Source organism: Bacillus sp. MM2020_4 (assembly GCF_011250555.1).
Lineage (GTDB): Bacteria > Bacillota > Bacilli > Bacillales > Cytobacillaceae > Neobacillus.
Genome location: NZ_JAANMZ010000001.1, coordinates 288,192 through 345,862 on the forward strand (window position 1 = coordinate 288,192; position 57,671 = coordinate 345,862).

Consider the following 57,671-nt stretch of genomic DNA (forward strand, 5'->3'; position numbering starts at 1 on the left):
CAGGATCTGACCGTTTACTCGTTAAGGTTTTTGGAACGTGCCTATCCTGAGCGATTAAAGGAACGGTATAAGCTCGAAACCCTCCCAGATGATGAGAAGGTTGTCGAAATGTTTGATCACATCGGCGAACTTCGCGGGTGCCTTATGGGAGGCGGTATCGTTAACTACGATAAGGTTTCCGAATTAGTCATTAGAGAAATAAGGTCTGAAAAATTCGGACGGATTACCTTTGAACGACCAGCTGATTTTTTCATTAGATCAGAATAATGATAACCAAAAAGCTCTCCAATTGGGGAGCTTTTATCAGTTACAGGAATTCTTCGCGGGTTAATTTTCTGGGTTCTATTAAAATGTTATTTAAAAACTAGTAAATCTTTGATATTATTTTTAATAGTTGTGTTTTGTAATCGTTTTCACTCGTAGCTGAATAAGATGGTAAAGGATTAGACTTTTACCAGCATTTATTTCTGGTTACTTAGAGGCCTTTCTCGTAAAATAAAGGGAAAGATGTTTACGTGAAAATATAGCATATTAGATAAGGGGTATATCTATGAAATATCGCTCAGCATTTGATATAATCGGTCCAGTCATGATTGGGCCGTCAAGCTCACATACAGCAGGTGCAGCAAGGATTGGAAGAGTAGCCCGAACCTTGTTTGGAAAACTCCCGAAAAACGCTGTTATTTCATTGTACGGTTCATTTGCCAAAACTTATAAAGGTCATGGAACAGATTTTGCGATCGTGGCAGGTCTTTTAGATTTTGATACGTTTGATGAGCGGATGCCAAAATCGTTAGAAATAGCAAAAGAAATGGGTTTAGAAGTGGAATTTCGAACAGAAGAGGCTGTGACGGACCATCCAAATACCGTCAAAATTAACTTAGTTGATGGTGAAACCACGCTAGAAATCGTCGGGATTTCTATCGGCGGCGGAACGATTGAAATTACGGAATTAAATTCCTTCCCACTCAAGCTTTCTGGGGAGCATCCTGCGATATTGGTCGTTCACCAAGACCGATTTGGCATTATTTCCGCAGTAACAAGTATTTTATCAAAGTATCAAATAAACATAGGTCACATGGAAGTTTCGCGGTTGGACAAAGGTGAAATGGCGCTAATGGTGATTGAAGTTGACCAAAAAATCGAAGACTATATTATAGAAGAGTTACAAAATATTCCAAGTGTGTCACAGATTATTCGGATGGCTGAATAAAATAAATAAACAAACAACAGGTGGTGTGAATATGTTTCGAAATGTTGCGGAGCTTGTTCAACTTGCAGAAAGTAATCAAGTGAAAATTGCGGAGATTATGATCCGGCAGGAAATAGAAGTTTCAGGTTTAACGAGAGAAGAAATTATTACGAAAATGGATGCGAATTTAACGGTTATGGAACAAGCGGTTGAAAGAGGTCTTAACGGAGTACATTCCCATACAGGATTAACCGGCGGAGATGCTGTACTTCTTCAAAAATATATTAACAGTGGGAAGGCCCTAGGGGGTACGATTTTACTAGATGCTGTCAGTAAGGCAGTGGCAACAAATGAAGTGAATGCGGCAATGGGAGTCATTTGTGCAACACCTACCGCGGGTTCAGCGGGAGTTGTGCCAGGAACCTTATTCGCAGTAAAGGAAAAATTAAACCCAACTCGCGCTGAAATGATTGAATTTTTGTTCACGGCTGCCGCCTTTGGTTTTGTGGTGGCCAATAATGCCTCCATTTCCGGTGCTGCCGGTGGCTGCCAGGCAGAAGTGGGTTCTGCCAGCGGTATGGCTGCTGCAGCGATTGTAGAGCTTGCTGGCGGCACACCACAGCAGGCTTCAGAGGCAATGGCCATTACATTAAAGAATATGCTTGGACTGGTATGCGATCCAGTTGCAGGCTTAGTTGAAGTTCCATGTGTAAAACGAAATGCGATGGGTGCATCTAATGCCATTACGGCAGCGGATATGGCACTTGCTGGCATATCAAGTAGAATCCCTTGTGATGAGGTCATTCATGCCATGTTTTTAATCGGCCAATCGATGCCGTCATCTTTAAGAGAAACAGCTGAGGGCGGGCTTGCAGCAACGCCAACAGGAAGAAGATTGGAACAAGAAATTTTTGGCAACGGCAACACAGTTAAACTGAAAAACTTACTTATATCTTAATATATATAAGCACACGAATTCATCATGATTTTTGTGTGCTTTTTTTGTGTTGTATTATCGCTCATGACCATGTATTATTACTACGGGTGAAAAAAATGAAGGTAGAAACAATCGCTGAAATTAAAAGACAATTAGAAAATATTATGACCGAAAATGATCCATTTTTGTTACAAATCCTTCAAGATGAACGCAAAGGTGTTCAACAGTTGTTACATAAATGGCAGAAGAAAATGGCAGAAGATAGAAGATTGAAAGAAAAATTCAATGATATGAATACCTATGAACAGAAATGGCGGTCTCAAGGGTTTGAATTAATTGCAGGTGTCGATGAAGTCGGCAGGGGTCCGCTTGCAGGCCCTGTTGTAGCTGCAGCTGTCATTTTACCAAAGGATTTTTTCTTAGCCGGTCTTGATGATTCGAAAAAGATTTCAGAAAAAAAACGGCAGGAATTCGCTGCTATTATTAAAAGGGAAGCTCTGGCTTTTGGTATTGCTATGATTCAAGCGAATGAAATTGATGTGATTAATATTTATGAAGCCACTAAAAAAGCCATGAAAGCAGCAATTGCTTCCTTAAAACCAGCACCAGATTTACTACTGATAGATGCAATGAAGCTCGAAACCCCCTATCCCACAGAATCTATTATTAAGGGAGATGCCAAAAGCGTTTCGATTGCAGCGGCTTCAGTAGTTGCAAAGGTAGCAAGAGATGAATGGATGAAGGAACTAGCTGTAAGCTATCCAGCATATGGTTTTCAGCAAAATATGGGATATGGCACAATGGAACATATACAAGCAATCAAACAATTTGGGATTACACCCTATCATCGTAAAAGCTTCGCTCCAGTCAAAGATTATCTAAATCAATAAATAAAAACAGGTATTTTAGCCTGTTTTTTATTATTGTAAAAAAAAACTTTTCTTAACAAAACTCTATGAAATAAGTATTTTAGTCCTAAATTATTCTGAATTTTTTTAAGATGAATATAATTTTTATTGCTTTTTGGTGGACAAGGTTTGTGTCATTATATAAAATGAAAACGGAGTCAATTTTTTGAAGAGTTTGATAGGAGGATGGGAAATGAATATCCATGAGTATCAAGGGAAAGAGATCCTCAGAAATTACGGGGTAATGGTTCCGAACGGAAAAGTGGCATTCACTGTGGAAGAAGCAGTCGAAGCGGCGAAAGAACTAGGCACACAGGTTTGTGTTGTAAAAGCACAAATCCATGCTGGCGGACGGGGGAAAGCCGGCGGGGTAAAAGTGGCGAAAAACCTTGACGAAGTTCGTACATATGCAAGTGAGATTCTTGGAAAAACATTGGTTACACACCAAACCGGACCCGAAGGTAAAGAAGTAAAACGTTTGTTAATCGAAGAAGGCTGTGACATTAAAAAGGAATATTATGTTGGTTTAGTTTTAGACCGGGCTACTTCACGCGTTGTTCTTATGGCTTCTGAAGAAGGCGGAACGGAAATTGAGGAAGTTGCGGAAAAAACTCCTGAGAAAATTTTTAAAGAAGAAATTGATCCTGCAATTGGCTTACAACCATTCCAAGCACGCCGGATTGCATTCAATATCAACATTCCAACTGAACTTGTTAATCAAGCAGTTAAGTTTATGACAGGCTTATATAACGCCTATATCGAAAATGATTGTTCCATTGCCGAAATTAACCCGCTTGTTGTAACCGGAGACGGGAAAGTAATGGCCTTGGATGCAAAATTAAACTTTGATTCTAATGCATTATATCGTCAAAAAAATGTCTTAGCATATCGTGATCTTGAAGAAGAAGATGTAAAAGAAATTGAAGCATCTAAATATGATTTAAGCTATGTTGCGTTAGATGGAAATATTGGCTGTATGGTGAATGGAGCCGGACTTGCGATGTCAACGATGGATATCATCAAACACTATGGCGGCGACCCCGCAAACTTCCTTGATGTTGGGGGCGGTGCTACAGCTGAGAAAGTTACAGAAGCATTTAAAATTATCCTTTCTGATCCAAACGTAAAAGGTATATTTGTTAATATCTTTGGTGGAATCATGAAGTGTGATGTCATTGCTGAGGGTGTAGTAGAAGCAGCTAAACAGGTTGGGCTAAGTGTTCCGCTTGTAGTTCGTTTAGAGGGAACAAATGTTGATTTAGGTAAAAAAATCTTGGCAGAATCAAGCGTTGAGATTATTGCTGCTGAATCCATGGCTGACGGCGCACAAAAAATCGTTTCATTAGTGAAATAGGATCTTTCAAGAAAGGGGAATTATCGTGAGCGTTTTTATTAATAAAGATACAAAAGTTATTGTTCAAGGGATTACAGGCGGCACTGCCCGTTTTCATACGAAACAAATGCTTGAATATGGTACCCAAATTGTTGGTGGGACCTCTCCTGGGAAAAAAGGACAGGAAGTAGAAGGTGTTCCGGTATTTAATACTGTAAAAGAAGCTGTTGAGACTACTGGTGCAAATGCTTCAGTTATCTATGTTCCTGCACCATTTGCTGCCGATTCGATTATTGAGGCAGTAGACGCGGAATTAGATCTTGTGATTTGTATTACTGAACATATTCCAGTATTGGATATGGTTAAGGTAAAACGTTACATGGAAGGCAAAAAGACACGCCTAGTTGGTCCAAACTGCCCTGGTGTGATTACTGCTGATGAATGTAAAATTGGGATCATGCCTGGCTATATCCATACAAAAGGACATGTCGGTGTAGTTTCTCGCTCTGGGACATTAACATACGAAGCAGTACACCAGTTGACACAAGCTGGACTGGGACAAACTACTGCAGTCGGTATTGGCGGCGACCCAGTTAACGGTACAAACTTCATCGATGTCTTAAAGGCATTTAATGAAGACCCAGAAACATACGCTGTTATCATGATTGGAGAAATTGGCGGTACTGCTGAAGAAGAAGCAGCTGAATGGGTGAAAGCAAACATGACAAAACCTGTGGTTGGTTTCATCGGTGGCCGTACAGCACCTCCAGGAAAACGCATGGGCCACGCTGGTGCGATTATTTCTGGTGGAAAAGGGACAGCAGATGAAAAGATCCGTATCATGAACGAGTGCGGCATTAAAGTAGCGGACACTCCATCTGTTATGGGTGAAACATTAATTGGAGTATTAAAAGAGCAAGGCTTATACGAAAAGTGTAAAACGCATTAATTTAACACACCATGACTGTTCAAATAGTCCCTCAAATCTGAGGGACTATTTCCACATAAAAAAATATGGAGGTACGATGGAACATGGATGACTTTAAAGAAAGGCTTATACATTTACTTCACTACCCGAATATCTCATGGAATACCGTCTATCAAATGCTTAAAAAGGATCCGACACTTCAGTCACTGTATCAACTTCAAAGACCATCTCCACAGCAGATCTCGTTATTTCCACTACTAAACCACGATCACTCCTTAACCCAACCTTCTATCATTTCCCTTCAACCTGACATGATTCACGAACAAATCCGTCAATACGAAACAAATGATATTACTGTGATTACTATTATGGATAAAGAATATCCAAGGTTCTTAAAAGAAATCTACCAGCCGCCATGGGCATTATTTACTAAGGGAGATATTTCTCTCCTCGAAAAAGAACCGAAGCTTGCGGTTGTTGGGTCCCGTCAAGCATCCCCATACGGAAAAAATGCGATAAGATTAATTTTCCCTGAGTTAATAAAGAATGGGGTGCTTATTGTCAGTGGATTGGCAAAGGGAATTGATGCTTTAGCACATGAATATGCAATAAAAAATGGTGGGAATACAATTGCCGTCATTGCAGGCGGTTTCTATCATATTTACCCAAAAGAAAATATGGGACTTGCCCTGCAAATGATGAATACGCAACTTATTGTGTCAGAATATCCCCCGGATACCAAGCCGCTTAGATGGCATTTTCCCGCACGAAATCGAATCATTAGCGGTTTAGCAGCTGGAACCTTTATTATTGAAGCAAAGCGAAAAAGTGGTTCGCTCATAACGGCAAATTATGCCGTTAATGAAGGGCGGGATGTCTTTTCACTTCCTGGCAGTATATTTAATCCATTCTCTATTGGGGCAAATGATTTAATACAGCAGGGGGCAAAGCTTGTGACAAGGGCTGAGGATATTTTAGAAGAATTAAGACTAAACGTGAGATAATCTAAAAATCTAGGAATAAAATATCGTCCCTTTTGCAGGTTTTTTTCGAATATATGAAGAAATTAGCTTAAAAAGGTTGCAAAAATTTCTAATTTGTTATACATTTTCCAACAGATGTTCGAAAAAATAAATATACAATTTACCTCTTAAGGAGGATATTTGAATGGCAGCAGAATTTCTCGTAATCGTTGAATCTCCAGCGAAAGCGAAAACAATAGAACGATATTTAGGAAATAAATATAAAGTTAAAGCATCGATGGGGCATGTTCGTGATTTGCCACGCAGTCAGATGGGGGTCAATGTAGAAAATAGCTTTGAGCCCAAATATATTACCATCCGCGGAAAAGGCCCTGTTTTAAAAGAATTAAAGACTGCGGCAAAAAAAGTAAAAAAAATCTATCTCGCAGCTGACCCGGATCGTGAGGGGGAAGCTATTGCCTGGCATTTAGCACATAGTCTTGATGTTGATATTACTTCCGATTGCCGAGTTGTCTTTAATGAAATTACAAAAGATGCGATAAAGGAATCCTTCAAGCATCCTCGTCCAATTAATATGGATCTTGTTGATGCCCAGCAGGCTCGTAGGATATTAGACCGGCTTGTAGGCTATAATATCAGCCCTCTTCTTTGGAAGAAGGTTAAAAAAGGGTTAAGTGCAGGACGGGTACAATCCGTTGCAGTTCGTTTAATTATTGACCGAGAAAAAGAGATTAAAGCGTTTACACCTGAAGAATATTGGACGATTGATGGCGAATTTTTAAAAGGGAAAGACCATTTCAGTGCCAGTTATCATTCGGTAGTGGGCCATGAGAAAACCGAGCTGAAATCAGAACATGATGTCCAAGCGATTTTACAGCAATTAACTGATAATAAGTTCAAAGTAATCTCTGTGACGAAAAAAGAGCGCAGAAGAAATCCAGCACCACCATTTATCACCTCGTCCTTGCAGCAGGAAGCAGCCAGAAAGCTCAACTTTCGTGCCAGGAAAACCATGATGTTAGCCCAACAGCTCTATGAAGGAATTGAACTTGGGAAAGAAGGAACGGTTGGTCTCATCACCTATATGAGAACAGATTCAACCCGAATTTCCGAGGTAGCGCAAGGAGAAGCGGCAAGTTATATAAAAGCAGAGTATGGTGAAAACTTTTTAAAGGATGAGCAAAGGAAAGAAAAGAAGCAGACAAATGCCCAGGATGCGCATGAGGCGATTCGCCCAACGAGTACACTTAGAGATCCCGGCAGCTTAAAGGAATTTCTCTCTCGCGATCAGCTCCGGTTATATAAACTAATTTGGGAACGCTTTTTGGCAAGTCAAATGGCGCAGGCAGTCATGGATACGATGAGCGTGGATTTGCAAAATGGGAATGTTGTGTTCCGTGCTACTGGGTCCAAGATTAAATTTCCAGGGTTCATGAAGCTTTACGTGGAGGGTTCAGATGACCAAATCGATGGACCTGAGAAAATGCTCCCGGATCTTAAAGAGGGAGATGAAGTGTTTAAAAAGGATATTGAACCGAAGCAACACTTCACACAACCTCCACCCCGATACACAGAAGCAAGACTTGTCAAAACTTTAGAAGAACTCGGCATCGGCCGTCCATCTACCTATGCTCCAACCTTGGATACAGTTCAAAAGCGGGGATATGTTGCCCTTGATAATAAACGCTTTATTCCGACTGAGCTGGGTGAAATTGTTCATGAAGTAATGGTAGAATTTTTTCCTGAAATCATAAATGTGGAGTTTACTGCTAGAATGGAAAAAGGATTAGACCATATTGAAGATGGAAAAATGACGTGGATAAAACTCATTGATGCATTTTACCAAGAGTTCGAAACAAATTTAAAAATAGCTGAGCAGGAAATGGAAAAAATAGAAATTAAAGATGAGCCAGCCGGTGAGGATTGTGAAAACTGCGGAAACCCAATGGTGTTCAAAATGGGCAGATATGGTAAATTCATGGCCTGCAGTAATTTCCCGGATTGTCGGAATACAAAGCCGATAGTGAAGGAAATCGGTGTTACCTGTCCTACGTGTAAAGAAGGTCAAATTATTGAACGAAAGAGCAAGAAAAAAAGATTATTTTACGGTTGCACCCGTTATCCTGATTGTGAATTTATATCTTGGGATAAACCGTTACCGAGAGCCTGCCCGAAATGCGAGGGCTTGCTTGTAGAAAAGAAATTAAAAAAGGGTGTTCAGGTTCAATGTGTTACATGTGATTATAAGGAAGAATCGCAAAGCTAAGAGTGGGCCAATCCCGCTCTTTTTATTTTTTTTGATAGTTAAAACTTTTTTCTTTTTCATTCGTATAGTACAATGCAAGATGGACTTTAAAAGTGGGGAAGGTATTGATAGACTTTTTTCTTCCCATAATGAATATGTTAATAAATACCAGCTTCGGGAGGACGCTAACATGTCGGATGTAATAATAAATGTAATTGGTGCCGGTTTGGCAGGAAGTGAAGCGGCATGGCAGATTGCGAAACGCGGTGTAAAGGTACGGCTTTTTGAGATGCGCCCAATTAAACAAACACCCGCGCACCATACAGATAAATTTGCTGAATTAGTTTGCAGTAATTCATTACGGGCAAACACGTTAACAAATGCGGTTGGGGTACTAAAAGAGGAAATGCGAAGGCTTGATTCTGTGATTATTGCTGCGGCAGATGCATGTGCAGTGCCAGCAGGGGGGGCTTTAGCCGTAGATCGTCACGAATTTGCTGCAAAAGTGACTGAGATGGTTAAAAATCATGAAAATGTTACGGTAGTAAATGAAGAAGTAACAGCTATTCCTGAGGGACCTACAATAATTGCTACAGGCCCTCTGACCAGTCCGGATCTCTCCGCACAGCTTAAAAACTTAACTGGTGAAGACTATCTTTATTTTTATGATGCAGCCGCGCCAATTCTCGAAAAGGATAGCATCAACATGGATAAAGTTTATTTGAAGTCTCGCTATGATAAGGGGGAAGCGGCCTATTTAAACTGCCCAATGACAGAGGAAGAGTTTAATCGGTTTTATGAAGCGCTGATTTCTGCTGAGACGGTACCATTAAAGGAATTTGAAAAGGAAGTTTTTTTTGAGGGTTGTATGCCAATTGAGGTTATGGCATCAAGAGGTCAGAAAACGATGCTGTTTGGGCCGTTAAAACCAGTTGGTTTAGAAGATCCGAAAACAGGTAAGAGACCCTTTGCTGTTGTGCAGCTTCGTCAGGACGATGCCGCTGGAACACTATTTAATATTGTTGGATTTCAGACACATTTAAAATGGGGAGCGCAAAAGGAAGTTATCCAGTTAATTCCCGGCCTTGAAAATGCAGAAATCATCAGATATGGTGTCATGCACCGCAATACATTTATTAATTCGCCGAAAGTTCTTAAGTCAACATATCAATTCCGTAACCGCGAAGATTTATTCTTTGCCGGTCAGATGACAGGGGTTGAAGGCTATGTAGAATCAGCTGCAAGCGGTTTAGTTGCCGGGATCAATGCAGCGCGAATAGTGAATGGACTTGAAACGGTTGAATTTCCAGCAGTAACAGCGATTGGCAGTATGGCTCGCTACATCACAACAGCCAATTCTGATAATTTTCAGCCGATGAATGCCAATTTTGGGTTATTTCCTGAACTGCCAGTGAGAATAAAGGGTAAGCAGGAAAGAAATTTACAGCATGCTAACCGAGCACTAGAGACAATTCAGAACTTTGTGAAAGTTTTGTAAAATCCATTGCAAGCAATTTAGAAGTATGTTACGATTTAGTAGCTCTTGTCGGTAAATAGCCAGGGTAAATGTGAATGTTTTATTAAACTTATTTATCCGGTGTTTACAAATAAAACGAAATTAAGCAGAATATAGAATTGAACATTATCAACTTAATTTTAGTGATTTCGTTTATCAACAGAATCTACTTAACTTTCATACATACCATTAGTGTTTTTGAAAATAAGATTACTCCAGAAGGAGGAAGATTAATTTGAATCAATTTCACGCAACAACAATTTTTGCCGTCCATCATAACGGAGAATGCTCAATGTCCGGTGATGGCCAAGTAACATTTGGGAATGCAGTTGTGATGAAGCACACAGCAAAAAAGGTGAGAAAGATATTTAATGGTAGAGTATTGGCCGGTTTTGCCGGTTCTGTTGCCGATGCATTTACTCTTTTCGAACTGTTTGAAGGTAAACTTGAAGAGTATAATGGAAATCTCCAAAGAGCAGCTGTCGAGCTTGCTAAGGAATGGAGAAGCGATAAAATGCTTCGTAAGTTGGAAGCGATGCTCATTGTCATGGATCGTGAAAGTTTGCTGCTTGTTTCGGGAACTGGGGAAGTAATCGAGCCTGATGATGGGATTCTTGCGATTGGCTCGGGCGGGAATTACGCTTTGGCCGCCGGCCGTTCATTGAAGAAGTATTCCGGAGATCACCTATCTGCCAAAGAAATAGCGAAGGCTTCTTTAGAAATAGCTGCTGAAATATGTGTATACACTAATCACAACATTATCGTTGAAGAGCTATAACGGGAAGGAGACTGAAAATTATGGGTAAAACAACCAATTTAACCCCCCGCCAAATCGTCGAAAAACTTGATCAATATATTATCGGTCAGAAGGATGCCAAGAAAGCGGTCGCAGTTGCCTTAAGGAACCGTTACAGAAGGGGCCTATTGAATGAAAAGCTTCGGGAAGAAATTATCCCGAAAAATATATTAATGATTGGACCGACAGGTGTTGGGAAAACGGAAATTGCCAGGAGAATTGCAAAGCTTGTTGGCGCACCGTTTATAAAGGTTGAAGCAACCAAATTTACCGAAGTAGGCTATGTTGGTCGTGATGTTGAATCAATGGTACGAGATCTGGCTGAAACTTCTGTTCGATTGGTGAAAGAGGATCGGATGCAAACAGTGAAGGAACGAGCCGAGGAAAATGCAAACAGCAGACTTGTTGATTTACTAGTTCCATCCGCTAAAAAGTCGTCCAATTATAAAAACCCGCTTGAGATGTTATTTGGCGGCGGAAATTCGAATACAGAGCAAGAGACACAACAGGAAGATTACTCCGTTCATGAAAAACGTAAAATTGTCAAAGAGCAGCTTGCACTTGGTCAGTTGGAGGATGAAGTTGTTACGGTTGAAGTGGAGGAACAAGCTCCGTCCATGTTTGATATGCTCCAAGGTTCAGGTATTGAACAAATGGGGATGAATATGCAGGATGCTCTCAGCAGTTTTATGCCGAAAAAACGGAAGAAAAGAAAATTAACCGTTCGTGAAGCAAGAAATGTGTTAACAAGTGAAGAAGCAGCTAAACTCATTGACATGGATGAAGTTACATCTGAAGCCATTTATCGTGCGGAGCAAACAGGGATAATATTCATTGATGAAATCGATAAGATCGCCAGTAAGAATTCCGGAGGATCTTCTGCAGATGTTTCGAGAGAAGGCGTTCAAAGAGATATTTTGCCGGTTGTTGAAGGGTCTACAGTGGTAACGAAATATGGATCGATTAAAACTGACCATATCTTATTTATTGCTGCAGGAGCCTTCCATATGGCTAAACCATCTGATTTGATACCCGAACTTCAAGGCCGTTTCCCAATTCGGGTGGAACTAACGAAGTTGACTGTTGAAGACTTCTTCAGGATTTTAATTGAACCGGATAATGCGTTAATTAAGCAATATCAAGCATTATTGGAAACAGAAGGTATACAAATTGAATTTTCTGACGATGCTATTCGTAGAATAGCTGAAGTAGCATTCGAAGTGAATCAAAATACGGATAATATTGGTGCAAGACGACTCCATACCATATTAGAAAAGCTTTTAGAAGATCTGTCTTTTGAGGCACCCGATATTACAATGGAGAAAATCACGATTACACCAAAGTATGTTGATGATAAACTGGATGCGATCTCGAAAAATAAAGATTTATCCCAATTTATCCTTTAGGAACTTATAAAATTTAATAATGGTTGCAGTTAATTAGGAGGAAGAAACACAATGGATTTACTTACAAAAACAAGAAAAATTAATGTTTTATTGCAAAAAGCGGCAGGTAAACCTGTAAACTTTAAGGAAATGTCAGAAACGTTAAGTGAGACAATTGAAGCAAATGTTTACATTGTCAGCCGTCGTGGGAAACTTCTTGGTTTTTCAATTTATCAACAAATTGAAAACGAAAGAATGAAGAAAATGTTTGAAGACCGTCAATTCCCAGAGGAATATACAAAGGGATTATTTAATATTCAAGAAACTTCTTCAAACCTCGACATTGAAAGTCAATATACTGCTTTTCCTGTTGAAAACAATGAATTGTTTCGTGAAGGTTTGACCACGATTGTTCCAATTATCGGCGGTGGTGAGCGTCTAGGAACTTTAATCCTTGCTAGATTACAGGAAAAATTCCATGATGATGATTTGATCCTTGCAGAATATGGCGCAACGGTAGTCGGTATGGAAATTTTACGTGAAAAATCGGAAGAAATTGAAGAAGAAGCTAGAAGCAAAGCGGTTGTTCAAATGGCAATCAGTTCGTTGTCATATAGTGAGCTAGAAGCGATTGAGCATATTTTTGAAGAGTTGAATGGCCATGAAGGTTTACTCGTTGCTTCCAAAATTGCCGATCGTGTGGGTATTACTCGTTCAGTTATTGTCAATGCACTACGAAAACTTGAAAGTGCTGGCGTCATTGAATCACGTTCCCTTGGGATGAAAGGAACATATATTAAAGTTTTAAATGATAAGTTCTTAATCGAGCTTGATAAATTAAGATCTAATTAAACATATTCCCCAGTTAATCTGGGGATTTTTTTTTTTAATAAAGTAATGCTTGATTGTTATTTACACATATGCTATATTATTTCATGGTGTTAATACACACGCTTGTTGATTTAAACAGACGGTGCTGTGACAACAGTTTCTGTTTAAAAATGAAATGAGCGGAGGAAAACAAACCATTAGGAGGAAAAAAACATGTCAGTTATTTCAATGAAACAATTGCTTGAAGCTGGTGTACATTTTGGACACCAAACACGCCGTTGGAACCCTAAGATGAAGAAATATATCTTCACTGAGCGTAACGGTATCTACATTATCGACCTTCAAAAAACAGTTAAAAAGGTTGAAGAGGCTTATAACTGGGTGAAAGATCTTGCTGGTAACGGTGGAACAGTTCTTTTTGTTGGTACGAAGAAACAAGCTCAAGATTCTGTAAAAGAAGAAGCAGGCCGCTCTGGTATGTATTACGTGAACCAACGTTGGTTAGGTGGTACATTAACAAACTTTGAAACCATTCAAAAGCGTATTGGCCGCTTAAAGGATATCGAAAGAATGTCTGAAGACGGTACTTTCGAAGTACTACCTAAGAAAGAAGTAGTACAATTAAAGAAAGAACAAGAGCGTCTTGAAAAATTCCTAGGCGGAATTAAAGACATGAAAAAGCTTCCGGATGCATTATTCATCATTGACCCTCGTAAAGAGCGTATCGCAGTTGCTGAAGCAAAGAAATTAAATATTCCTATTGTAGGAATTGTTGATACAAACTGTGATCCAGATGAAATCGATGTTGTCATTCCAGCTAATGACGATGCGATTCGTGCGGTTAAACTTCTTACTGGTAAAATGGCTGATGCCATCCTTGAAGCAAAACAAGGCGAAGAAGTAGAAGTACAAGCATAATTTCATTTATTGAACACATAAAAAGGTGATAAGAGGGAGACCCTTTATCACCTTTTTTTAAAGAAAACCTACCGATTGCAGAAATTAAGAATGTTTATCTAAAGCTTAGATGGCTAAGATATGAGTATAATACATAGATTTAAAGGAGGAAGAACATTATGGCAGTTACTGCTCAAATGGTTAAAGAACTACGTGAAAAAACTGGCGCAGGGATGATGGATTGTAAAAAGGCGCTAACAGAAACAAATGGTGACATGGAAAAAGCGATTGATTTCTTACGTGAAAAAGGGATTGCAAAGGCTGCAAATAAAGCAGACCGGATTGCTGCAGAAGGTTTAACTTCTATCCTAACAGAAGGTAACGATGCTGTTATTCTTGAAGTAAATTCAGAAACAGACTTCGTTGCGAAAAACGAAGGATTCCAAACACTTGTTAAAGAACTTGCATCACACCTTATTAAAAACAAACCTGCAACTGTAGAAGAAGCTACATCACAAACAATGGAAAACGGCGCAACCGTTGCAGATCATATCAACGCTGCGATTGCGAAAATTGGGGAAAAACTTTCCCTTCGTCGTTTTGCTATTGTATCTAAAACTGATAATGATGCATTTGGCGCATATCTTCATATGGGTGGACGTATCAGCGTATTAACAGTTCTTGAAGGTACTTCTGACGCAGACGCTGCTAAAGATATTTCCATGCACATCGCTGCATTAAGACCAAAATATGTTTCACGTGATCAAGTATCACAAGAAGAGGTTGAGCGCGAGCGTCAAGTATTAACAACTCAAGCTCTAAACGAAGGAAAGCCTGAAAATATCGTTGCTAAAATGGTAGAAGGCCGTCTTGGTAAATATTTTGAAGATGTTTGTGTCCTTGACCAAACTTTCGTTAAAAACCCTGATCAAAAGGTACGTCAATTTGTTGAATCGAAGGGTGCAACATTACGTGAATTCGTACGTTATGAAGTAGGGGAAGGCATCGAAAAACGTGAAGATAACTTCGCAGAAGAAGTTATGAACCAAGTAAATAAACAATAGTCAAATATTCTCTAGCTTAAAACTGATAAGGGAATGTTACTGTAATAGATTTTTGAATAGGGGACACGGTGTGTTCCCTATTTTTCAAGAATAGAAATTCAAGAAACATCTAGCCTAAGCGCCTAAATAAGGCGCTTACGGTTAAAAAAATACATAGTGGAGGTTTATATGAGCGGTCCTAAGTATAAACGCGTGGTTTTAAAATTGAGCGGAGAAGCACTTGCTGGTGAGTCTAGCTTTGGAATTAAACCTTCTGTCATCAAATCAATTGCGATTCAAGTGAAAGAAATAGCAGAACTTGGAGTAGAGGTAGCTGTCGTTGTTGGCGGCGGCAATATTTGGCGCGGGAAAATCGGCAGTGAAATGGGTATGGACAGAGCAACGGCGGATTATATGGGTATGCTAGCAACAGTAATGAATTCGTTAGCACTTCAAGATAGTTTGGAGCACTTAGGAATTGAATCACGTGTGCAAACCTCGATCGAAATGCGTCAGGTAGCTGAACCGTATATTCGACGACGTGCTATTAGACATTTAGAGAAGCAGCGGGTCGTTATTTTTGCGGCCGGAACAGGTAATCCGTATTTCTCAACTGATACAACTGCAGCACTAAGGGCAGCAGAAATTGATGCTGAGGTTATTTTGATGGCAAAAAATAATGTCGATGGGGTATATTCTGCAGACCCTCGCATTGATGCAAATGCCACAAAATATGAAGATTTATCATTCCTAGATGTAATTAAGGAAGGATTAGCAGTCATGGACTCAACTGCATCGTCCTTATGTATGGATAATGATATTCCACTAATTGTTTTCTCAATTATGGAACAGGGAAATATTAAAAGAGCCGTTATGGGTGAAAAAATTGGAACAGTCGTTAGGGGGAAAAACTAATGCCAAATCAAATTATCTCAGCCACTAAAGATCGAATGACAAAAGCGATTCAGTCCTATGCTCGTGAGCTTGCCAGCATTCGTGCGGGCAGAGCCAGTGCCTCGCTGCTGGATCGGATTACCGTTGATTATTATGGAGCACCAACACCAGTGAATCAAATGGCAGGGATCACGACTCCTGAAGCTAGACTTCTTGTAATTCAGCCATATGACAAATCCATTCTTGGTGATATTGAAAAAGCTATCCTGAAGTCTGATCTAGGGTTAAACCCGACTAATGATGGTCAGATTATTCGGATTGCCATTCCACAGCTGACAGAGGAACGTCGGAAAGAACTTGTAAAGGTAGTCAAAAAAGAATCTGAAGAAGCGAAAGTTGCGCTCCGTAATATTCGCCGTGATAGCAATGATTCATTGAAGAAATTAGAGAAAAATGGTGATATTACAGAGGATGCCCTTCGCGGCTTTTCTGAGGATGTTCAAAAACTGACTGATGAATACATTCAAAAAATCGATCAAATCACGAAAGAAAAAGAAAAAGAAATATTAGAAGTGTAAGAATGATCAGACCCTCTCTTTAGGGGGTTTTTTTCACTATTTTTGGGTTTTATCCATTATTCTTAATTCCAAATTACCTACATAAGTTATTATTAGAGATATCTTCTAGTTTTTTTGGTATGATAAAACCAGCTAACTAGAATTACATAGCTGCACCCGCGTTACATTGGAAATGATTTATTTTCGGAGGAAATGATTAACGAACTTAAGGAGCAATGTTATGTTTAAAAAATTTATACTAGGGAAGAGGCAAACTACCACTTCCACACTCCGAGATAAAGTAGAAAAGATAAAAAAGCTGCCTGTTCCTGAGCATGTCGCTATTATTATGGATGGTAATGGACGATGGGCTAAGAAAAGGGCGTTACCGCGTATTGCCGGTCATCATGAGGGGATGAAGGTTGTTCGTAATACGACGATGCTGGCAAACGATATAGGAATAAAAGTCTTAACTTTATATGCCTTTTCAACCGAGAACTGGAAACGGCCCAAGAACGAAGTGGAATACATTATGAAACTGCCCGAAGAATTTTTAGGGACCTTTCTTCCTGAATTAATTGAGAATAATGTTCAAGTAAAAATGATGGGATATAAAGATCAGCTTCCAGTTCATACCCTAAGAGCAATTGAAAATGCAATGGAAGAAACCAAAAATAATAATGGGCTCATTCTAAATTTTGCCTTAAATTATGGAAGTAGAGCTGAGATTCTTGATGCGGTCAAGCAGGTCTTAAATGATAATAAAAATGGTATACTAAAGGAGACGGAGCTTGACGAAAAAGTCTTTTCGTCTTACCTAATGACGACAAATTACACGGATCCTGACCTTTTAATCAGAACCAGTGGTGAAATCCGTTTGAGTAACTTTATGTTATGGCAGTTAGCTTATTCAGAATTATGGTTTACTGAAGTGTTATGGCCTGATTTTAGTGAGGAACATTTACTGGAAGCCATCGAGGCATTCCAAAATCGTCAGCGGCGATTTGGAGGAATATAATAAGCAACAAAGGTGTTGAATTAGCATATGAAGCAAAGAATCATAACAGGAGTCGTCGCGGCAGCATTATTTTTGCCAATTGTTTATTATAGTGGGTTTCCACTCATATTACTAACGTATTTTTTAGCGACCGTTGGTTTGTATGAATTATTAAAAATGAAAAATCTAAATATTTTCTCTATACATGGCATCCTGTCGATTTTATTTCTATGGGTACTTATTTTTCCAGAGAAATATAGTGATTTCTTGGATACCTTTTATTATACAAAAACAGAATTGTGCATTGTGATTATTTTATTGTTATTGGCGTACACGGTAATTACCAAAAATCGTTTTACCTTTGAAGATGTCTCTTTTTCCCTTCTTTCCGCCCTTTATGTGGGAATTGGCTTTTACTTTTTCTTTGAAACAAGAGTAGATGGGGGATTAGTTTATATTTTATATTCCTTATTTATGATTTGGGCAACGGATTCAGGTGCGTATTTTATCGGAAAAGCTTTGGGAAGAAGAAAGCTCTGGCCGGAAATAAGCCCTAATAAAACGATTGAAGGATCATTAGGCGGTGTGGTTTGTGCCGTTATTGTAGCTATTCTTTTTGTATTACTCACAGATATAAAAGGGTCCATCATTGCCATCACGATTGTCCTTTCTGTTTTTGGACAAATTGGCGATCTTGTTCAATCCGCTTTCAAGCGCCATTTTAATGTGAAGGATTCTGGCAAAATATTACCTGGTCATGGTGGTATACTTGACCGCTTTGACAGCCTTATCTTTGTTTGGCCAATATTACACTTATTCCACCTCTGGAGTTAAGTGGTCTGTTTTTGATTTTATAGGAGTTGAATGGTTTGAAATTAATTAGTTTATTGGGTGCATCAGGATCTGTTGGATCACAGACGATTGATATTATACGAGAGCATCCTGCAGAATTTAAGTTAGCAACATTTTCCGTAGGGAAAAATATTGATTTTGCACGAAAATTGATTGTCGAATTTAACCCTGAGCTTGTTTCCGTACAAGATTATGGCGACTGTCAAACATTAAAAGCAGAGTTTCCAAAAACGAAGTTTACTTACGGCAACGAGGGATTAATTGAGGTAGCTGTATATGAAAAGTCGGATATCCTGGTTAATGCGGTTCTAGGAAGTGTAGGGCTCCATCCTACCTTACAAGCAATTGAATCAGGAAAAGCGATTGCTATTGCTAATAAAGAAACACTTGTTACGGCGGGCCATTTGGTTATGGACGCTGCGACAAAGTATAATGTACCACTTCTTCCAGTAGACAGTGAGCATTCAGCTATTTTCCAGGCCCTGCAAGGGGAAAGGGATAAAAATATTGAAAGATTAATCTTAACAGCATCTGGTGGAAGTTTTCGTGACAGGACCCGTGATGAATTAGAAAATGTCACAGTTCAAGATGCCTTAAACCACCCGAATTGGTCGATGGGTGCGAAAATTACCATTGATTCCGCCACGATGATGAATAAAGGTTTAGAGGTCATTGAGGCCCATTGGCTTTTTCAAATGCCGTATGAAAAAATTAATGTATTGCTCCATAAAGAAAGTATTATCCATTCAATGGTGGAATTTCAAGACTCAAGTATCATCGCCCAACTTGGAACACCGGATATGAGAGTTCCGATTCAATATGCACTCACATACCCAGATCGCTTGCCGCGACCATCCGCGAACCGGTTGGATTTAGCAAGTGTCGGGCAACTACATTTCGAGGAAATGGATGTAGACAGATTTCGTTGCCTGCAGTTTGCCATTATGGCTGGAAAAGCAGGTGGAACGATGCCGACTGTTTTGAATGCAGCTAATGAAGTTGCAGTAGCAGCGTTTTTGGAAGGTAAGGTTCGTTTCTTGCAGATTGAAGATTTAATTGAGAAGGCATTAAACACTCATCAAACCATTGAACATCCTAGTTTGATGACGATAGAAGAGGTAGATAAAGAAACGAGAAAGTATATATATTCACTTCTATAAAAAAGGGTGGTTTTATTATTGACTACAGTTATTGCCTTTATTGTGATTTTTGGCGCACTCGTTTTCTTTCATGAGTTAGGACATTTTATTTTCGCTAAAAGAGCCGGTATCCTTTGTCGCGAATTTGCAATTGGTATGGGACCTAAAGTGTTTACCCATAAAAAGGGTGAGACCACCTATACGATTCGTTTATTGCCAATTGGCGGTTTTGTCCGAATGGCCGGGGAAGATCCGGAAATGGTTGAAATCAAGCCAGGATATCGAATTGGTCTATTGATGGGCAAGGATAATTTGGTAAGTAAGATTATTTTAAACAATAAAGAAAAATATCCACAATGCCGGATTGTTGAAGTAGAGTATGCTGATATCGAAAAGGATTTAGTGGTTAAGGGATACCCGGAAGATGAGAATGAAAGTTTGCAGACTTTTACGATTCATCCGAAGGCAGTCATTGTTGAAAATGGGATTGAATCACAAATTGCTCCCATTGATCGTCAATTTGGTTCCAAGACATTATGGCAAAGGTTTTTAGCAATATTTGCTGGACCGGCAATGAACTTTGTTCTAGCTTTTGTTGTTTTTATTATCATTGCTTTATTACAAGGGGTCCCATCGAATGATCCCAAATTGGGGGTAATAACTCCTGACGGAGCTGCCAAAGCCGCAGGTCTACAGGAGGGTGATCTTGTTCAAAGCATTAATGGTTCCGAAATTTCAAGCTGGTCAGATGTCGTTGAAGTCATTCGCAATAATCCCAATAAGAAACTTGATTTCTCTGTCATTCGCGAGGGTAAAGAAACTGAGATACAGGTAACGCCACTTGAAAAGACAGTCGAAGGCAAGAAAATGGGGATTATTGGTGTCTATAGCCCTGTGGAAAAGTCACCTGTTCAAGCAGTTAAATCTGGTTTTACTGAAACCTATTTTTGGACGAAGCAAATATTTGTCATGCTTGGTAAATTAGTCACCGGTCAATTTTCAATCGATGCGCTGTCAGGGCCTGTTGGAATTTATAATTCAACTGCGGAAGTAGCGAAATCGGGTATTTATTATTTAATGAAATGGGCTGGGATTTTAAGTATTAATCTAGGGATTATGAATTTATTACCAATCCCTGCGCTTGACGGCGGCAGATTGATGTTCTTTGCGGTTGAAGCAGTTAGAGGGAAGCCAATTGACCGCCAAAAGGAAGGGATGGTTCATTTTATCGGATTTGCCCTCCTTATGCTGTTGATGCTTGTCGTTACATGGAATGATATTCAAAGGTTTTTCCTCTAAAAGAAAAGTTTTTTATTCCTAAATTGGGATCGCAGCTGCGGTCCCAATTTAATTTTTTCCAGCACACTCATTCTGTCGAATTTCGGCGAATGATTATAGAACTTGTGCTATAATTAACCGTTGATAAAGAAAAATTTATAGATTTTCAAATAGATGGGAGAGAGACTCTTGAGCGAACATGTCCTTGGCAATAAAGAGCGATTCCAACTCTTGCTCCAGCAGCTGCAAATGATTGAGGATGCTGTAGTGGTACATTTCAATAATGCGCAAATAGAAAGACTTCAAGTTGAAAAAAAGGCGAGAAAGTGGCATTTTCAGTTTTTATTTGAAAAAATCCTTCCTTTTAACGTCTATCTTAGGTTTTCAACACAACTAGAGAGAACCTTTTCAAGCATTGCCTCCATTTCCTATGATATCAATGTAATGAATCAAGCCTTTTCTCCAGAATTATTTAAGGAATATTGGAGTTATTGTATTCAGCAAATTGATGGGATTTCGCCACCACTTTTAAAACTGCTAAATGAACAAATTCCAGATGTCAATGGGAATAAGCTAACCATAAGCGTAAGAAATGATATGGAGGGTCTAGCGTTAAAACGGAAATACGGCCCAGTGCTTGGCGATATTTTCCAATCCTTTGGATTTCCGTTGCTTGCAATTGAAACAAACATAAAAAATGACGAAAAAAATGATGAATATCAGCAATTTTTACTTGCTAAACAAAAGGAAGACCAGGAACGTGGCTTATTAGCTATGGTTGAAATGCAAAAGAAAGAAGCTGAAAAGGATTACTCTGGTGGTGAAGTACAGGATGGTCCGCTCACGATTGGCTTAACGATTAAAGACGATAGCGACTTCCGTAGTTTAATTGATATTGTCGATGAAGAACGAAGAGTTGCTGTAGAAGGATATATCTTTAATGCTGAGATAAGAGAATTAAGAAGTGGCCGTTCACTGTTAACCTTTAAGATCACCGACTACACCAGTTCCATTATGGTGAAAATGTTCTCAAGAGATAAGGAGGATGCTGCCCTTTTCCAGCTTGTGAAAAAAGGAATGTGGGTTAAGGTCCGTGGGAGCATTCAAAATGATACCTTTGTTCGTGACCTTGTCATGATTGGAAACGATATTAATGAAATCAAACCAGTTGGACGCAAAGATACCGCACCAGAGGATGAAAAACGAGTTGAACTGCATCTCCACACACCAATGAGTCAAATGGATGCAGTAACTCCTGTAAGTACCTTGATTGCTCAGGCAAAAAAGTGGGGACATAAGGCTATTGCCGTGACCGATCATGCCGTAGCGCAATCCTTTCCTGAAGCATATGGGGCGGGAAAAAAGAATGATATAAAAATTCTTTATGGGGTTGAGGTCAATCTAGTCGATGATGGGGTGCCAATCGCATACAATGATGCTCATCGTTTACTTGCGGAAGACACCTTTGTTATTTTTGACGTGGAAACCACAGGACTTTCTGCCGTATATAATACGATTATCGAACTTGCTGCAGTAAAGGTGAAGGATGGGGAAATCATTGACCGCTTCGAGTCATTTGCTAATCCACATCATCGTCTCTCCGCGACAACCATCAATCTAACAGGGATAACGGATGATATGGTTCAAAATGCCCCTGAGATCGATGCAGTCATAAGAGATTTCCATGATTGGATTGGGGATGCCGTTTTGGTCGCACATAATGCATCCTTTGATATGGGTTTTCTCAATGTTGGCTATAAAAAGATCGGACTGGAGAAGGCGAAAAATCCTGTCATTGATACACTTGAACTTGGACGATTCCTTTGTCCAGAAATGAAAAACCACCGCTTAAATACACTGACGAAGAAATTTGATATTGAATTAACCCAGCATCACCGTGCCATATATGATGCAGAAGCAACAGGTTATTTACTTTTAAAAATGCTAAAAGATGCCCTTGAAAAGGGGATCGAATATCATGATGAATTTAACGATAATATGGGAAAAGGGAATGCCTATCAACGTGCACGTCCCTATCATTGCACTCTTTTAGCGCAAAACGAACATGGCTTAAAAAACCTATTTAAACTTGTTTCGATCTCACATATTGAGTATTTTTACCGAGTTCCGCGAATCCCAAGATCGGTTCTCCAAAAATATCGTGATGGCATTCTTGTAGGTTCAGCCTGTAATAAAGGTGAAGTGTTTGAAGGAATGATGCAGAAGTCACCCGAAGAGGTAGAAGCACATGCCCGCTTCTATGACTATCTTGAGGTCATGCCGAAAGAAGTCAATGCGCCTTTAATTGAAATGGAATTAGTCCGCGATGAAAAAGCGATGGAAGATATTATTAGTAAAATCGTGATACTTGGCGATAAATTAGGTCTGCCTGTCGTGGCAACAGGGAATGTCCATTATTTAAATGAAAATGATAAAATCTATCGAAAAATCTTAGTTAACTCTCAAGGCGGTGCGAACCCGCTAAACCGCCATGAACTTCCGGACGTTCATTTCCGCACTACCAATGAGATGCTCGATGCTTTTTCATTTTTGGGCGCGGAAAAGGCCAAGGAAATCGTGGTTACGAATACGAATAAAGTTGCTGACATGGTGGAGAACATTAAACCTATAAAAGACGATTTATATACACCGAAGATTGAAGGCGCAGAAGAAGAGATGCGCCAAATGAGTTATGAAATGGCCCATAAAATTTATGGTGATCCGCTTCCGGAAATTGTTGAGGCTCGTTTAGAGAAAGAACTTAAAAGTATCATTGGACATGGTTTTGCGGTTATCTATTTGATTTCGCATAAACTTGTAAAAAAATCACTGGATGATGGCTATCTGGTTGGATCACGGGGATCCGTTGGCTCCTCCCTTGTCGCAACAATGACAGAGATTACCGAGGTTAACCCGTTGCCGCCGCATTATATATGCCCTACATGTAAGCAGTCTGAGTTCTTTAATGATGGATCCGTTGGCTCTGGATTTGACTTACCTGATAAAGATTGTCCGAATTGTGGGGAAAAATACCGCAAGGATGGACACGATATTCCATTTGAAACCTTCCTCGGTTTTAAAGGAGACAAGGTACCCGATATCGATTTGAACTTTTCAGGGGAGTACCAGCCGCGTGCACATAACTATACGAAGGTTCTATTTGGTGAAGATAAGGTATTTCGGGCTGGGACAATCGGTACGGTTGCCGATAAAACAGCCTTCGGTTATGTAAAAGCCTATCAGCAGGATAATAATTTGCAAATGCGGAATGCAGAAGTAGAACGACTAGCGTCAGGGTGTACTGGCGTAAAAAGAACGACTGGTCAGCACCCCGGGGGGATCATCGTTATCCCAGATTACATGGATGTGTATGATTTTTCACCGATTCAATTTCCGGCGGATGATCGAAATTCTGAATGGAAAACAACCCATTTTGACTTCCATTCCATCCATGATAATGTTCTGAAGTTAGATATTCTGGGGCATGATGATCCGACTGTGATCCGGATGCTTCAAGATCTAAGTGGAATTGATCCCAAAACCATTCCGACGGACGATCCTGAAGTCATGAAAATATTTAGCAATACCGAATCCCTTGGAGTAACAGAACAGCAAATTATGTGTAAAACAGGTACGCTCGGTATTCCTGAGTTTGGAACAAGATTTGTTCGGCAAATGCTGGAAGATACGAAACCGACAACTTTTTCGGAACTTGTTCAGATTTCAGGTCTGTCGCATGGGACTGATGTTTGGCTCGGGAATGCCCAGGAATTAATTCATAATAGAATTTGTAATCTTAGTGAAGTGATCGGCTGTCGTGATGATATCATGGTTTACTTGATCTATCAGGGACTCGATCCATCATTTGCTTTCAAAATTATGGAATCTGTCCGTAAAGGAAAAGGCTTAAGCGAAGAAATGGAAGCAGAAATGCGCAAAAATGAAGTACCCGAATGGTATATTGACTCTTGTAAAAAGATTAAGTATATGTTCCCGAAAGCACACGCAGCAGCGTATGTACTAATGGCAGTAAGGATTGCTTATTTTAAAGTCCATCTTCCGCTTATATATTATGCGGCATACTTTACGGTCCGGGCAGAGGATTTCGATATTGAAACCATGTCAAGAGGCGGAGAGGCGATTCGCGCAAAAATAGAAGAACTTAATGCAAAAGGTCTTGAGATTTCGAATAAAGAGAAAAACTTGTTAACTGTTCTTGAATTGGCACTTGAAATGACCGAAAGAGGTTTTGTCTTCCAAAATTATGATCTATATCATTCAGATGCATCAGACTTTATTATTGACGGAAATTCCTTGATTCCTCCGTTTAATTCCATCCCAGGTTTGGGAACAAATGCAGCCTATAATATCGTCAAGGCTAGAGGCGATGGTGAATTTTTATCAAAAGAAGATTTGCAGCAGCGCGGTAAAGTATCCAAAACTATTCTAGAATATTTGGATAAACAGGGTTGTTTAGCATCTCTCCCAGAGCAAAACCAGCTTTCTTTGTTTTAGGCTGGAATCCCGATAACAAAGCGCTTTTGCATTGGTTGCATTTGCATATATATTATGGTTATGGTATAGTTTTATTGGAAATACTAAGAAATACTCTCGTGTTCAAGAGTGGGGAAACCCACTCTTTCGTCTTTGTTATAAAGGTTTTTGATGAGTAATTTGATAAAACTTTCCGTGAACTACATAGAATATGGGTGAAATAGATAGAAAAGGAGGGAAAGCATGAGCAAAGTAACGGAAGTTGTAGAAGAACTGGCGACACCACTTTTTCAAGAGCTTGGTCTGGAATTAGTTGACATTGAATATGTAAAGGAAGGAAAAAACTGGTTCCTTCGTGTATATATTGATAAAGATACAGGTGTGGATATTGAGGATTGCGGTTTAGTTAGTGAGCGGCTAAGTGAAAAACTCGATGAGATTGACCCGATTCCCCATAACTACTTTCTTGAAGTGTCATCTCCAGGTGCCGAACGTCCATTAAAAAAAGAAAAAGATTTCGAAAAGGCAATCGGCAAAAATGTCTTTATTAAAACCTATGAACCGATAAATGGAGAAAAAAGCTTCGAGGGAACCTTACTTGAATTTGATGGTCAACTTGTAAAAATTGAAATTAAGATTAAAACTCGCAAAAAAATAATTGACATTCCATTTGAAAAAGTGGCAAATGCACGACTTGCAGTTATTTTTTCGTAAGAGGAAAAAATAAAAATTGAAAAAGACTAGGGGGATACAAGGAAATGAGCAGCGAATTATTAGATGCTCTTACAATTCTGGAAAGAGAGAAAGGTATTTCCAGGGACATTTTAATTGATGCAATTGAGGCGGCATTGGTATCTGCATACCGCCGTAATTTTAATCAGGCACAAAATGTCCGCATCGACTTGAATTTACAAGCGGGCTCTATGCGTGTTTTTGCCAGAAAAGAAGTGGTTGATCAGGTATTTGACCCACGTCTTGAAATTTCTTTAGAAGATGCGGTGCGTATTAATCCGAATTATCAAGTAGAAGATGTTGTTGAAATGGAAGTAACGCCAAAAGACTTCGGACGGATTGCTGCGCAAACAGCTAAACAGGTTGTAACCCAACGTGTAAGAGAAGCGGAAAGAGGAATTATTTATTCTGAATTTATCGACCGTGAAGAAGATATCATGACAGGTATTGTCCAAAGGTTAGATTCTAAATTTATTTATGTCAGCCTTGGAAAAATAGAAGCTTTATTACCGGTTAATGAACAAATGCCTAATGAACGATATAAACCGCATGACCGTATCAAGGTATTTATAACAAAGGTTGAAAAAACAACAAAGGGTCCGCAAATATTCGTATCACGAACACATCCTGGATTATTAAAACGATTATTTGAAATCGAAGTGCCGGAAATTTATGATGGCACAGTAGAAATTAAATCAGTGGCTCGTGAAGCAGGGGACCGTTCGAAGATTTCCGTTCATTCTGATAATCAAGAGGTTGACCCGGTTGGTTCCTGTGTTGGACCAAAAGGTACTCGAGTTCAAGCAGTTGTCAATGAATTAAAGGGTGAAAAAATTGACATTGTGAAATGGTCTGACGATCCCGTTGTTTTTGTCGCAAATTCATTGAGCCCTTCTAAAGTTCTAGATGTAATGGTGAACGAGAATGATAAAGCAACAACAGTGGTTGTCCCAGATTATCAACTTTCATTGGCAATCGGAAAACGAGGACAAAATGCCCGTCTTGCTGCGAAATTAACAGGTTGGAAAATTGACATTAAATCAGAAGCGGAAGCACGTGAACTAGGGATTTATCCACGTGAAGAACCGATTAGGCTGTTTGATGATCAGGTTGACACCGATTTTGAATATGAAGATGAGATAGACGATTAGGTGAGGTGAAACGTGTGAACAGTAGAAAAAAAGTTCCAATGCGCAAATGTGTGGCAACCGGTGAAATGAAACCGAAAAAAGAACTCGTTCGCATCGTTCGCTCCAAGGAAGGCGACATATCTATCGATTTGACTGGGAAAAAGTCCGGAAGAGGCGCCTACCTTTCAAGGGACAGAGAAGCAGTTTTACTAGCCAAGAAAAAAAACACCTTGTCAAATCTTTTAGAGGTTTCGATTAATGATTCTATTTATGAAGAACTACTTGAGCTAATAGAGAAGGAGAACTGACCATCCAACATGAAACAAAATCAATGGATGTCATTACTTGGCTTGGCCAATCGAGCGCGTAAAATCATATCAGGTGAAGAGCTTGCCGTTAAAGAAATACGGAACGGAAAAGCAAAGCTCGTTTTATTAGCCGCAGATGCATCTGACAATACGACTAAAAAAATTTCAGATAAATGTAATTCCTATCAAGTTCCATTAAAAAGGGTGGAAGATCGTTATCTTCTAGGTCAAGCAATTGGCAAAGATGCCCGCGTGGTGGTAGCTGTTTTGGATGATGGATTTGCAAAAAAACTGGTAACGTTGCTCGATTAAATCTAGCGGGGGTGAAATAATAAGTGAGTAAAATCCGTGTTTATGAATACGCAAAGAAACACAATATATCTAGTAAAGAAATTATCAATAAATTAAAAGAAATGAATATAGAGGTCTCCAATCATATGGCAACAATAGAAGATGCTGATATTAAGAAACTCGATGCAGCCTATAATAAAAAAGAAACAAATCCAACACAACAAAAACCGAATAATAATGGTTCTCAGAACCGATCTAATGCACGTCCTTCTGGGCAGCAGAATCGTCCTAATCAAAGTCGGCCGGTTCAGTCATCAGGAAAAAAACCTCAAGTGCAGTCCAACACACCTAAAGCATTCGAGGAGGCTTCAGATAAAAATACTGCCCCTAGCAAGGTAAAGGTTGTTTCACCTCCAAAAAAGGTTGAGGGTAAAAAGCAAAATCAAGAAACTCAATCAAAAGAAAATAAAGTGTTTAATAACGCTGATAAAGCTAAGTCAAGACCATATAATAATTATCAAAATCGCAATAACAATAATAATAAAAAGAAAAAATCTCATACACCAGTACAACAGGCACAGCCTGTGAAGAGAAAAGAAAAAGAGCTTCCGGCTAAAATTACTTTTAGTGAATCATTAACAGTGGGAGAGTTGGCGAAGAAGATTTACCGTGAACCTTCTGAAATCATTAAAAAGCTCTTTTTACTTGGGGTAATGGCAACCATCAATCAGGTTTTAGACAAAGATGCCATTGAATTGATTGCCGGCGAGTACGGGGTAGAAGTTGAGGAAGAAATTAAGATTGATACAACGGATCTTGAGGTTTACTTTACAGAAGATTCGCCTGAATCTTTAGTTGAAAGACCTTCAGTTGTAACCATCATGGGGCACGTTGACCATGGTAAAACAACCTTGCTTGATTCGATTCGAAACACGAAGGTAACCGAGGGTGAAGCTGGAGGTATTACACAGCATATCGGTGCCTATCAAGTGATTGATAATGGAAAGAAGATCACTTTCCTCGATACACCAGGACATGCTGCTTTCACAACCATGCGTGCCCGCGGCGCGAAAATTACGGATATTACCATCCTTGTAGTTGCAGCTGATGATGGTGTTATGCCACAAACAGTCGAAGCGATTAACCATGCAAAAGCAGCTGAGGTTCCAATTATTGTTGCTGTTAATAAAATGGATAAAGAAGCTGCAAATGCTGATCGTGTTATGCAGGAATTGACAGAACACGGGTTAGTAGCGGAAGCATGGGGTGGGGATACTATATTTGTTCCACTTTCCGCAAAAACAGGCGAAGGGATTGATAACCTGCTTGAAATGATTCTTCTTGTAGGAGAAGTAGAAGAATATAAGGCAAATCCTAATCGTAAGGCTGTTGGAACTGTAATCGAAGCACAATTAGACAAGGGACGCGGTTCAGTTGCAACCTTGCTTGTGCAAAATGGTACACTTAAAATTGGTGATCCAATTGTTGTAGGGAATACACATGGTCGTGTTCGGGCAATGGTGAATGATAAAGGCCGCCGTGTAAAAGAGGCTGGACCATCCACTCCTGTTGAAATTACTGGATTAAGTGATGTTCCGCAGGCCGGAGATCGTTTTGTCGTGTTTGAGGATGAGAAAACAGCCCGCCAAGTTGGGGAAGCACGTGCAGGGCAAGCATTAGCTGCACAACGTGGTGAAAAGTCCATCGTGAGTTTAGAAAATCTATTTGAACAGTTGAAGCAAGGTGAAATGAAGGATCTGAACATCATCTTGAAGGCGGATGTTCAAGGTTCTGCCGAAGCCGTTGCTGCTTCCTTACAAAAAATAGATGTACAGGGTGTTAATATCAAAATTATTCACAGTGGTGCTGGTGCGATTAATGAATCGGATATCACTCTTGCTGCAGCATCAAATGCGATTGTGATCGGCTTCAATGTTCGTCCGGATGTAAATGCGAAGCGTGCAGCAGAAGCAGAAAAAGTGGATGTTCGTCTTCACAGAATTATTTATAAGGTAATTGAGGAAATCGAAGCAGCCATGAAAGGGATGCTAGATCCTGAGTTTGCAGAAAAAATTATTGGTCAGGCAGAAATCCGTCAAACCTTTAAGGTATCAAAGGTTGGAACGATTGCAGGTTCTTACGTAACGGACGGGAAAATAACTCGCGATAGCGGTATTCGCCTAATTCGTGACGGAGTTGTCATATTCGAAGGTCAAATTGATGCCTTAAAACGTTTCAAAGACGATGCTAAGGAAGTTGCCCAAGGCTACGAATGTGGAATTACAATTAAAAACTTTAATGATGTCAAAGAAGGAGATATCATTGAAGCTTACGTAATGGAAGAAATTGAACGGAAATGATAATCGGTTTAGCGGAATGTGAGTGTATGATTTATGATGCGCATTCTTTAAAAGAAAAACGAGCTGTTTTGCAAAGGATTCTTACACGTCTAAAACAGAAGTTTAATGTTTCTGTCGCCGAGGTGGACTATCAAGATGTATGGCAAAGAACGAAAATTGCCATTGCTGTCGTTACCTCTTCAAGGGCTTCGACTGAACATGAATTGCAAAATGCTTTAAAACTTATCGACTCATTTCCAGAAATAGAAAGAACAATCACCGAGATTGATTGGCTTTAACTTAAGAGGTGAATGTAATGAGCCACAGAGCAAATCGTGTTGGAGAACAAATGAAAAAAGAACTTAGTGACATCATCGGTCGTAAAATTAAAGATCCACGGATCGGCTTTGTGACTGTTACTGACGTTCAAGTAACAGGAGATCTACAACAAGCAAAAGTGTTTATATCTGTATTAGGTGATGACGAGCAAAAGGAGAATACCTTAAAAGGCCTGGCAAAAGCAAAAGGCTTTATTCGGACAGAAATTGGTCATCGTATTCGACTTCGAAAAACACCTGAAATTATTTTCGAATGGGATGAATCCATCAATTATGGAAATCACATCGAAACACTTCTTCACCAATTGCATACGGATGACAAACCGATGGAAAAGAACGAAGAAGAATAATATCTTGATGAAAAGTGGATAGACAAACGTCTATCCATTTTTTTCGATAATACTACAAGTTAGGAGATTTAATGTTGGAAGGAATATTACCGCTATTTAAGCCTGCTGGGTTAACCTCGCATGATTGTGTTTTTAAATTAAGAAAGATTTTGAAAACAAAAAGGATAGGACATACGGGGACACTCGATCCTGATGTGACCGGCGTTCTGCCTATTTGTGTTGGAAAGGCAACGAAGGTTGCAGAGTACATAACGGATGCCGGGAAAGCTTATGAGGGAGAAGTTACTCTTGGCTTTTCAACAACAACTGAAGACGCTTCAGGTGAGGTTGTTGAAAGGAAACCGGTAGATCGAATTATTTCTCGAGATGAAATCATGGCGTTACTGAAATTATTTACAGGTGAAATCAAACAAACTCCGCCCATGTATTCTGCCGTAAAAGTGGGTGGGGTTAGACTTTACGAATATGCAAGAAAAGGGATTGTGGTTGAACGGCCTTCTAGAATTGTAACCATCTATTCAATTGAACTGCTTGACGATAGAGAGCAGTTTCAAGGGGAGGAAATTTCCTTTCGCTTTAAAGTGAGTTGCAGTAAAGGAACGTACATTCGTACGCTGGCGGTCATGATTGGTGAACGCCTAGGTTTTCCAGCCCATATGTCTAATTTGCAAAGAGTTCAATCTGCAACCTTTTCTTTGGAGGATTGTTTAACGTTTGAAGAAATAGAACAACATATGGCAGCAGGCACGATTTCAAGTGTATTAAAACCGCTAGAAACAGCACTTTCTCATTTGCCGAAATTCAAGATTAATGATAAAGTAGCAGAGAAAGTGAAAAATGGTGCGCTATTACCTGTACCAGAAGAAGTAGAAAATATTAACGGACCCATTATCGCGGAAACGTATGAAGGTTCCGCGCTTGCCATTTATTCGAAACATCCGAGCAAGCCCGGACTTTTAAAGCCAATTAAAGTGTTAAGAAATGATCAACCATAAAAAGGGTACGGTCTAGAAAAGGTGAGTTTCAATTGGAAGTAATTAAGCTTAATTTCCCATTAAACATAAATAAAAATGAAATTCCGCCCTTAGCTATGGCTTTGGGCTATTTTGACGGTGTTCATCTTGGACATCAACAAGTTGTGCTAGAGGCAAAAAAACAAGCAGATAAAAAGGGTCTACGCAGTGCTGTGATGACCTTTGATCCACACCCATCAGTTGTGTTAGGAATGAATAAAAATCAGGTTCAATATATAACTCCATTGGAAGAAAAGACTAAAATTATTGAGTCACTCGGGATTGATTATTTATTTATCGTCCATTTCACTTCAGAATTTGCCAACCTTCTTCCACAGGAGTTTATTGATCAATATGTCATTGGTCTGAATGTCCAGCATGTAGTTGCCGGATTCGACTTTACTTATGGACGTATGGGCAAAGGGACAATGGAAACGATCCTATTCCATTCGCGGGACGAGTTTTCTTATTCGATTGTTCCCAAGTTTGTTCATGAAAGTGAAAAGGTAAGCTCGACAAGAATTCGTCATCTTATTAAGGAAGGAAACACAAGGGGACTTCCTACCCTTCTTGGCAGATCCTACACAACAACTGGCGTGGTCATTCATGGTGATAAACGAGGCAGGACAATCGGTTTTCCTACCGCGAATATCGACATAGAAGGTGAATATATTATACCGCCACTTGGGGTTTACGCAGTAAGAATGAAGGTTCGGTCCGTTTGGTATAATGGAGTTTGTAATGTTGGATTCAAACCAACATTTAATAATGAGGCACGAAAGCAGTCTGTTGAGGTTCATTTATTTGATTTTGATCAAGAAATATATGGCGATGAAGTAATGGTTGAATGGCATCATTATATCCGTAAGGAACAAAAGTTTTCCGGAATCGAACAACTGGTTGCACAAATAGAAAAAGATAAACAACAAACAATAGAATACTTTGAAAATAATCGACAATCTTTCTGACATTGTTGGTGAAAAAGATGTTTTTATTATAAGAAAGTAAGGTTTTAACTTGCTTTTTGACGGAAAAACATGTATTCTTAATTACGTATTAAAAACAACCTTTGCTTGGCAAGTCGAGTCACCGACGCTTGCTCGGTAACTGGGGATATGAAAATTAGGAGGTGAATTGGATGGCAATCACTCAAGAACGTAAAAATGAACTGATCAATGAGTATAAAACTCATGAGGGCGATACTGGATCTGCAGAAGTTCAAATCGCTGTCCTTACTGAATCAATCAACAATTTGAACGAGCACTTACGTACACACAAGAAAGATCACCACTCACGCCGTGGTCTTTTGAAAATGGTTGGTAAACGTCGTAATCTTTTAACATTCCTTCGTAATAAAGACGTACAACGTTACCGTGTGTTAATTAATAAGCTTGGTCTACGTCGTTAGATTACAGAAGCGGGATTTTTCCCGCTTTTTTGTTAGGTAAAAAAGCCAGAGTAGAATGACCATTTAAGAAATTTCTATACATATTTTTAAGTCAGGACTAATTTGTGCATACTATTATTAATTTGAATGATAACATAAGCTTTTAAGGCTTTTTTTATATGATTGAAAAATTTAGTACGATGATTGCAGTGAAATGTTTTTTCGCATCATCCTCTAAGTGATTTAGATAGAGAGGGGTAAAAATATGGAACATACGAAACATGAATATTCGATGGACTGGGCTGGGCGTAAATTATCAGTTGAAATCGGTCAATTAGCTAAACAAGCAAACGGTGCCGCCCTGGTTCGCTATGGTGATACTGCTGTATTAAGTACCGCTACAGCTTCAAAAGAACCGAAGAATTTGGACTTTTTTCCGTTAACTGTAAATTACGAAGAACGTTTGTATGCGGTTGGAAAGATCCCTGGAGGATTTATTAAACGTGAAGGTCGACCAAGCGAAAAAGCTATTTTAGCAAGCCGATTGATTGATCGTCCAATTCGCCCGCTTTTTGCTGATGGGTTTCGAAATGATGTACAAGTTATTAGTATTGTTATGAGTGTGGACCAAGATTGTTCAACAGAAATGGCTGCGATGTTTGGTTCTTCACTAGCGCTTAGTACTTCAGATATTCCATTTGAAGGTCCAATTGCCGGTGTGGTTGTCGGTCGGGTCAATAATGAATTTATCATCAACCCAACTGTTGAACAGGCTGAGAAGAGTGACATCCATTTAACTGTTGCCGGAACAAAAGATGCGATCAACATGGTTGAGGCGGGTGCACTTGAAGTGCCTGAAGAAATCATGCTTGAGGCGATAATGTTTGGACATAATGAAATCAAACGCTTAATTGAGTTTCAAGAGAAAATTGTCGCAGAAATAGGCAAGGAAAAACGAGAAATTAGCCTATATGAAATAGATAAAGAACTTGAAGTTGAAGTTAGAGATTTATGTGAAGCTGACATGCTTAAGGCAATTCAAGTGCAGGAAAAGCATGCTCGTGAGGATGCCATTAAAGAAGTCAAAAATCATGTGATTGCCAAATATACAGAACAAGAAGCAACAGACGAAGATATGAAACAAGTGAAGCAAATTTTGGACAAGATTGTCAAAGGTGAAGTTCGCCGTTTAATTACAGTGGAAAAAGTTCGTCCGGATGGGCGCAAGATTGATGAAATTCGTCCATTATCTTCACAAGTAAGTATTTTACCGCGTACACACGGTTCAGGCCTTTTTACCCGTGGACAGACACAGGCATTAAGTATTTGTACACTTGGGGCAATGGGTGATGTTCAAATTCTTGATGGTTTAGGGATTGAAGAAGAAAAAAGATTTATGCATCACTATAACTTCCCATCCTTTAGTGTGGGAGAAACGGGACCTATTCGTGGACCGGGTCGCCGCGAGATTGGGCATGGGGCCTTGGGTGAACGTGCTCTTGAACCGGTTATTCCGCCTGAGAAGGATTTTCCATATACCATCCGCCTTGTTTCTGAGGTATTGGAATCAAACGGCTCCACCTCACAAGCTAGTATTTGTGCAAGCACCTTAGCAATGATGGATGCAGGCGTTCCAATTAAAGCTCCTGTTGCTGGTATTGCAATGGGACTTGTAAAATCAGGTGAGCATTATACAGTGTTATCAGATATTCAAGGGATGGAAGATCATCTTGGAGATATGGACTTTAAAGTAGCTGGAACCGCTAAAGGGGTCACTGCACTTCAAATGGATATTAAGATTGAAGGTCTTTCCCGTGAGATTTTAGAAGAAGCCCTGCAGCAAGCAAAAGTGGGGAGAATGCACATTTTAGATTCCATGCTTGCGACTATTAATGTGCCTAGAGAAGAGCTTTCCCAGTTTGCACCGAAAATTTTAACAATGACGATTAACCCTGATAAGATTCGTGATGTTATTGGACCAAGTGGCAAGCAAATCAATAAGATTATTGAAGAAACTGGTGTTAAGATCGATATTGAGCAAGATGGTACCGTCTTTATTGCTTCAACAAATCAAGAAATGAACAATAAGGCGAAGAAAATCATCGAAGATATTGTTCGTGAAGTTCAAGTAGGTGAAATGTACCTCGGTAAGGTCAAACGGATTGAAAAATTTGGTGCCTTCGTAGAAATTTTTGCCGGTAAAGATGGCCTTGTCCATATTTCTGAACTTGCTGAAGAGCGGGTTGGAAAAGTGGAGGATGTTGTCAAGCTTGGTGACGAAATGTTAGTAAAAGTAACCGAAATTGATAAACAAGGTCGTGTCAATTTATCCCGCAAGGCTGTATTGAAAGAACAGCGGGAAAAGGAAGAGCAAAAGCAATAAACAGTACCGTAAAAATAAAATAGGTATTACAAAGGAGTCAGGGTCCAACCCTGACTTTTTCTGTAATGAATTTGAACGTTTGAATTTCACCTTTGAGAAATATCCTGCTTCAGCACTAAGGACTGCTGACCAGGGTGCGTCCGCTTTTCTATGTTCTACCTTGTCCCTTCTATACATAATCTGTAAGGAAGGGGGAAAAATAAATGAAAAAAGTCATGATTATATTTGTCATTTGCCTGGCTGCTTGGGTGGCAGTAAACAATCCTATCGTGAATAAATATGTAGCTGCTTTAAAAGTTTCAGCACTTCCAGCAGTGAAACAGTCCGATCCTCTATATCAAAGTATCTTAAAAAATGCTCCTACATATGAAATCCCTCCTTCCGATGCAAAAATTGATTCAGTCTGGAAGGCGATCCCCGGTTATAATGGTCTTAAAGTTGATGTCTCAGCATCATATAAAAATATGAAGAAAGGGCAAGTTTTTAATGAAAAGAAACTTGTTTTTGCGCAGACAAAACCAAAAGTTCATCTTAAAGACTTGCCACCTTCACCGATATATAAAGGTCATCCGGAAAAACCAATGGTTTCCTTTATTATTAACGTTGCATGGGGAAATGAATATTTATCAGAAATTCTTGCAACCTTAAAAAAACATAATGTTTCAGCGAGTTTTTTCCTTGAAGGCAATTGGGTTAAAAAAAATCCAGATCTTGCAAAAATGATTGTATCAGCAGGGCATGAGGTAGGAAATCATTCCTATAGTCATCCCGATATGAAGCAATTAACGGCAGAGAAGGCGCGGGAACAAATGATAAGGACGAACGAAATTATTGAAGCAGCAACAGGTGAAAAATGTGTTTGGTTCGCCCCGCCAAGTGGCAGCTATCGGGATGAAACCATTAAAGTTGCTGCCGACCTAAACCTGAAAACGGTTATGTGGACTGTCGATACGGTCGATTGGCGAAAACCGGCGCCGGAAGTTCTGATAAATCGGGTGATGTCTAAGATTGATAAGGGTTCAATGGTTCTTATGCACCCAACCGAATCAACCGCCAAATCGCTCAATCAGTTAATTACCTTAATTGAGCAAAAGAATTTACAAATAGGGACAGTTACTGACTTAATGAGTGAGGAACGAATTATGAAATAATTTAGGAAAAATATAACTGAAATTGGAGAAAATACTTTATAGAAAGTATAATTAATAATTGGAGTAGTAGCATCTGTTGTATAGAGACAGGAGGAAGTCAATGATTAATAAGTATACTTGCCAAAATGGAGTAAGAATTGTATTAGAGAATATCCCAACAGTACGATCTGTTGCCATCGGCGTTTGGATTGGAACAGGTTCTAGAAATGAGAACCCACAAACAAATGGGATTTCCCATTTCCTTGAACATATGTTTTTTAAAGGAACTACGACACGATCAGCCAAGGAAATTGCGGAAGCATTTGATAGCATTGGCGGTCAAGTAAACGCTTTTACCTCTAAGGAATATACATGCTATTATGCAAAAGTTCTTGATACGCATTCTAAACTTGCACTAGATGTGTTAGCTGATATGTTTTTTAATTCAACTTTTGTAGAGGAAGAACTGAATAAAGAAAGAAATGTCGTTTTAGAAGAAATAAAAATGTATGAAGATACACCTGATGACATTGTTCACGATTTATTAACAAGGGCAGTGTACGAAGACCACCCGCTTGGGTACCCCATACTTGGGACGGAAGAAACATTAAATACGTTTACAGGTGAAACACTTAGAGAGTATATTACTGAACGATATACGCCTGAAAATGTCGTTATTTCGATTGCAGGTAACGTTTCGGAAAGTTTTATTCAAGAGGTTGAACAGTATTTCGGATCCTATCAGGGCGGGTCAAAAGAAATACCCGAAAACATTCCTACCTTTCATTCCAATCGGATTTCAAGGAAAAAGGAAACAGAACAGGCCCATTTATGTATTGGATTTGAGGGGTTAAAGGTTGGGCATGAGGATATATACAGTTTAATCACCTTAAACAATATATTGGGTGGCAGCATGAGCTCAAGACTGTTTCAAGAAGTCCGCGAGCAACGCGGATTAGCTTATTCCGTATTTTCTTACCATTCGGCCTATCAGGATAGTGGGATTGTAACTGTCTACGGCGGAACAGGTGCAAAGCAGTTGGATGTTTTATTTGAAACAATCCAAGAAACACTTGAGAAATTGAAGCAAAATGGCATTACTGAAAAAGAAATAACAAATAGTAAAGAGCAGCTAAAAGGAAGTCTTATGTTAAGTTTGGAAAGTACGAATAGCCGGATGAGTCGGAATGGTAAAAATGAACTTTTATTAAAACGTCATCGTTCACTTGACGAAATTATTGAACAAATTGATGCCGTATCTAAAAAAGGCGTTGACGAAATGGCAAGAGCTGTTTTTACAGATCAATATTCCGTGACATTAATTAGCCCTGACGGCGAATTCCCTAATAAATTATTATAAATTTTAAAGAGGTATTCCATACGTGAATGCCTCTTTTCTTTAGTCTAAAATGGGACGCCCCCCTATAAACTAGTAGAAAAGGGAAACAAAGGGGGTTATATGGCTGTGAGGTTAAGTGAATTAAGTGGTAAAGAAATTGTAGATGTTAAAAAGGCAGAACGTCTTGGGGTCTTAGGTCAAACTGATTTGGAAATAAATGAGGGAACCGGACAAATACAGGCGTTACTGATTCCTTCATTAAAATGGTTTGGCTTTCGAAAACAAGGGGAGGAAATTAGGGTGCCATGGCAGCATATTAAAAAAATCGGAACGGATATGATTATCATTGATATACCAGATGAAGATTAATAGATAAGTGACAAAAGCCTAGGCAAAATAACATTTGCTTGGGCTTTTTTCATTTCACGGGCTGAAAAACTCACCGAATGAAGCAAACTTACATAAGATGTTGAAGTGATATGAAGAAAAGGAATTATTAGTGGACTTTTAAAAAAAAGAAGGTGAATGTGTTCATGCTGACAGGGATGCAGATAGCCGTGATTGGCGGGGATGCCAGACAGCTGGAAATCATCCGCAAGCTAACCGAATTGGATGCGAAATTATCGCTAATTGGTTTTGAACAACTTGATCATGCTTTTACTGGAGCGGTCAAGGAAAAGTTGGATGAAGTTGATTTTATAAATATGGATGCCCTCATTTTACCGGTGCCTGGTACGAATTTAGAAGGACAGGTAGAAACCATCTTTTCGAATGAAAAGGTTGTTTTAACAGAAGAAATGTTGAGTAAAACACCTGAACATTGTGCTATTTATTCAGGAATTAGTAATTCCTTTTTAAATGGAATAACAAAGGGTGCGAAACGAACACTCATTCAATTGTTCGAACGAGATGATGTGGCGATTTATAATTCAATTCCAACTGTCGAAGGAACCATTATGATGGCCATACAGCATACCGATTTTACAATCCACGGCTCAAATATTGCAGTACTGGGATTAGGAAGAGTTGGGATGAGTGTAGCAAGAACTTTCGCTGCACTTGGAGCCAAGGTTAAGGTTGGAGCTAGAAAAAGTGAACATTTGGCACGAATTACCGAGATGGGGTTAATTCCATTTCATTTATCTAATTTGGTCAATGAAGTGAAGGATACCGATATTTTAATCAATACAGCACCACATTTAATTGTTACCGCCATGGTGATTTCGAAATTGCCATCGCATACGCTCATTATTGATCTTGCGTCAAAGCCTGGAGGAACTGATTTTCGATATGCCGAGAAGAGAGGAATTAAAGCGTTGCTCGCACCAGGGCTACCAGGGATAGTTGCCCCTAAAACGGCTGGGCAAATACTGGCCAATGTTTTAGCTCAACTGCTTCAAGATGAGTTCAGAAAGCGAAAGGGGAAAGTGAAATGAGTTTAAATGGTAAAAGAATTGGCTTTGGTCTTACCGGCTCACATTGCACGTATGATGCAGTTTTTCCGGAAATTGAAAAATTAGTTCAGGCCGGGGCAGAAGTATTGCCAGTTGTGACTTTTACAGTAAAAAATACAGAAACGCGTTTTGGAAAAGGGGAAGATTGGATTCAAAGAATAGAAGATTTAACAGGTCATAAGGTGATTGATTCGATTGTGAAAGCAGAGCCATTAGGACCGAAAATCCCTCTTGATTGTATGGTGGTTGCTCCCTTAACAGGGGTTTCAATGAGTAAATTTGCTAATGCTATGAATGATAGCCCGGTATTGATGGCTGCTAAAGCAACATTAAGGAATTTAAAGCCTGTTGTCCTAGGGATTTCAACGAATGATGCCCTTGGCTTAAATGGTGTAAACTTAATGAGGTTAATGGCAACAAAAAATATCTATTTTATCCCTTATGGGCAAGATGACCCTGTGAAAAAACCAAATTCAATGGTTGCGAGAATGACCTTGTTATCTGAAACAGTAGAAGCAGCACTTGAAGGGAGACAGCTCCAACCTGTACTTGTAGAAAGATACAAAGATTCTGACTAATTTCCCCCTTGTACGTCAAAAAAGGTTATTTCTTTAAAAGAATATGGTAAAATAAATTAATCTTCCATCGGGAGGGGGGGAACCCCCTTCTGATAGGATATTTATCATAGAAATGACCAGTACTATATAGTGGAAAAGGGGAACTAGAAATGAATCAGCAAAATGGATATCACGTTGCTGTTGTTGGGGCAACAGGAGCAGTTGGGCAACAAATGATTCAAACACTAATGAACGAAAATTTTCCAATCAAAAAGCTTACTCTTTTATCCTCTGCAAGGTCAGCGGGTAACAAGGTTAATGTTAATGGACAGGAAATCACCATTCAAGAAGCAAAACCGGAAAGTTTTGAGGGTGTAGATATTGCTTTATTCAGCGCTGGCGGCAGTGTCTCGAAGGATTTAGGTCCTGAGGCAGTTAAACGTGGAGCTATCGTCGTGGACAACACTAGTGCGTTTAGAATGGATGCAGATACACCACTTGTTGTTCCTGAAGTGAACGAAACGGACTTGCATCAACATAACGGAATCATTGCAAATCCCAATTGTTCAACCATCCAAATGGTGGTTGCACTTGAGCCAATCCGTCAAAAATTCGGTTTAAAAAAGGTGATAGTCTCCACTTATCAAGCGGTTTCTGGAGCAGGCGCTGCTGCGGTTGAGGAATTAATGAACCAAACTAAAGCAATCATAAACGATGAAGGGTATGAACCCAAGATTTTACCTGTAAAATCTGATTCAAACCATTATCAAATTGCCTTTAATGCCATTCCGCAAATTGATAAATTCCAAGATAATGGCTATACATTTGAAGAAATGAAAATGATTAATGAAACGAAAAAAATTATGCATTTACCGGAGTTACAAGTATCTGCAACTTGCGTTCGTCTTCCTGTTGCGGTAGGTCATTCTGAATCCGTCTATTTCGAAATTGAATCTGACGAAGTTAGCGCAAATGATATTAAAGCGTTATTGAAGGATGCACCTGGTGTAGTCCTTCAAGATGACCCGGAAAATCAGGTCTATCCAATGCCGGCAAATTGTGTTGGGAAAAATGATGTCTTTGTCGGACGGATTAGAAAAGATATCGATGAAGATCGAGGCTTCCATATGTGGGTTGTTTCTGACAACCTCCTAAAAGGCGCTGCCTGGAACTCCGTTCAAATTGCTGAAAGTTTAGTAAAACTTGGATTAGTAAAATAAAAAGGCAGGTTTTGGTGACACCATGAAAATTATTGTCCAAAAATTTGGCGGAACCTCTGTCAAAGATGAGCAAAGTAGGAAACACGCTCAAGGTCATATCGAAAAGGCATTAGCTGACGGCTACAAGGTAGTTGTAGTTGTTTCAGCTATGGGGAGAAAGGGTGACCCCTATGCAACCGATACACTTTTATCGTTAATTGGGGGGATCCAGAGCAAAATCTCAAAACGGGAACATGATTTATTGTTGTCTTGCGGAGAGGTTATTTCGAGTGTGGTTTTTTCGAATATGTTATTGGAAAGTGGAATCAATGCAATTGCGTTAACCGGAGCCCAGGCAGGCTTCCGTACCAACAATGACCACACAAATGCAAAAATCAATGAAATGAAATGTGAGCGGCTCTTAAGGGAGCTTGAACATTACGATGTCGTAGTAGTTGCTGGATTTCAAGGTGCCGCGAAAAATGGCGATATTACCACTATTGGCCGCGGTGGAAGTGATACCTCTGCTGCAGCTTTAGGTGCGGCACTTAATGCCGAGTGGATTGATATCTTTACAGATGTAGAAGGAATCATGACAGCAGACCCGCGTATTGCTGAAAATGCACGGCCACTCCCAATTGTTACCTATACAGAGGTTTGTAATATGGCGTATCAGGGGGCAAAGGTTATCCATCCGAGAGCGGTGGAAATTGCCATGCAGGCAAAAGTGCCGATTCGCATTCGCTCCACATATTCAGACAATCTTGGAACATTGGTTACAACACTAAATAAAGAGCAGCGTGGAAGTGACATTAAAGAACAAACGGTCACAGGGATTGCACACGTATCAAACGTCACTCAAATAAAGGTTTTTGCTAAAAAAGATCAATACAATTTGCAGGCAGAAGTTTTTAAAGCGATGGCAAATGATAAAATTAGTGTTGATTTTATCAACATTTCGCCAAATGGGGTAGTCTATACGGTAACAGAGGAAATGGCGGATCAGGCTATAAAAGTTTTAAATGATTTGGGTCATGAGCCTGTCGTTGAGCGTCATTGTGCAAAGGTATCCGTTGTTGGAGCAGGTATTGCAGGTGTTCCGGGAGTTACCTCCAAAATCGTTACAGCCTTATCGGATCATGGAATCCGTATTTTACAATCGGCAGACAGTCATACAACGATTTGGGTTTTAGTTAAGCAGGATGACTTAGTTAAATCTGTGAATGCCTTGCATGATGCCTTTCAATTGGAAGATGAATCAATTGAATTTAATCTTGCAGACTTGTAAATAGAATTCTGTTGTATGAATTAATTTTCAAGGTGGATGGTTGCTTTGAGCGCCATATTGGTTTTGTACGGAAAGGAGTAGGAAAATGGTTCATTTCGGGCGAGTTTCCACGGCAATGGTTACCCCTTTTGATAACAAAGGACATATTGACTTTGCTAAAACCACTCAATTAGTGAATTATCTGATAGAAAATGGAACAGATTCCCTGGTGATTGCGGGAACGACAGGTGAATCACCAACCCTATCAAAAGAAGAAAAGTTGGCCTTATTTGCTCATGTTGTAAAAGCGGTTAAAAAGCGTGTTCCCGTCATTGCAGGTACTGGAAGTAATAATACTTATGCATCTATTGAATTGACTAAAAAAGCAGAGCAGCTTGGTGTAGATGCCATAATGGTTGTTGCACCATACTATAATAAACCAAATCAAGAAGGCTTATATCAGCATTTCAAAGCAGTGGCGGATGCAACAACCCTTCCGGTCATGGTGTATAACATACCCGGCAGGTCGGTTGTTAATATTCTTCCCGAGACGATTATCCGCCTGTCACATGTCCCTAACATTGTGGCTGTAAAGGAAGCGAGTGGGGATTTAAATGCCATGACACACATCATTGCTAACACTGCTGAGGATTTTGTTCTATATAGCGGGGATGATGCCTTAACAATCCCGGTTCTTGCCATTGGCGGGGCTGGTGTAGTCTCTGTTGCCTCACATGTGATTGGGAATGAAATGCAAGAAATGGTCAAAGCCTTTTTTGAGGGAGAAAATAGTAAGGCTGCCACAATCCATCAGCATTTGCTGCCGATTATGCAGGGGCTTTTCGCTGCTCCAAGTCCCGCGCCAGTTAAAACGGCATTGCAGGTAACGGGATTGGACGTCGGTTCTGTCAGATTGCCGCTAGTTGGTTTAACTGAACAAGAACGATCAATATTGATTTCTTTATTAAAAAATAAGTAATATGACCTAGAGCCAACCGATATAGAGATCGGAAGGCTCTTTTTTTCTTCAATTATTGGTTGTAAAGGTTTTCAATTTTCAAGTATAATGATTTTAACTGGTCTCGATCGGCTAAACAGCTTGTAGGAGGAAACAGAAATTGATAAAGAAAATGAATACTTCCATTAAGTTTATAACACTTGGTGGTATTGGAGAAATCGGAAAGAATATGTATCTTGTTGAAGTGGACAAGGACATATTTATCATTGATGCCGGCATCATGTTCCCCGAGGAAGAAATGCTGGGTATCGATATGGTCATCCCTGACCTAACCTATTTAAAAGACAATAAAGAACGGGTAAAGGCTATTTTTTTAACACATGGTCATGAAGATCATATTGGTGCGCTTTCCTATGTGCTTCGTCATGTTAATGTACCTGTTTATGGAACGAAATTAACGCTTGCTCTTGCAAAGGCGAAGATTAAGGAGCAAGAATTTGGCACTACCGCAAATTTAATTGAGGTTACTTCGGATACAATTGTGGAATTAGATGCTGTAAATGTTAGCTTTTTCAAAACTAATCACAGCATCCCTGATTCTGTCGGTGTGTGTATTCATACTTCTGAGGGAATTATTGTTTATACCGGTGATTTTAAATTTGATCAGGCTGCAACGAAACTTTACAAACCTGAAATTGGGAAAATGGCTGCAATCGGGGATCATGGTGTATTATGTTTACTTTCTGACAGTACCGAAGCTGAAAGACCAGGATACACCACATCTGAAGCCATTGTTGAACGCGAAATGTCCAATGCCTTTTATAATGCACCAGGACGAATTATTGCTGCCTGTTTTGCATCCGATATTAACCGAATTCAGCATATTTTTGATGCGGCAAAAGAAAATGGCCGAAAAGTCGCAGTCGTAGGCAAAAGCCTTGAAAGAATTTATCACATTGCCCTGGATTTAGGGTATTTAGAAGTAGCGGATGATGCCATTATTCCTGTAAGTGAGATAAAAGAATATCAAGACCGTGAAATCGTTGTATTAATGACGGGTAGTCAGGGAGAACCAATTGAGGCTCTGCAGAAAATGGCTAAGCAAACACACAAACTTTTAAATATCCAGAAAGGGGATACGGTTTTAATTGCTGCTTCACCATTAAGGGGAAGTGAAGTATTTATTTTCAAAACAATCGACATGCTGTTTAGGGCAGGGGCCAATGTCATTTCCGGGAAAAGAACGATTCATGTATCCAGCCATGGAAGTCAGGAAGAACTAAAGTTTATGATAAATTTGATGAAACCGAAATTTTTCATACCGGTTCATGGTGAATATCGGATGCTGAAGGCACATCGAAAAGTAGCCCTTGAATCCGGCCTTTCCGATGAGCAAATATTCCTTCCTGACCGTGGTGATGTCTTGGAATGGAAGGAAGGAACATTATCCATTACTGGAAAGGTTCCATCAGGAAATGTCCTTATTGATGGTATTGGCGTGGGGGATGTTGGAAATATTGTATTACGAGACAGGAAGCTCTTATCACAAGATGGAATTTTAATTGTGGTAGTTACCTTAACGAAACAAGAAAAGAAAATAGCAGCTGGGCCAGAAATCATCTCAAGAGGATTTGTTTACGTTCGGGAATCAGAAAAATTAATGGATGATTCTACGAAATTAGTAAGGGAAATCGTGGAGAGAAATACGGCAAAAGGTTCATTTGAATGGGCAAGCCTGAAACAGGAAATAAGAGATGAATTAAATCGATCATTATATGAAAAGACAAAAAGAAGACCAATGATTCTTCCAATTATTATGGAAGTATAAATGTAAAGAAATGAAAGGTACCGGGATTTTTCTCCCTGTACCTTTTTGCATCCTGATGGCATGAAATTATAGTAAAGGTAAACACTAACATATATCATGCTTGAAAGGGAGTATTAGGATGAATAATGATATACAGAAAAATACGGAAAACCAAGAAGGACAAGAGCCTCAAAAAGAAGAAAAGTCTTCTTCAGGATTGATAGAGAAAATACAACAGCTTGGACAAACCAATGTGCCGCAGCTTTCAGCAGACTCTAGAATTCATTGTTTAACGATAATTGGCCAGATAGAAGGACATATGGCTCTTCCGCCGCAAAATAAAACAACAAAATATGAACACTTACTTCCACAGCTTGTGGCAATTGAACAAAACCCAAAAATTGAAGGGGTTCTAATTGTTTTAAATACCGTTGGCGGGGATGTGGAGGCGGGACTTGCTATTTCTGAAATGATTGCATCTATTTCAAAACCAACCGTTTCAATTGTACTTGGCGGTGGCCATTCCATTGGGGTTCCGATTGCTGTTTCCTGTGACTATTCCTTTATAGCGGAGACTGCAACAATGACAATCCATCCGATTCGCTTGACAGGACTAGTTATTGGAGTACCAGCAACTTTTGAATATTTGGATAAAATGCAAGAGCGAGTTGTTAATTTTGTCACCAAACATTCCAAGATAACGGAAGAAACATTCAAGGATTTAATGTTTGCGAAGGGGAATTTAACGAGGGATATCGGGACCAACGTTATCGGAATTGATGCCGTAAAATCCGGGTTAATTGATGAGGTAGGGGGATTGGGCCCTGCGATGAAAAAGTTAAATGAAATGATTGATCTCCAAAAAGAAAATAATGAGGGGCTGATTCAATGATATTATATACGATGATGCCAAATGAACTTGTGTTTCCATATGAAGCAGAGACTACAAGCAAACAACAAACGATGACCTATCAGGGGATTCCACTTTTAGTAGAATGTGCTGATCCACAAAATTTTCAGGTTTTACGCATCCTAAGCAGTGACCCGCAACATTTTATGAATGATCAGATATACCCTGGTGCAAAAATTTCTTTCGGTGACCTTTAAGGATTATCCGCATGACACTAGTAGATTATGGTATAATTATCAATGCAAGACTAGAGCAGCCATCGGGGCTGCTTTCCTTTTATCCAAATGATTTAAGGATTATATGATAGGAATAATAGACCAAACTGAACGATACAAGGTGATTAGATGGCAAAAAAAAAGAGAAGAAAACCAAAAAAGAGAGATAACCATTTAAAACGGACTGTTCAATATGAATTATCAGCACTATGCCTTTTGGCATTAACGATTATTTCGATTGCGAAGCTTGGAGCGGTTGGCAAAGCAACCGTACTCTTCTTCCGTTTTTGGATGGGAGAATGGTATATGCTAAGTTTACTTGGATTAGTGGTACTAAGCATATATTTGATGTGGAAAAGAGCTCTTCCATATTTCTTCCATATCAAATTGGTTGGCGGCTATTTTATTGTATCGGCTATACTGCTACTAAGCCATGTAACCCTTTTCCACTTGCTGACTAATAATGGGAAATTTAAAGATCCTAGTGTAATTGGGAATACATGGGAATTATTTTTAATGGAAGTAAGGGGAGAAACGACTACAACGCATGATCTAGGCGGGGGGATTCTCGGTGCGATCTTGTTTGCTCTCTTTCATTACTTATTTGCAGAAACAGGTACAAAAATTATTGCTTTTATTTTTGTTTTAATCGGTATTATATTACTTACTGGAAAATCATTTGGTGATTTTGTCGGGAAAATCGTGATTACCCTATTTGATTTTTCAAAAAATCAATGGGACGCCTTTAAAACTGATATGGCTGCATGGAAGCAAAAACAAGAAGAACGAAAAAATGAAAAAAAATCGCAAAGGCAACAAATTAGGGAAAATCGCCAAAACGAGATAGATCCCGTCACAATCAGACAGCAGCCAGAACCGGAGGAAACGAGAATTCCTGAACCTATCATTTCAAGTTTCGCTGATCGGGCTTATGTGCAAGAAGCACCAAAAGATAAAATGCCCAAAGAACAAATCAAAGAAAAAAAAGGGAAGCCGCAAGATAGCGAAGACGATCATACTCCACCAATCAGATTTACAGAAGTAGAAAATGCTGCCTATGAATTACCACCACTTAGACTGCTAAAGGCTCCCAAGAAAACAGACCAAAGTGGTGAATATGAGCTCATCCACGCAAATGCGGCAAAGCTTGAAAGGACATTTCAAAGCTTTGGCGTTAAAGCACGTGTCACACAGGTGCATTTAGGACCAGCTGTCACGAAATATGAGGTACATCCAGATGTCGGTGTAAAGGTTAGCAAAATTGTCAGCTTAAGTGATGATATTGCATTAGCCCTTGCAGCAAAAGGGATACGGATTGAAGCCCCTATCCCCGGAAAATCTGCGATAGGCATCGAGGTACCAAATTCTGATGTTGCGATGGTTTCATTACGAGAGGTATTAGAAGCTACGCAAAATGATAAACCGGATGCTAAACTTTTAATTGGACTAGGCCGGGATATTACCGGTGAAGCTGTACTGGCAGAACTCAACAAAATGCCCCATTTACTTGTAGCAGGAGCAACAGGTAGCGGGAAAAGTGTTTGTATAAACGGCATAATTACAAGTGTTTTAATGAGGGCAAAGCCTCACGAAGTAAAATTAATGATGATTGATCCAAAAATGGTTGAATTGAATGTTTATAATGGTATTCCCCATTTGCTTGCGCCAGTTGTAACGGACCCCAAAAAAGCTTCGCAAGCCTTAAAGAAAGTAGTAAGTGAAATGGAACGGCGCTATGAACTGTTTTCCCATACTGGAACTCGTAATATTGAAGGTTATAATGAACATGTGAGAAAACATAATCTTGAAGAAGATGACAAGCAGCCATTATTACCATATATTGTCGTCATTGTTGATGAGTTAGCTGACTTAATGATGGTTGCCTCATCAGATGTCGAGGATTCTATTACCCGGCTTGCACAAATGGCTCGTGCTGCGGGTATCCATCTAATCATTGCAACACAAAGGCCATCCGTAGACGTTATTACTGGTGTGATCAAAGCGAATATTCCGTCAAGAATTGCCTTTGCCGTTTCAAGTGCAACCGATTCAAGAACCATTCTGGATATGGGCGGGGCAGAAAAGCTGCTTGGAAGAGGCGACATGTTATTTCTACCGGTGGGAGCATCCAAACCTGTTCGGGTTCAAGGCGCTTTCCTTTCCGATCAAGAGGTTGAAGATACAGTAGAATATGTTATTTCACAGCAAAAAGCGCAGTACCAAGAAGAGATGATTCCTGATGATATTCCGGAAATAACTGGTGCAGTCGATGACGATTTGTATGATGAGGCAGTTGATTTAATCATTGATATGCAAACCGCGTCCGTTTCAATGCTGCAGCGCCGCTTCCGAATCGGCTACACAAGAGCCGCTCGTCTGATAGATGAGATGGAAGCACGCGGTGTAGTTGGCCCATACGAGGGAAGTAAACCTCGCGCAGTATTACAAACCAAGCCAAATGAAGAACAGAGTTCATAATTGATTGAAAAAAAGAGCCGTTTGGCTCTTTTTTTCATACTAATTTTCAAGAAATCTGATACTATAGTAATAGGAGGTGGACGCCTGTATCAAGAAGAATTCCTACTAATTTCCCGCATCAATTAGTTGAAAGCGTTTAATTATAACAGATTTTTGGATGAAAACACCTACATTTTTATGACAATTTTCATCTTTCGACCTTTTTTCGACAAAATCGAGAATTTCTATTTATTTATCCCAAAAATAATGGTACTATAAACTTCGATTAGTAGGAATGATATCAGAGGTCTGATGTCTCAGGAAAAAGGCTGGAGGAAACGGCATGTCTATTAAGTCAGATAACCGGCATTTATATTTACAAGTGATCGATCGGTTAAAGCAGGATATTGAAGAAGGGATTTACAAAGAGAAAGAAAAGTTACCTTCTGAATTCGATCTTGCTAAACAGCTTGGTGTAAGCAGGGCAACGCTTCGGGAAGCACTTCGTATTCTTGAGGAAGAAAACGTTATCATTAGGCGCCACGGTGTTGGAACTTTTGTTAATGCAAAGCCAATGTTTACGTCAGGGATTGAACACCTAAATAGTGTTACTGACATGATTAAACAAGCTGGAATGAAACCAGGTACGATTTTCTTAAGCTCATCAACTCTAGAACCGACCGAAGAAGATATTCGCCGTTTCGCATGTTCTGATAGTGAGGAAATATTCGTGATGGAAAGGGTAAGGACCGCAAACGGGGAACCTGTTGTTTATTGTATTGACAAGGTATTAGAACGCGTTTTGCCAGAGACATTTTCACATGAGAAAGAATCTATTTTTCAGATTCTAGATGAAGGGGCCAATCGTAAAATTACATACGCGGTTGCTCAAATTGAGCCTCTAGGCTATCATGAAAAAATTTCCCCCATTCTAGAATGTGATCCAGAAACAGCGTTGTTAGTGTTAAAACAAATGCATTTCGACGAAATGGATGAACCTGTCCTTTTTTCGGTAAACTACTTTAAAGCGGATAAATTTAGTTTTCATGTTTTAAGGAAAAGAATTTAAATTTTTTTCTACCTTCTGAAAACGTAATCAGATCTCGCTTTATTATTTTCTACTTAATCAAACAAACAATATTCAAATGGGGGTACAATACCATGAAAAAGCGTAAAATTGGAATGGCGCTTTCACTAGTTCTTGCTGCTGGGACACTTTTAGGTGCTTGTGGAAAAAGTGATGACACAAGTAAAGAAGAAACAACTAAAGGCGGAGACAAAGAAAAAGCTTTCTCTGTAGCAATGGTAACTGATGTCGGCGGTGTTGATGACAAATCATTTAACCAATCTGCATGGGAAGGTCTTCAAGCTTTTGGTAAGGACAATGACCTTACAAAAGGAAAAGGCGGATTTGATTACCTTCAATCAAAATCAGATGCTGATTACTCTACAAACTTAAATAAACTAGCTCGTGAAGATTTTGACTTAGTTTTCGGAATTGGCTTCTTAATGCAAGCAGCAGTGGAAGAAATTGCAAAGCAACAAAAAGATTCTAACTTTGCCATTATTGATGCAGAAGTTAAACAACCGAATGTTGCAAGTGTTCTTTTTAAAGAGCAAGAGGCTGCATTCCTTGCAGGTGTAGCAGCGGCGCTTCAAACTAAATCCAATCACATCGGCTTCATCGGTGGAATGGAAATCCCTGTTATTGAACGCTTTGAAACTGGTTTCTTAGCAGGTGTTAAAGCTGCAAAGCCTGAAGCAAAAGTAGATGTTCAATATTCTGGTGCTTTTGATAAAGCTGAACTAGGTCAATCAATTGCTTCTAAAATGTATTCTTCTGGCGCTGATGTTGTATTCCACGCTGCTGGTGGTACAGGTGTGGGATTGTTCAAAGAAGCGAATGACTTAAAGAAAAAAGATCCGTCACGTGAAATTTGGGCAATCGGTGTTGATAGTGACCAAGCAAACATGGGTCCAGATATCGTTCTTACATCTGCTCTTAAACGTGTTGATAATGCGGTTAAAGACCTTTCTAAGAAAGCAATGGATGGTAATTTCCCTGGTGGAGAGGTTGCCCTTTACGGTTTACATGAAGATGGAGTTGGTTTAGCTCCAATCAATGCCAAAGCTGATCAAAAAGATGCGATTGATACCGCTGTAAAAGAATGGATCGAAAAGATTAAATCAGGTTCTGTAAAAGTTCCAGGAACCCGTGATGAATTAAAAACTTTTAGTGTAAAATAATGTTTGATTAGGAATAAGCGTGGACAGTATCTTGTCCGCTTATTCCTTCTTAATGAATTCCTAACTGAAGCGTAGAATTTTCATTCTACTTTTCATTTAAGATTTCAGTAGGGGGATTATCCCTATTTTTTAAAAAATTGAAAAGGTCTGACCTCTTACTACTTCTGGTCAAAATTTCCTTTTATCTTATAACAGGGAGTGAGAAAAAATGGATTACGTTATTGAGATGCTCAACATTCGTAAAGAATTTGGCGGTTTCGTTGCGAATGATAACATTACCCTTCAGCTTAAAAAAGGGGAGATTCATGCTTTACTCGGAGAAAATGGCGCAGGTAAATCGACACTAATGAATGTCCTCTTTGGTTTATATCAGCCAGAACAAGGGGAAATCCGTGTAAAAGGCCAGCCAGTAAATATTACAAACCCAAATATTGCAAATGATTTAGGGATTGGAATGGTGCACCAGCACTTTATGTTAGTTGATACTTTTACTGTTACAGAAAATATCATTTTAGGTCGCGAAATAACAACTGGTGGCCGCATTGATATTAAAAAGGCAGAAAAAGAGGTTCGTGAGATTTCTGAACGCTACGGTCTATCTGTAGACCCGCAGGCAAAAATCTCTGATATAACTGTCGGTATGCAGCAAAGGGTTGAAATATTAAAAACACTTTATCGTGGTGCTGAAATTCTTATTTTCGATGAACCGACAGCTGTATTAACACCACAGGAAATTAAAGAACTTATTCAAATTATGAAAACACTTATTAAAGAAGGAAAATCCATTATTCTGATTACCCACAAGTTAAAAGAAATTATGGAAGTTGCCGATCGTTGTACGGTCATTCGAAAAGGTAAAGGCATCGGCACAGTAAATGTCAGTGAAACCAATCCCAACGAGCTTGCAAGTTTAATGGTTGGTCGTGAAGTTGTTTTTAAAACAGAGAAAATAGAGGCATCACCTAAGCAGGATGTACTTGAAATCCAAGATTTGGTTGTGAAAGATTCCCGTGGAGTTACTGTTGTAAATGGTCTTAATCTCTCGGTAAAAGCTGGAGAGATTGTTGGAATTGCCGGGGTTGATGGGAATGGACAATCCGAATTTATTGAAGCCATTACTGGTTTACGGAAATCAGAAAGTGGAAGCGTAAAAGTCAATGGAAAAGAATTGATCCATCTTTCCCCAAGAAAAATCACCGAATCCGGTGTTGGCCATATTCCACAAGACCGTCATAAACATGGTTTAGTGTTGAATTTTCCAATTGGAGAAAATATGGTTTTACAAAACTATTATAAAAAGCCATTTTCAAACGGTGGGATCTTAAATTTTAAAGAAATATATAAACAGGCTAAGAAACTAATTGGAGAGTTTGACGTTCGAACACCAAGCGAATTTACTTTGGCACGGGCTTTGTCGGGGGGGAATCAGCAAAAAGCAATTATTGGGCGTGAAGTTGATCGAAATCCCGATTTACTCATTGCAGCCCAGCCTACAAGGGGCTTGGACGTTGGAGCCATTGAATTTATTCATAAACGCCTAATAGAACAGCGTGATCATGGAAAAGCTGTCTTGTTGGTTTCATTTGAGCTAGATGAAATTATGAACGTTAGTGATAGGATTGCAGTTATTTATGAGGGGAAAATTGTTGCTGTAGTAAATCCAAAAGAAACCTCGGAGCAGGAACTTGGATTGCTGATGGCCGGTTCGAATAGAAAGGAAGCGGGTGAAGGAACACATGTCTAAACGCTTAAAGGGTTTATTAACTCCCGTTATTGCCGTTTTGTTAGGAATTTTGGTTGGAACAATTATCATGTTAGTGAGTGGATATGACCCTGTTTCAGCCTTTTCAGCACTTTGGAATGGGGTATTTGGTGATATCTATTCTTTTGGTGAAGCAGTCAGACAGATTACTCCCTATATTTTAGCCGGATTAGCGGTTGCATTTGCTTTCCGTGTTGGCTTATTTAATATCGGGGTTGAAGGACAATTTATCGTTGGCTGGCTAGCTGCGGTATGGGTAGGGGTTGCTTTTGATCTTCCTCGTGCTATTCATTTACCACTAGCCATTCTCGCTGCGATGATTGCCGGTGCACTTTGGGGGTTTATCCCTGGATTTTTAAAAGCACGTTTTCGCGTCCATGAAGTTATTGTAACAATTATGATGAACTATGTTGCACTACATGTTACGAACTATATCATAAGAAACCTTTTAGCATCAAAAAGCGGCGATAAAACAGAAATGATCCACGAGTCAGCAACATTACGTTCAGAGTGGTTACAAAGCTTAACAGATTACTCTCGTCTTCATTGGGGGATCGTAATTGCTATTATTTGTTGTTTTATTATGTGGTTTTTACTTGAGAGAACAACTAGAGGGTTTGAATTAAGAGCTGTTGGGTTTAACCAGCATGCTGCACACTATTCGGGGATGAGCGTTAATAAAAACATCATACTATCTATGGTGATTTCCGGAGCATTTGCAGGTCTTGCAGGCTCAATGGAAGGATTAGGAACATTTGGTTATGCTGCTGTTAAAGGTGGATTTACCGGGGTTGGATTTGACGGGATCGCGGTTGCATTATTAGGCGGCAATACAGCTTTTGGTGTATTTTTATCTGCTATTCTTTTCGGTGTATTAAAAGTAGGCGCCTTGAACATGCCACTTGAATCTGGGGTTCCAAACGAGCTGGTTGATATTATCATAGCACTAATCGTTTTCTTCGTTGCCTCAAGTTATATTATTAGAGTGTTACTTGATCGACTAAGTAAGAAGGAGGTGAAGTAAGTTGAGTTTAATGGACATCTTGATGATACTCGTTCCTTCCACATTATTATGGGCAGCTCCACTTGTCTTCACTGCATTAGGCGGTATTTTCTCGGAACGATCCGGTGTAGTAAACATTGGACTTGAAGGATTAATGGTTATTGGTGCATTTACAGCCATTGTGTTTAACCTTACTTTTGTAACCACCTTTGGAAGTTTAACACCTTGGATTTCAATCTTAGTGGCAATGGTTGCAGGTGCTATTTTTTCCCTGTTACATGCAGTTGCCGCGATTACATTCCGTGCTGACCATACGGTTTCGGGTGTAGCGATTAACTTACTTGCAACAGGTTTAACCTTGTTCCTTGTTAAGTTAATCTATGATAAAGGTGAAACAGGTATTATCAGTAAAGGCTTTAGTAAAATCGATGTTCCTATCTTAAAAGATATTCCGATTATTGGTAAGATCTTTTTCCAAAACACATATTGGACATCATTCTTAGCTATTTTTGTTGCCATCATTGTTTGGTACGTGGTTTTCAAAACACCATTTGGTCTTCGCCTTCGATCGGTCGGAGAACACCCGATGGCTGCTGATACAATGGGAATTAACGTAACAAAAATGCGCTATTTAGGGGTAATCCTCTCTGGAGCACTAGGGGGTATTGGCGGTGGAGTTTATGCCCAATCTATTACCTCTAACTTTAGCCACTCAACGATTAGTGGTCAAGGTTTCATGGCCTTAGCGGCTATGATTTTCGGAAAATGGCACCCACTTGGTGCATTAGGTGCTGCCGTGTTCTTCGGTTTTGCCCAAAGTATTAGTATCATTGGTTCCAGTTTACCTTTCTTAAAGGGAATTCCGAACGTATATTTATTAATCGCTCCATATGTGTTAACCATCTTAGCCTTAACTGGCTTCATTGGACGTGCCGATGCTCCAAAAGCAAGTGGTACACACTACATCAAGGGTAATCGTTAAGGAGAAAGGCTCCAGGCATCCGTCTATCGTCGCCTGGGACTGGTCAAAAAAGGAACCTTCAGTTACTAAAACTGAAGGTTCTTTTGGCATTTTAATTGGTAATACTTGTATTGTGCAAGCCTTTCAAATTATAGTTAAGAGTATAGCTTTTATTCTCAAGGAAAAGATATAAAGAAAAATGTCTACATATGTTTAAGTAAGCCCTTTATCACATAAGGAGGAATGTTAATGGATGCCACTTCGGAAAAAATAACAGAAATGAGCGGGTATAAACTTCATGTCATTACAACAGAAAAATATAAAACGAATACAATAGTGTGGAGAATGAAAGCCCCTTTGACAAAAGCGGATGTAACAAAAAGAGCACTCCTTCCCCATGTATTACAAAGCAGCTCTGGTAAGTATCCAACCACAACAGCATTACGGTCTTATTTAGATGAGCTATATGGTGCGACATTTTTTGTTGATCTGGCCAAAAAAGGGGAATATCACATTATGAGCTTCTCATTGGAAATTGCCAATGAAAAGTTTTTAAGCGATTCCAATCCGTTGTTGAAAAAAGGCTTTGAATTATTGACAGAGATTTTAACTAAACCCAATATTTCAGGAAATGCGTTTGATAGGGAATCAGTGGACAAAGAAAAACGGACACTTAAGTCGCGAATCCAATCGGTTTATGATGATAAAATGCGTTATTCCAATGTGCGCCTTTTAGAAGAAATGTGTAAAGGAGAACCCTATGCCCTCCAAGTAAACGGCGAAGCGGCGGAAGTTGAGACGATCACTGCGGAAAATTTATATGAATATTTCAAAAAGGCCTTTTTAGAGGATGAGATGGACCTTTATGTCATTGGGGATGTAAAAGAAGATGAAGTAAAAAAATTCGCAGAAGAGCTGCTTCACTTTGAAAGCCGGGAACCAAAACAATCAGAAGCAGCAAAAGTTAATAAAAGAACAGAAGTAAACGAGGTAAAAGAAGAACAGGATGTAAAACAAGGGAAATTGAATATCGGGTATCGAACCAATATTATATACGGTGATTCCGATTACTTTGCGCTTCAAGTTTTTAATGGGATTTTTGGCGGTTTTTCACATTCCAAGCTATTTATCAATGTGCGGGAAAAAGCAAGCCTTGCCTATTACGCTGCGAGCCGTTTGGAAAGTCATAAAGGCTTAATGATGGTAATGTCAGGGATTGATCTAAAGAACTATGATCAAGCAGTAGGAATTATCCATGAGCAAATGGAAGCTATGAAAAAAGGCGATTTTACTGATCAGGAGTTAGCTCAAACAAAGGCTGTGATTCAGAATCAAATAATGGAAACCGTTGATACGGCCAGAGGGTTAACTGAAATTCTTTATCATAATGTGGTTGCACACAGTGATATCAAACTTGAAAGCTGGATTTCTGAAATGCAAAAGGTGACAAAAGAAGAAATTATTGCAGTTGCCAATAAAATCAATCTTGATACTATTTATTTTTTAACAGGAACGGAGGCGGGCGAATAATGGAGAAAATTACGTTTGACCAGCTTCAAGAAGAGCTTTTTCATGAAAAAATGACAAATGGGCTGAATGTTTATATTTTACCGAAAAAAGGATTCAATAAGACGTTTGCAACGTTCACGACTAAATATGGTTCAGTTGACAATACGTTTGTTCCGTTAGGAAAAGACGAATATGTAAAGGTACCGGATGGAATTGCCCACTTTTTAGAGCATAAGCTTTTTGAGAAAGAGGATGGCGATGTGTTTCAGCAATTTAGCCGTCAAGGAGCATCTGCTAATGCCTTTACTTCCTTTACACGAACTGCCTATTTATTTTCAAGTACATCAGATGTAGAAAAAAATCTTGAAACCCTGATTGATTTTGTTCAAGAGCCTTATTTTTCTGAAAAAACGGTTGAAAAGGAAAAAGGCATTATCGGTCAGGAAATTACCATGTATGATGATAATCCTGATTGGCGGTTATACTTTGGTTTAATCCAAAACTTATATCAAAATCATCCAGTTAAAATAGATATTGCCGGCACGATTGAATCCATTTCCCATATTACAAAGGATTGGCTTTATGAGTGTTACAATACCTTCTATCATCCGAGTAACATGCTATTATTTATTGTGGGCCCTGTAGATCCGGGTAAGATAATGACGCAAGTTCGAGAAAATCAATCGAAAAAAGAGTATAAAGCAATGCCTGAAATCCAACGGAAATTTGATACGGAACCAACACAAGCTGCTGAAAAGAAGCAAGTCTTGGAGATGAATGTGCAAACATCTAAATCCCTGATTGGCATCAAAGCACTTCATGTCGATCAAACCGGTGAAGAATTACTGAAGAATGAGTTAACGATGAACGTGTTGCTTGATTTGTTGTTTGGAAAAAGCTCTGAAAATTATAATCGTCTCTACAGTGAAGGACTAATTGATGAAACCTTTTCATATGATTATACACAGGAACAAGGGTTTGGGTTTGCTATGGTTGGAGGAGACACAGGAGAACCGGATAAACTTGCAGATGAGCTAGAAAAAATGCTCCTTGAGGCAAAAAAGAGCAACAGGTTTACCGAACAGCAATTGGAAAGAGCGAAAAGGAAAAAAATTGGTGCCTTTTTACGTGCGGTGAATTCGCCCGAATATATCGCTAATCAATTTACTCGTTATGCCTTTAATGAAATGAATCTTTTCGATGTGGTTCCAACGCTAGAAAAAATCACATTAAATGATATTCAAGCATTAGCAGCGGAAGTCATATCAGAGGAACGGTTCTCCGTTTGCCAAGTAATACCAAAGAAAAAATAGGGTGAAGCGTCGTTATTCCGACGCTTCTTCTCTGTTTTATGTTTTAACTTAAAGAGAGAGTGATTCGAATGAAAAAATATGCACTAATAACGGGAGCAAGTGGTGGA

Annotated in this window: 52 protein-coding genes (2 of these 52 cut by a window edge); all 52 read left to right on the top strand. The window is 39.3% G+C overall.

Annotation, left to right across the window (positions count from 1 at the left end; all coding sequences use genetic code 11):
* Positions 1-267, top strand: the 3' portion of a protein-coding gene (ylqF, locus tag G6554_RS01470; RefSeq protein ID WP_166237995.1) for a ribosome biogenesis GTPase YlqF. 606 nt of this gene lie to the left of the window's left edge; 267 of the gene's 873 nt are visible here — the last part of the coding sequence; its start codon lies off the left edge, out of view; its stop codon occupies positions 265-267.
* A 283-nt stretch (positions 268-550) separates the two neighbouring features.
* Positions 551-1,213 carry an L-serine ammonia-lyase, iron-sulfur-dependent subunit beta gene (gene sdaAB / locus G6554_RS01475; protein ID WP_166237997.1) on the top strand — a complete coding sequence of 221 codons (663 nt, stop codon included), beginning with the start codon at positions 551-553 and terminating at the stop codon, positions 1,211-1,213.
* Between the two features lie 31 nt (positions 1,214-1,244).
* Positions 1,245-2,150, top strand: coding sequence for an L-serine ammonia-lyase, iron-sulfur-dependent, subunit alpha (sdaAA, locus tag G6554_RS01480; protein ID WP_166237999.1), 906 nt, complete (start codon positions 1,245-1,247; stop codon positions 2,148-2,150).
* A gap of 95 nt (positions 2,151-2,245) precedes the next feature.
* The gene (locus G6554_RS01485; RefSeq protein ID WP_166238001.1) at positions 2,246-3,019 is read left to right on the top strand and encodes a ribonuclease HII; all 774 of its coding nucleotides are present in this window, start codon (positions 2,246-2,248) and stop codon (positions 3,017-3,019) included.
* 211 nt (positions 3,020-3,230) lie between these two features.
* A complete protein-coding gene (sucC, locus tag G6554_RS01490; RefSeq protein WP_166238003.1) occupies positions 3,231-4,391 on the top strand; it encodes an ADP-forming succinate--CoA ligase subunit beta in 1,161 nt (386 codons plus the stop codon).
* 25 nt (positions 4,392-4,416) lie between these two features.
* The gene (gene sucD, locus G6554_RS01495) at positions 4,417-5,319 is read left to right on the top strand and encodes a succinate--CoA ligase subunit alpha (protein WP_166238005.1); all 903 of its coding nucleotides are present in this window, start codon (positions 4,417-4,419) and stop codon (positions 5,317-5,319) included.
* Between the two features lie 83 nt (positions 5,320-5,402).
* Positions 5,403-6,302 carry a DNA-processing protein DprA gene (gene dprA, locus G6554_RS01500; protein ID WP_166238007.1) on the top strand — a complete coding sequence of 300 codons (900 nt, stop codon included), beginning with the start codon at positions 5,403-5,405 and terminating at the stop codon, positions 6,300-6,302.
* Between the two features lie 163 nt (positions 6,303-6,465).
* Entirely contained in the window at positions 6,466-8,547 is a 2,082-nt protein-coding gene (gene topA / locus G6554_RS01505) for a type I DNA topoisomerase (RefSeq protein ID WP_166238009.1), read from the top strand.
* A gap of 169 nt (positions 8,548-8,716) precedes the next feature.
* Positions 8,717-10,024 carry an FADH(2)-oxidizing methylenetetrahydrofolate--tRNA-(uracil(54)-C(5))-methyltransferase TrmFO gene (gene trmFO, locus G6554_RS01510; protein WP_166238011.1) on the top strand — a complete coding sequence of 436 codons (1,308 nt, stop codon included), beginning with the start codon at positions 8,717-8,719 and terminating at the stop codon, positions 10,022-10,024.
* Positions 10,025-10,277: 253 nt separating this feature from the next.
* Positions 10,278-10,820 carry an ATP-dependent protease subunit HslV gene (gene hslV / locus G6554_RS01515; protein WP_166238013.1) on the top strand — a complete coding sequence of 181 codons (543 nt, stop codon included), beginning with the start codon at positions 10,278-10,280 and terminating at the stop codon, positions 10,818-10,820.
* A gap of 20 nt (positions 10,821-10,840) precedes the next feature.
* Positions 10,841-12,244, top strand: a complete 1,404-nt coding sequence (gene hslU / locus G6554_RS01520; RefSeq protein ID WP_166238015.1) for an HslU--HslV peptidase ATPase subunit — start codon at positions 10,841-10,843, stop codon at positions 12,242-12,244.
* 51 nt (positions 12,245-12,295) lie between these two features.
* Complete coding sequence (gene codY / locus G6554_RS01525; RefSeq protein ID WP_166238017.1) at positions 12,296-13,075, top strand: GTP-sensing pleiotropic transcriptional regulator CodY; 780 nt, start codon at positions 12,296-12,298, stop codon at positions 13,073-13,075.
* Between the two features lie 192 nt (positions 13,076-13,267).
* A complete protein-coding gene (rpsB, locus tag G6554_RS01530) occupies positions 13,268-13,972 on the top strand; it encodes a 30S ribosomal protein S2 (protein WP_166238019.1) in 705 nt (234 codons plus the stop codon).
* A 158-nt stretch (positions 13,973-14,130) separates the two neighbouring features.
* On the top strand, positions 14,131-15,015 hold the full coding sequence (gene tsf, locus G6554_RS01535; RefSeq protein ID WP_166238021.1) for a translation elongation factor Ts: 885 nt from the start codon (positions 14,131-14,133) through the stop codon (positions 15,013-15,015).
* 168 nt (positions 15,016-15,183) lie between these two features.
* The gene (gene pyrH / locus G6554_RS01540; protein ID WP_007087750.1) at positions 15,184-15,909 is read left to right on the top strand and encodes a UMP kinase; all 726 of its coding nucleotides are present in this window, start codon (positions 15,184-15,186) and stop codon (positions 15,907-15,909) included.
* A complete protein-coding gene (gene frr, locus G6554_RS01545) occupies positions 15,909-16,466 on the top strand; it encodes a ribosome recycling factor (RefSeq protein WP_166238023.1) in 558 nt (185 codons plus the stop codon). Before pyrH ends, frr begins: the two co-directional genes overlap by 1 nt.
* Before the next feature lie 220 nt (positions 16,467-16,686).
* The gene (locus G6554_RS01550) at positions 16,687-17,463 is read left to right on the top strand and encodes an isoprenyl transferase (RefSeq protein ID WP_166238025.1); all 777 of its coding nucleotides are present in this window, start codon (positions 16,687-16,689) and stop codon (positions 17,461-17,463) included.
* Positions 17,464-17,490: 27 nt separating this feature from the next.
* Entirely contained in the window at positions 17,491-18,276 is a 786-nt protein-coding gene (locus G6554_RS01555) for a phosphatidate cytidylyltransferase (protein ID WP_166238027.1), read from the top strand.
* 35 nt (positions 18,277-18,311) lie between these two features.
* Positions 18,312-19,454, top strand: a complete 1,143-nt coding sequence (gene dxr / locus G6554_RS01560) for a 1-deoxy-D-xylulose-5-phosphate reductoisomerase (protein WP_166238029.1) — start codon at positions 18,312-18,314, stop codon at positions 19,452-19,454.
* Between the two features lie 18 nt (positions 19,455-19,472).
* Positions 19,473-20,732 carry an RIP metalloprotease RseP gene (gene rseP / locus G6554_RS01565; protein WP_166238031.1) on the top strand — a complete coding sequence of 420 codons (1,260 nt, stop codon included), beginning with the start codon at positions 19,473-19,475 and terminating at the stop codon, positions 20,730-20,732.
* A gap of 153 nt (positions 20,733-20,885) precedes the next feature.
* The gene (locus tag G6554_RS01570) at positions 20,886-25,226 is read left to right on the top strand and encodes a PolC-type DNA polymerase III (protein WP_166238033.1); all 4,341 of its coding nucleotides are present in this window, start codon (positions 20,886-20,888) and stop codon (positions 25,224-25,226) included.
* A gap of 222 nt (positions 25,227-25,448) precedes the next feature.
* Positions 25,449-25,919, top strand: coding sequence for a ribosome maturation factor RimP (gene rimP, locus G6554_RS01575; RefSeq protein ID WP_166238035.1), 471 nt, complete (start codon positions 25,449-25,451; stop codon positions 25,917-25,919).
* A gap of 44 nt (positions 25,920-25,963) precedes the next feature.
* The gene (gene nusA / locus G6554_RS01580; protein WP_166238037.1) at positions 25,964-27,088 is read left to right on the top strand and encodes a transcription termination factor NusA; all 1,125 of its coding nucleotides are present in this window, start codon (positions 25,964-25,966) and stop codon (positions 27,086-27,088) included.
* 14 nt (positions 27,089-27,102) lie between these two features.
* Positions 27,103-27,375: an RNase P modulator RnpM gene (gene rnpM / locus G6554_RS01585; protein ID WP_166238039.1), complete on the top strand. Its 273-nt coding sequence runs from the start codon at positions 27,103-27,105 to the stop codon at positions 27,373-27,375.
* A gap of 9 nt (positions 27,376-27,384) precedes the next feature.
* Entirely contained in the window at positions 27,385-27,687 is a 303-nt protein-coding gene (locus G6554_RS01590) for a YlxQ family RNA-binding protein (protein ID WP_166238041.1), read from the top strand.
* Positions 27,688-27,710: 23 nt separating this feature from the next.
* Positions 27,711-30,026 (top strand): translation initiation factor IF-2, encoded by a 2,316-nt coding sequence (gene infB, locus G6554_RS01595; RefSeq protein ID WP_166238043.1) that lies wholly within the window; start codon positions 27,711-27,713, stop codon positions 30,024-30,026.
* Positions 30,023-30,304: a DUF503 domain-containing protein gene (locus G6554_RS01600; protein WP_166238045.1), complete on the top strand. Its 282-nt coding sequence runs from the start codon at positions 30,023-30,025 to the stop codon at positions 30,302-30,304. The genes infB and G6554_RS01600 overlap by 4 nt, the downstream gene beginning before the upstream one ends.
* 17 nt (positions 30,305-30,321) lie before the next feature.
* On the top strand, positions 30,322-30,693 hold the full coding sequence (gene rbfA / locus G6554_RS01605; protein ID WP_166238047.1) for a 30S ribosome-binding factor RbfA: 372 nt from the start codon (positions 30,322-30,324) through the stop codon (positions 30,691-30,693).
* Between the two features lie 74 nt (positions 30,694-30,767).
* A complete protein-coding gene (truB, locus tag G6554_RS01610) occupies positions 30,768-31,688 on the top strand; it encodes a tRNA pseudouridine(55) synthase TruB (protein WP_166238144.1) in 921 nt (306 codons plus the stop codon).
* 32 nt (positions 31,689-31,720) lie between these two features.
* Positions 31,721-32,674 (top strand): bifunctional riboflavin kinase/FAD synthetase, encoded by a 954-nt coding sequence (gene ribF / locus G6554_RS01615; RefSeq protein WP_166238049.1) that lies wholly within the window; start codon positions 31,721-31,723, stop codon positions 32,672-32,674.
* A gap of 170 nt (positions 32,675-32,844) precedes the next feature.
* Complete coding sequence (rpsO, locus tag G6554_RS01620) at positions 32,845-33,114, top strand: 30S ribosomal protein S15 (protein ID WP_007086827.1); 270 nt, start codon at positions 32,845-32,847, stop codon at positions 33,112-33,114.
* A gap of 244 nt (positions 33,115-33,358) precedes the next feature.
* Positions 33,359-35,476 carry a polyribonucleotide nucleotidyltransferase gene (pnp, locus tag G6554_RS01625; protein WP_166238051.1) on the top strand — a complete coding sequence of 706 codons (2,118 nt, stop codon included), beginning with the start codon at positions 33,359-33,361 and terminating at the stop codon, positions 35,474-35,476.
* A gap of 203 nt (positions 35,477-35,679) precedes the next feature.
* Positions 35,680-36,627: a polysaccharide deacetylase family protein gene (locus G6554_RS01630; protein ID WP_166238053.1), complete on the top strand. Its 948-nt coding sequence runs from the start codon at positions 35,680-35,682 to the stop codon at positions 36,625-36,627.
* Between the two features lie 100 nt (positions 36,628-36,727).
* Positions 36,728-37,966 (top strand): M16 family metallopeptidase, encoded by a 1,239-nt coding sequence (locus G6554_RS01635; protein ID WP_166238055.1) that lies wholly within the window; start codon positions 36,728-36,730, stop codon positions 37,964-37,966.
* 105 nt (positions 37,967-38,071) lie between these two features.
* Positions 38,072-38,314 (top strand): YlmC/YmxH family sporulation protein, encoded by a 243-nt coding sequence (locus G6554_RS01640; protein WP_166238146.1) that lies wholly within the window; start codon positions 38,072-38,074, stop codon positions 38,312-38,314.
* A gap of 164 nt (positions 38,315-38,478) precedes the next feature.
* Positions 38,479-39,381 (top strand): dipicolinic acid synthetase subunit A, encoded by a 903-nt coding sequence (dpaA, locus tag G6554_RS01645; protein WP_166238057.1) that lies wholly within the window; start codon positions 38,479-38,481, stop codon positions 39,379-39,381.
* Positions 39,378-39,977, top strand: coding sequence for a dipicolinate synthase subunit B (gene dpaB, locus G6554_RS01650; RefSeq protein WP_166238059.1), 600 nt, complete (start codon positions 39,378-39,380; stop codon positions 39,975-39,977). The genes dpaA and dpaB overlap by 4 nt, the downstream gene beginning before the upstream one ends.
* 149 nt (positions 39,978-40,126) lie before the next feature.
* Positions 40,127-41,176 carry an aspartate-semialdehyde dehydrogenase gene (asd, locus tag G6554_RS01655; RefSeq protein ID WP_166238062.1) on the top strand — a complete coding sequence of 350 codons (1,050 nt, stop codon included), beginning with the start codon at positions 40,127-40,129 and terminating at the stop codon, positions 41,174-41,176.
* A gap of 22 nt (positions 41,177-41,198) precedes the next feature.
* Positions 41,199-42,443 (top strand): aspartate kinase, encoded by a 1,245-nt coding sequence (dapG, locus tag G6554_RS01660; RefSeq protein WP_166238064.1) that lies wholly within the window; start codon positions 41,199-41,201, stop codon positions 42,441-42,443.
* A gap of 85 nt (positions 42,444-42,528) precedes the next feature.
* A complete protein-coding gene (dapA, locus tag G6554_RS01665; RefSeq protein ID WP_166238066.1) occupies positions 42,529-43,401 on the top strand; it encodes a 4-hydroxy-tetrahydrodipicolinate synthase in 873 nt (290 codons plus the stop codon).
* A gap of 151 nt (positions 43,402-43,552) precedes the next feature.
* Positions 43,553-45,208: a ribonuclease J gene (locus G6554_RS01670; RefSeq protein ID WP_207627490.1), complete on the top strand. Its 1,656-nt coding sequence runs from the start codon at positions 43,553-43,555 to the stop codon at positions 45,206-45,208.
* Positions 45,209-45,326: 118 nt separating this feature from the next.
* Positions 45,327-46,079, top strand: a complete 753-nt coding sequence (locus G6554_RS01675) for a ClpP family protease (RefSeq protein ID WP_166238070.1) — start codon at positions 45,327-45,329, stop codon at positions 46,077-46,079.
* Positions 46,076-46,294 carry a YlzJ-like family protein gene (locus G6554_RS01680; RefSeq protein WP_166238072.1) on the top strand — a complete coding sequence of 73 codons (219 nt, stop codon included), beginning with the start codon at positions 46,076-46,078 and terminating at the stop codon, positions 46,292-46,294. Before G6554_RS01675 ends, G6554_RS01680 begins: the two co-directional genes overlap by 4 nt.
* 147 nt (positions 46,295-46,441) lie before the next feature.
* Positions 46,442-48,790, top strand: a complete 2,349-nt coding sequence (locus G6554_RS01685; protein ID WP_166238074.1) for an FtsK/SpoIIIE family DNA translocase — start codon at positions 46,442-46,444, stop codon at positions 48,788-48,790.
* A 322-nt stretch (positions 48,791-49,112) separates the two neighbouring features.
* A complete protein-coding gene (locus G6554_RS01690) occupies positions 49,113-49,838 on the top strand; it encodes a GntR family transcriptional regulator (RefSeq protein ID WP_166238076.1) in 726 nt (241 codons plus the stop codon).
* A 92-nt stretch (positions 49,839-49,930) separates the two neighbouring features.
* Positions 49,931-51,016, top strand: coding sequence for a BMP family lipoprotein (locus G6554_RS01695; protein ID WP_166238078.1), 1,086 nt, complete (start codon positions 49,931-49,933; stop codon positions 51,014-51,016).
* 208 nt (positions 51,017-51,224) lie between these two features.
* Positions 51,225-52,760, top strand: coding sequence for an ABC transporter ATP-binding protein (locus tag G6554_RS01700; RefSeq protein ID WP_166238080.1), 1,536 nt, complete (start codon positions 51,225-51,227; stop codon positions 52,758-52,760).
* Positions 52,753-53,802: an ABC transporter permease gene (locus tag G6554_RS01705; protein ID WP_166238082.1), complete on the top strand. Its 1,050-nt coding sequence runs from the start codon at positions 52,753-52,755 to the stop codon at positions 53,800-53,802. The genes G6554_RS01700 and G6554_RS01705 overlap by 8 nt, the downstream gene beginning before the upstream one ends.
* Before the next feature lies 1 nt (position 53,803).
* Positions 53,804-54,763, top strand: coding sequence for an ABC transporter permease (locus G6554_RS01710; RefSeq protein WP_166238084.1), 960 nt, complete (start codon positions 53,804-53,806; stop codon positions 54,761-54,763).
* Between the two features lie 228 nt (positions 54,764-54,991).
* Positions 54,992-56,272 carry an EF-P 5-aminopentanol modification-associated protein YfmF gene (gene yfmF, locus G6554_RS01715; protein ID WP_166238086.1) on the top strand — a complete coding sequence of 427 codons (1,281 nt, stop codon included), beginning with the start codon at positions 54,992-54,994 and terminating at the stop codon, positions 56,270-56,272.
* Positions 56,272-57,564 (top strand): EF-P 5-aminopentanol modification-associated protein YfmH, encoded by a 1,293-nt coding sequence (gene yfmH, locus G6554_RS01720; protein ID WP_166238088.1) that lies wholly within the window; start codon positions 56,272-56,274, stop codon positions 57,562-57,564. The genes yfmF and yfmH overlap by 1 nt, the downstream gene beginning before the upstream one ends.
* A 68-nt stretch (positions 57,565-57,632) precedes the next feature.
* Positions 57,633-57,671: the beginning of an elongation factor P 5-aminopentanone reductase gene (ymfI, locus tag G6554_RS01725; RefSeq protein WP_166238090.1), read on the top strand. The gene runs 684 nt beyond the window's last position; 39 of the gene's 723 nt are visible here — the first part of the coding sequence; it begins with the start codon at positions 57,633-57,635; its stop codon lies off the right edge, out of view.

Coding starts and splice junctions, on each gene's coding strand:
- sdaAB (WP_166237997.1), top strand. CDS start 551: ATGAAATATCGCTCAGCATTTGATATAATCGGTCCAGTCATGATTGGG.
- sdaAA (WP_166237999.1), top strand. CDS start 1,245: ATGTTTCGAAATGTTGCGGAGCTTGTTCAACTTGCAGAAAGTAATCAA.
- G6554_RS01485 (WP_166238001.1), top strand. CDS start 2,246: ATGAAGGTAGAAACAATCGCTGAAATTAAAAGACAATTAGAAAATATT.
- sucC (WP_166238003.1), top strand. CDS start 3,231: ATGAATATCCATGAGTATCAAGGGAAAGAGATCCTCAGAAATTACGGG.
- dprA (WP_166238007.1), top strand. CDS start 5,403: ATGGATGACTTTAAAGAAAGGCTTATACATTTACTTCACTACCCGAAT.
- topA (WP_166238009.1), top strand. CDS start 6,466: ATGGCAGCAGAATTTCTCGTAATCGTTGAATCTCCAGCGAAAGCGAAA.
- trmFO (WP_166238011.1), top strand. CDS start 8,717: ATGTCGGATGTAATAATAAATGTAATTGGTGCCGGTTTGGCAGGAAGT.
- hslU (WP_166238015.1), top strand. CDS start 10,841: ATGGGTAAAACAACCAATTTAACCCCCCGCCAAATCGTCGAAAAACTT.
- codY (WP_166238017.1), top strand. CDS start 12,296: ATGGATTTACTTACAAAAACAAGAAAAATTAATGTTTTATTGCAAAAA.
- rpsB (WP_166238019.1), top strand. CDS start 13,268: ATGTCAGTTATTTCAATGAAACAATTGCTTGAAGCTGGTGTACATTTT.
- tsf (WP_166238021.1), top strand. CDS start 14,131: ATGGCAGTTACTGCTCAAATGGTTAAAGAACTACGTGAAAAAACTGGC.
- pyrH (WP_007087750.1), top strand. CDS start 15,184: ATGAGCGGTCCTAAGTATAAACGCGTGGTTTTAAAATTGAGCGGAGAA.
- frr (WP_166238023.1), top strand. CDS start 15,909: ATGCCAAATCAAATTATCTCAGCCACTAAAGATCGAATGACAAAAGCG.
- G6554_RS01550 (WP_166238025.1), top strand. CDS start 16,687: ATGTTTAAAAAATTTATACTAGGGAAGAGGCAAACTACCACTTCCACA.
- G6554_RS01555 (WP_166238027.1), top strand. CDS start 17,491: ATGAAGCAAAGAATCATAACAGGAGTCGTCGCGGCAGCATTATTTTTG.
- G6554_RS01570 (WP_166238033.1), top strand. CDS start 20,886: ATGGGAGAGAGACTCTTGAGCGAACATGTCCTTGGCAATAAAGAGCGA.
- rimP (WP_166238035.1), top strand. CDS start 25,449: ATGAGCAAAGTAACGGAAGTTGTAGAAGAACTGGCGACACCACTTTTT.
- nusA (WP_166238037.1), top strand. CDS start 25,964: ATGAGCAGCGAATTATTAGATGCTCTTACAATTCTGGAAAGAGAGAAA.
- G6554_RS01590 (WP_166238041.1), top strand. CDS start 27,385: ATGAAACAAAATCAATGGATGTCATTACTTGGCTTGGCCAATCGAGCG.
- G6554_RS01600 (WP_166238045.1), top strand. CDS start 30,023: ATGATAATCGGTTTAGCGGAATGTGAGTGTATGATTTATGATGCGCAT.
- rbfA (WP_166238047.1), top strand. CDS start 30,322: ATGAGCCACAGAGCAAATCGTGTTGGAGAACAAATGAAAAAAGAACTT.
- rpsO (WP_007086827.1), top strand. CDS start 32,845: ATGGCAATCACTCAAGAACGTAAAAATGAACTGATCAATGAGTATAAA.
- pnp (WP_166238051.1), top strand. CDS start 33,359: ATGGAACATACGAAACATGAATATTCGATGGACTGGGCTGGGCGTAAA.
- G6554_RS01630 (WP_166238053.1), top strand. CDS start 35,680: ATGAAAAAAGTCATGATTATATTTGTCATTTGCCTGGCTGCTTGGGTG.
- G6554_RS01635 (WP_166238055.1), top strand. CDS start 36,728: ATGATTAATAAGTATACTTGCCAAAATGGAGTAAGAATTGTATTAGAG.
- dpaA (WP_166238057.1), top strand. CDS start 38,479: ATGCTGACAGGGATGCAGATAGCCGTGATTGGCGGGGATGCCAGACAG.
- dpaB (WP_166238059.1), top strand. CDS start 39,378: ATGAGTTTAAATGGTAAAAGAATTGGCTTTGGTCTTACCGGCTCACAT.
- asd (WP_166238062.1), top strand. CDS start 40,127: ATGAATCAGCAAAATGGATATCACGTTGCTGTTGTTGGGGCAACAGGA.
- dapG (WP_166238064.1), top strand. CDS start 41,199: ATGAAAATTATTGTCCAAAAATTTGGCGGAACCTCTGTCAAAGATGAG.
- dapA (WP_166238066.1), top strand. CDS start 42,529: ATGGTTCATTTCGGGCGAGTTTCCACGGCAATGGTTACCCCTTTTGAT.
- G6554_RS01670 (WP_207627490.1), top strand. CDS start 43,553: ATGAATACTTCCATTAAGTTTATAACACTTGGTGGTATTGGAGAAATC.
- G6554_RS01675 (WP_166238070.1), top strand. CDS start 45,327: ATGAATAATGATATACAGAAAAATACGGAAAACCAAGAAGGACAAGAG.
- G6554_RS01680 (WP_166238072.1), top strand. CDS start 46,076: ATGATATTATATACGATGATGCCAAATGAACTTGTGTTTCCATATGAA.
- G6554_RS01685 (WP_166238074.1), top strand. CDS start 46,442: ATGGCAAAAAAAAAGAGAAGAAAACCAAAAAAGAGAGATAACCATTTA.
- G6554_RS01690 (WP_166238076.1), top strand. CDS start 49,113: ATGTCTATTAAGTCAGATAACCGGCATTTATATTTACAAGTGATCGAT.
- G6554_RS01695 (WP_166238078.1), top strand. CDS start 49,931: ATGAAAAAGCGTAAAATTGGAATGGCGCTTTCACTAGTTCTTGCTGCT.
- G6554_RS01700 (WP_166238080.1), top strand. CDS start 51,225: ATGGATTACGTTATTGAGATGCTCAACATTCGTAAAGAATTTGGCGGT.
- G6554_RS01705 (WP_166238082.1), top strand. CDS start 52,753: ATGTCTAAACGCTTAAAGGGTTTATTAACTCCCGTTATTGCCGTTTTG.
- yfmF (WP_166238086.1), top strand. CDS start 54,992: ATGGATGCCACTTCGGAAAAAATAACAGAAATGAGCGGGTATAAACTT.
- yfmH (WP_166238088.1), top strand. CDS start 56,272: ATGGAGAAAATTACGTTTGACCAGCTTCAAGAAGAGCTTTTTCATGAA.